Source organism: Mesorhizobium sp. M1403, assembly GCF_040317695.1.
Lineage (GTDB): Bacteria > Pseudomonadota > Alphaproteobacteria > Rhizobiales > Rhizobiaceae > Mesorhizobium.
Genome location: NZ_JAMYKY010000005.1, coordinates 285,342 through 342,190, shown reverse-complemented (window position 1 = coordinate 342,190; position 56,849 = coordinate 285,342). Strand labels below are relative to the sequence as shown.

Below are 56,849 nucleotides of genomic sequence, written 5' to 3'. Positions count from 1 at the left end.
GGCATCATGGATGCCATCGACGCCCGCTTCACCGCGCTGGCCAAGCGGATGGAGACGCGCGTTCCAGATCCCGCCAGCGAGGCGGCGATCCGCGGCCTGGAGAGCCGGCTCGAAGACATTTCAAGCCGGCTGGATTCGTCCGCGGCACAGGTCGCCAGCATCGACCCGGCGTTGATCCGCAGCCTCGAAGCGCAGGTCGCGGGCCTGACGGCGCATCTTTCCAAGCCCGGCACGCCGCTGCCGGAATTCGACGACATCAGCCCGCGCCTCAACGAGATCGAGAAGTCGCTGGCCGGAACCCGCGATTCCATCCTCGGCGCGGCGCGCGAGGCGGCCGAGAGCGCCGTCCGCTCGCTGGCCGGATCAAGCGCCAACACGGCGGCCGTTACCGGCCTCGCCCAGGACCTGAAGACGCTCGAGGCGCTGACGCGCCGTTCGGACGAGCGCAATTCAAGGACGTTCGAGGCTATCCACGACACGCTGCTCAAGATTGTTGACAGGCTAGGTTCACTGGAGACCGGCGAACCGGCAAGCGCAGAGTTGAGCAAACGCTTCGGCCGGGCATCCAAGATCTCGGTGCAGGACGCACCGTCGATGGACATCGACCAGCCGCTGCCGTTAACGGGCAACATGGCCGATCTGGACGGTCGCACCGCGGCGCTCGTGCGCGACGAGCCAGGTCCGCGTACGCCGGCCGAGGCGGCCGCGGCAGCCGCCCTGGCGGCCCTCGGTTCAGACACGACGCATGAAAAAACCGAGCAGGGCGGCGGCAGGAAATCGATGTTAGGCGGGCTGGCGCGCGCCTTGAAGGGCAAGAAGGAGGCCGAGATGCCGCCGCTTGCCGGCTCGGCGTCGAGCGTCGAAATACCGAGCGTCGATCTCGACGAGCCGCTCGACCCCAAGGTCGCCAATCGGCCATTGGAACCCGGCTCCGGCGCCCCCGACCTCAGCGCCATCATGAAACGTGTGCGCGACGAGCGCGGGCAGCCGGCCCGCGAAGGCGGCGCCGAAGCGGCGAAATCGGACTTCATCGCGGCAGCCAGACGGGCTGCGCAAGCGGCGGCCGCCGAGGCGGACGCCCTTAAGCGCCAGTCGACGATGAAAGGCCCGGTCAAGGCGCTCAGGATAGGCGACCTGCTCAAGGCGCGGCGCAAGCCGATCCTGATGGGGGCAATTGCCATCATGCTGGCGCTTGCCGGCCTGCAACTGGGCAACGCCTTCTTCTCCGATCCGGTCGAAGTCGCCAACAATGACGCGGCGCCGGCTGTGGCCGCACAGCCGGTGGAGACTGCATTGGCCAGCGTTGCCAGCGAACCGAAGGCGGACGCGCAGACGGCAGCGCAGGATAGCGCGCCGTCCTCCATCGTCAGGCAGGCAGAGCCGTCCGCAGCGACGACCAAGGACGACACGGCGGCGCAAACCGGCCCCGCCACACCGGCAACCGAGGCATCGACAGCCCCCGCGGCAGCCCCTGACATGGCGGCGCCAGACGCCACGGCCGCAGTGCCCGCACCGGCAGCGGCGACGGCCAGCGACGCCGAGCCAATGGCTGCCGCGCCTGCTACCACCACAGCTGCGACGCAGGACACGACGGGCACGGTGCCGCCGGCAGATGCTGCCGCGGCAAGCGTTGCCAAGATCGAGGTTCCGGCCGGTGTCGGTCCGGCCGCCCTGCGCGATGCAGCGGCCGGCGGCGACGCCAAGGCACTGTTCGAGATCGGCTCGCGCTACGCCGAGTCGCGCGGCGTCAAGGAAGACATGGCAGCGGCGGCCAAATGGTACGAGAAAGCTGCCGATCTCGGTTTCGCACCGGCAGAATACCGCATCGGCAATTTCTACGAGAAGGGCATCGGCGTCGCACGCGACATCAAAAAAGCGAAGACCTGGTACCAGCTTGCCGCAGAGCAGGGCAACGCCAGCGCCATGCACAATCTGGCCGTGCTGTTTGCGATGGCGGCGGATGGCGTGACCGACAATGAATCGGCAGCGCGCTGGTTCCAGGCGGCGGCGGACCTCGGCGTCAAGGACAGCCAGTTCAATCTCGGCATCCTTGCGGCGAAGGGCGTCGGCATGAAGCAGAACCTCGAGGAGAGCTACAAATGGTTCGCGCTCGTCGCCAAGACCGGCGACAAGGATGCGGCGGCCAAGCGCGACGAGATCGCCAAAGCCCTGAGACCCGAGCAGCTGGAGCGTACGCGTGCCGCGGCCGAGCTGTGGAAGGCCAAGCCGCTCGATCCAGCCGCCAATTCGGCCGACATTCCTGAATCGTGGCAGGACGGCACACCGCAGACGACGGCCGGCATCGACATGAAGAAAGCGGTCCAGAACATCCAGCGCATCCTCAACAAGAACGGCTACGAGGCCGGCAATCCCGACGGCATGATGGGCCGGAAAACCAAGAACGCGATCATGGCCTTCCAGACCGACAACGACATGAAGGCAACCGGCGCGATCGACGAAAAGCTGGTCAAGGCGTTGCTCGCGCGCAAATAACGGCGGATGCGTCGTTTCCGCGACGCCCTTGCCACAGATTTGCCTGTTAACTGATTGAGTTGTTTTTTGTTTCGGCGGTGCGACGAAGTTTGACTTCACCGCCCGGCCGGCGCAAGAACGAGATAGCCTTCTGACGCAAAATGCCCGCAACGGTTGCATTCGCCAGGAGGCAAACTGATCGAGACTGACGGGTGGGCATCTATCTCCCGATCGCGGAAATTTCCGTTAACGTCTTCGTGCTGCTGGCCATGGGCGCAGCGGTGGGTTTCCTGTCGGGCATGTTCGGCGTGGGCGGCGGCTTTCTCATCACGCCGCTGCTGATCTTCTACAACATACCGCCCGCGATTGCGGTCGCCACCGGCGCCAACCAGGTCATCGCTTCCTCCTTCTCCGGCGCCCTGTCGCACATGAAGCGCGGCACGCTCGACTTCAAGCTCGGCGGCGTGCTTTTGGCCGGCGGCATCGTCGGCTCGACCGGCGGCATCTATGTCTTTGCGTTCCTGCGCCGACTCGGCCAGCTCGATCTGTTCATCTCGCTGCTCTACGTCGTGCTGCTCGGCACTGTCGGCGGGCTGATGCTGGTCGAGAGTATCAATGCGCTGCGCGTCACCCGCAGCGGCGCCGCACCGGTGTTGAAGAAATCCGGCCAGCACAACTGGATCCACCGCCTGCCGCTGAAGATGCGGTTCAGGGCCTCGAAGCTCTTCGTCAGCGTCATTCCGGTGCTTGGGCTGGGCGCGGCGATTGGCTTCCTATCGTCGATCATGGGCGTCGGCGGCGGCTTCATCATGGTGCCGGCCCTGATCTACCTTTTGAAAGTGCCGACCAACGTCGTCATCGGCACCTCGCTGTTCCAGATCATCTTCACCTCGGCTTACACCACGCTGGTCCACGCCACCACCAACCAGACGGTCGACGTCATGCTCGCCTTCCTGTTGATGGCAGGCGGCGTCGCCGGCGCACAATATGGCGCGAAGGCCGGTCAGAGGCTGCGGGGCGAACAACTCAGGGCGCTGCTGGCGCTGCTTGTGCTGGCGGTCGCCATCCGGCTCGCCATCGATCTTTTCGTCACGCCTCCCAATCTCTATTCGCTGTCCGGCGTGGGCCTGAGCTGATGGCTGGCTTGAGGACGCTCGCGGCCGCCGCCTTGCTGTCGCTGCTGGCCGCGGCGTCAGCGGCGAAGGCACAGACGCCACTAACCGAAAACATCCAGATCGGCCTTTCCACCGACAATGTCTCGATTACCGCCGGCTTTTCCGGCGCCGACCTGACCATCTTCGGATCGCTGGAAAATGCCGATCCGCTTGTCGCACGGCAAGGGCGCTACGACGTGATCGTTGTGCTGGAAGGCCCGGCCCGACCGGTCGTCGTGCGCCGCAAGGACCGGGTGCTCGGCGTCTGGGTCAATCTGGAGTCGGAGACCTTCGAAAACGTACCTGTCTCCTATTCTGTGGCGACGACGCGGCCGCTGCAGGACGTCACCGATCCGAACAGCTACAAGCAGCTGTCGCTTGGCGCCTCCAACCTCTATTTGCAGCCGGCCGACGCCGAGGACAGCCCGGCGACAATCGAGGAGTTCACCGCCGCGCTGCGCGAGCGCAAGGCGGCAACAGGCCTCTACAGCGAGAATGTCGGCGGTGTGCAGTTCCTGTCGCAGAACCTGTTCCGCGCCACCGTCAGGCTCGCTCCCAACGTTCCGGTCGGCACCCACAAGGCGCGCGCCTTCCTGTTCAAGAGCGGCCTGTTCATCAAGGAAAGCTCCGCCCAGCTCGAAATCCGCAAGTCCGGTTTCGAACAGTCGATCTTCCGCGTCGCCCACGACTACTCCTTCCTCTACGGTGTCTTTGCCGTATCGCTGGCCATGCTGACAGGCTGGCTCGGAAGACTGGTCTTCAGGAAAGACTGAACTCTCGTAAAAGTGGTTTCCCTTTCCGAGGGTATGGGCTAGACCGCGATCCCCGGTCCGACCGGGCACGAGCTGCTGCTCCCCAAATCAGAATATAGGAACGCACGATGCGACCAGCATTTGCCGGTATCGACTTCGGCACTTCGAATTCCACAGTGAGCGTGGTCAGGAACGGGCAGCCGCGGCTGGTGGCCTTGGAAGACGGCCAAGTCACTCTGCCCAGTGCGGTGTTCTTCAATTTCGAGGACAACCGCACCTATTTCGGGCGACGCGCCATCGCCAACTATACGGACAGTATCGAAGGCCGCCTGATGCGCTCGCTGAAGAGCGTTCTCGGCAGCTCGCTCGCTCACGAAAAGACGCGCATCAAGGCGCGCTCGATCGGCTTCATGGAAATTGTCAGCCTATTTGTCGGCCACCTGAAAAAGAAGCTCGAAGAAAACGCCCTCGACACAGTCGAAAGCGTCGTAATCGGACGGCCGGTACAGTTCGTAGACGACGACGCCGGGGCCGACGCCGAGGCCGAGCACGAACTCGAAAATGCCGCTCGCGCTCAGGGCTTCAAGCACATCGCCTTCCAATTCGAGCCGATCGCGGCGGCACTCGACTACGAACAGAAGGTGACGCGCGAGGAACTGGCGCTGATCATCGACATGGGCGGCGGCACGTCCGATTTCTCGATCGTGCGGGTCTCGCCCGAGCGCGCCCGCTCGCTCGACCGCAAGGACGACATCCTGGCCAGCCGCGGCATCCACATCGGCGGCACCGACTTCGATCGGCTGCTGAGCATCGCCCATGTGATGCCTCAGCTCGGCTATCTGACGTCGACTAAGGATGGCAAGCGCAATCTGCCGGCGAGCTACTTCATCGACCTGGCGACATGGCAGCGCATCAACCTGGTCTATACCGCAAGGGCGATGACGCATCTTCGCCAGATCCGCTACGAGGCAGAGCGCGCAGACCTGGTCGACCGCTTCATCCACATCGTCGAGCATCGTTACGGCCACGCGCTGGCGGCGCTGGTCGAAAGGGCCAAGATCGAGCTGACGGACCGATCGTCGGCCGGTATCGAGGTCGCGCTACCGGAGGTGAGGTTCACGGCAGAGATCACGCGCGAAGGTCTCGAAGCCACTATCGCTCGGGATATTGAGCGCGTTGCAGGTACCGTCGAGCAGACCGTCCGCGACGCGCAGGTGAAGCCCTCCGACATCACGGCGGTGTTCCTGACCGGCGGATCGACCGCGATCCCGCTGGCCAGGCAGCAGATCCTGGCTCTGGTGCCGCAGGCGTCGGTTATCGAAGGCGATGTGTTCGGCTCAGTCGGGCTTGGGCTGGCGCTCGACGCACAGCGGAAGTTCGCCTGATCGGCTTAAAGCGGCGCGGCTCTCTCAGCTTTGCCGCCGAGATGCGCCTTGAGCGCCATCTGGGCCAGGCTTGGCTGCCGGTCGCGATGCGTGATCATGGCAAATTCGCGCTTCGGCAGATCGATCGGCACGGAACGCAGACTGCCTTCGGCGACCGCGCGCGCGACGACGAGTTCCGAAATGATGCTGGCGCCGGCGCCGGCCTCGACCGCCTGGCGAATAGCCTCATTGCTCGGCAATACCAGGAATATCTGTAGGTCCGCGAACGAAATCCCGTCGTGTCGGGCAAGGTCCTCCAGCGCCTCGCGCGTGCCCGACCCGCCTTCGCGAATGATCCAGCGAAGCCCGCCAAGGTCGGGATGCCCAGGCGAAACTTCCGCGATCTCAGGGTGCGAGCGCGCCACGACCAGCATCATGCGATCGATATCGACCTTGGCACGCCGCAAAATGTCGGATTCGGTGCGCCCCTCGACCAGGCCAAAATCGGCTGCGCCATCAAGTACATTGGTCTCGACCTGCCTGGTGTTGCCAATGCTCACGCTCAGCCTGACGGCAGGATAGGCTTCGTGGAAAGAAGCGAGCCGGCGCGGCAGCCAATAGCTGGCGATGGTCTGGCTGGCAGCGATCGAGAGACTGCCTGATATCGTCTGCGAGACATGCTCCAGCACGTTGTGGGCGGCCGCCGCCCGCTCGAGAACCGCCTTGGCCTCCGGCAGGAACCGGCGTCCGGTCTCGGCGAGCTCGATATTGCGGCCCACTCGGTTGAACAACTGCACGCCGTGCTGCTGTTCGAGCGAGCGGATGGCGGCGGACGCGGCCGACTGTGAAATGCCTAACAAGTCGGCCGCTTTGGTCATGTGCGCCCGTTCGGCGACGGCGACGAAGATCCGCAATTGGTCCAGAGTCATGCCAGCATTAAGAAGCAAATCCGATTGGAATTACAAGAGCAAGTTGTTAGACAGATTGATTGCTTTGTTCTAAATTTTAGCCCGAAATTGGAAAAAAGTCGCGCCAGAACAGTCGAGGGTAGAAATTGGTGAGGCTGTTCAAATCCGTGTTTACGCACTGGACCCGCAGCCTGCGGTGGCGGCTCGTCGGTGAACGCTATCGGCCGGAACAGCATTACATGCGCGGCCCAGGCCCGAAGACGAGAGCCAAGGCCCCGGAACGCAACAACATCGCCGGATCATGACCAACAAACCGCTGCGCGGCGCCAACTCAGCACCATCCCAACGGCCGCTTGCCGATACGCGCGCGCCCGCCGAAGGCGACGGCGTCGATACTTCGCCTGATGTCTCCGACAGCATCGCCAAGACCACCTGCTATATGTGCGCCTGCCGCTGCGGCATCGACGTCCACATCAAGGACGGCAAGGTCCGCTACATCAACGGCAACAAGGACCATCCGGTCAACCGTGGCGTGCTGTGCGGCAAGGGCAGCGCCGGCATCATGCAGCACTACAGCCCGGCTCGGCTGAAGAAGCCGCTGCTGCGCACCGGCCCGCGCGGCTCGGGTGAGTTCCGCGAGATCGAGTGGGAGGAAGCTTTGTCGATCGCGACGAAGCGGCTTTCGAATATCCGCCGAACCGATCCGAAGAAACTCGCCTTCTTCACCGGGCGCGACCAGTCGCAATCGCTGACCGGCTGGTGGGCGAGCCAGTTCGGCACGCCGAACTTTGCCGCCCATGGCGGCTTCTGCTCGGTCAATATGGCGGCCGGCGGCCTCTACACGATCGGGGGCTCGTTCTGGGAGTTCGGCGAGCCCGACTGGGACAACACCAAATACTTCATGCTGTTCGGGGTTGCCGAGGATCATGATTCCAATCCGATCAAGATCGGTCTCGGCAAGCTCAAGGCACGCGGCGCCAAGGTGGTCTCGATCAATCCCTGCCGCACCGGCTACAACGCGATTGCCGATGATTGGATCGGCATCCGGCCCGGCACCGACGGCCTGTTCGTGTTTGCACTCATCCACGAATTGCTGAAGGCCGGCCGTGTCGATCTCGACTACCTCTTGCGCTACACCAACGCCCATCTTTTCGTCATTCAAGAGCCTGGTGCTGCCGATGATGGGCTGTTCATGCGCGACGGCGACGGCAATCCGCTGGCTTGGGACAGGGTGGCGAAGATGCCAGTCAATGCCAGTGACGCCGGCGCGAAGCCCGCACTGACCGGCAGCTTTCTCGTCGACGGCCGCCGTTGCGTGCCGGTCTTCCAACTCGTCGCCGACCGCTATCTGGACGAGAGCTATTCACCCGAGGCGGTCACTGACCGGTGCGGCATCTCCGCCGACACCATCCGCAGGATCGCCGCCGAACTCGCTCATGTCGCCTTCGAACAGCAAATCGAATTGCCGGTGGCCTGGACGGACTGGGCTGGCCGCCGGCACGAGACCATCAAGGGCCGGCCGGTGTCGATGCATGCGATGCGCGGCATCTCGGCCCATTCGAACGGTTTTCACTCTTGCCGCGCCATCCATCTGCTTCAGGTGCTTCTCGGCACCGTGGACGTGCCGGGCGGCTTTCGCTTCAAACCGCCTTATCCGCGGTCTGCACCGCCGGGGCCGAAGCCCGCCGGCAAGAATGTGAAGCCGATGACGCCACTGGACGGCATGCCGCTCGGCTTCGTCTGCGGACCGGAGGATCTGCTGATCGACGAAGGCGGCAAACCGATCCGTATCGACAAGGCCTACTCCTGGGACGCGCCGCTGGCCGCACACGGGCTCATGCACACGGTTATCCGCAATGCATGGGCCGGCGATCCCTACACGATCGACACTCTGTTCATGTACATGTCCAACATGGCTTGGAACTCGTCGATGAACACCGTCGAGACGATGGCCATGCTGACCGATATTGATGCGTCGGGTGAGTACAGGATCCCGTTCATCATCTACTCCGACGCTTATTATTCCGAGACCGTACCTTTTGCCGATCTGGTGCTGCCGGACACGACCTATCTCGAGCGTCATGACTGTATCAGTCTGCTTGACCGGCCGATCAGCCACGCCGACGGGCCGGGCGACGCCATCCGCCATCCCGTCGTCGAGCCGGATCGCGACGTCAGGCCGTTCCAGACGGTGCTGATCGAACTCGGCGCGCGGCTCAGCCTGCCCGGCTTCGTCGACGACGATGGTTCCGCCAAATACCGCGACTATGCCGACTACATCGTCAATCACGAGCGCACGCCAGGTGTCGGTCCGCTCGCCGGCTGGCGCGGCAAGGACGGGGCTTCGGTCGGCAAGGGCGACGTCAATCCCGACCAGTTGCAGCGCTACGTCGATAATGGCGGCTTCTGGCACCAGGATTTCGCCGCCGATCAGCGCTACTACAAGATGGCCAACCGCTCGTATCTCGAATTCGCCGAGAGCATGGGCTTCATCCCGCAGGCCGAGCCGATCGTCTTCCAACTCTATTCCGAGCCGATGCAGCGCTTTCGCCTTGCGGCGCGCGGCCATGGCGGGGTGCTGCCGCCGGAGGCGGAGCGCAGCCGTATCGAGACCTATATGGATCCGCTGCCGTTCTGGTACACGCCCTTCGAAGAGGCTGCGGTCGATAGCCAAGCCTATCCGCTCCACGCGCTGACGCAGCGGCCGATGCACATGTACCATTCCTGGGGCGCGCAGAATGCGTGGCTAAGGCAGATCACCAGCCAGAACCGGCTGTTCGTGCATAATCGGACCGCCGCCGGCCTCGGGCTTGTCGATGACGACTGGGTGTGGATCGAGAGCATCAACGGCAAGGTCAAAGGACAGATCAAGCTGGTCGACGGCGTCAACGCCGATACGGTGTGGACCTGGAATGCGATCGGCAAACGGCGCGGCAGCTGGGGGCTCAAGGATGACGCGGCCGAATCCAATCGCGGCTTCCTGCTCAACCACATCATCGGCGACCAGACCTCCGCCGATACCAGCGGCAAACGCTATTCGAATTCCGATCCGGTGACCGGCCAGGCGGCGTGGTTCGACCTGCGCGTGCGCATCGTCAAATGCGCGGCCGAGGAAGCTGGCTTCACCGAGCCGCAATTCGAGCGGTTCCGGCAGCCGCCACACTTCGAGCCCTCGCCCGACAAGCTCAGTTTCGGCGCCGAATTCCGTCGGGAAAGAGAAGCTGCCAAATGACTTGCCTTCCCGCCCATACCGACAAGAAGCTCGGCCTTGTCATCGATCTCGACACCTGCGTCGGCTGCCAAGCCTGCGTTACCGCCTGCAAAGAATGGAACACCGGCGGCCATATGGCGCCGCTAACCGACATCGACCCCTATGGCGGCAATGCCGACGGCGTGTGGTTCAACCGCGTGCACAGTTATGAGCACATCACGGAGATGGGTGGGCGCACGGTCAACTTCCCGCGCTCCTGCCTGCATTGCGAGACACCGGCCTGCGTCACCGTCTGCCCGACCGGCGCCTCCTACAAACGGGCGTCGGACGGCATCGTGCTAGTCGACGAGGACAAATGCATCGGCTGCAAATTATGCAGCTGGGCCTGCCCCTACGGCGCGCGCGAATTCGACACTGATGTCGGCGTGATGAAGAAATGTACGCTGTGCGTCGACCGCATCTACAACGACAATCTGGCGGAAGAAGATCGCGTGCCGGCCTGCGTTGCCGCCTGCCCGACCAGCGCGCGGCATTTCGGCGATCTGGGCGATCCGGCATCGGCGGTGTCGCAACTGGTGGCCGAGCGCGGCGGTGTCGACCTAATGCCGGAGATGGGCTACAGGCCGACCAACAAATATCTGCCGCCACGCGCCCACACCACCCGCGCCGCATCGGTGCCGGCACAGGCGCTCCAGCCGGTGCGAGCCGAAGGCGGTTTCCTTGGCTGGGTCGACCGCATGCTTTCGAACTGACCCGCGCCTTCATGCATCCAGCCTTCTCCGTCGTCTTTTTCACCACCGCCACGGGCGCCGGTTACGGCCTGCTCGCGCTGCTTGGCGTGTTGGCCGGACAGGGCTTTATCCCGCCCGATTTCTGGCTTGGCCTCACCGGCATGGGGCTGTCGCTCGGCCTGATCTCGGCAGGCCTGCTGTCCTCGGCCGGCCATCTCGGCCGGCCCGAACGCGCCTGGCGTGCCTTCTCGCAATGGCGTAGCTCATGGCTGTCGCGCGAAGGCGTTGCCTCGGTCGCCACCTTCGTGCCGGCGGGACTGTTCGGTATTGGCTGGGTGGTCCTCGGCCGTACGAGCGGCTGGGTGGCTGTCGCCGGGCTGCTGGCTGCCATCGGCGCGGTCGCAACCGTCTGCACCACCGGCATGATCTACGCGTCGTTGAAGCCGATCGCCCAATGGCACAGCCGCTTCACCCTGCCCGGCTATCTGATCTTTTCGGCGATGACCGGCAGCGTACTGCTCATCGCCCTGCTGCAGGGATTTGCGGCAGGCTCGAATATGCTTCTGGCGGCTGCCCTGTTGCTGACCGCGCTCGGCTGGGGTTTGAAGCTGGCGACCTGGCGATACAATGATAGGCTGGAGATCCCGACCAATGCCAACACTGCAACCGGGCTTTCCGGCGGCACGGTGCGGTCGATGGAATGGCCGCATACCGAGGAAAACTATCTGCTCAAGGAAATGGGCTTTCGCATCGCACGCAAGCACAGCGCAAAGCTGCGGCTGATCACCCAGGCTCTGGCCTTTGCCTTGCCCGCTTTGCTGCTGATTGCGGCGTTTGCCTTGCCGTGGCCCTTTGCGGCGGCTTCGTCGATACTCTCCGCAATCGCCCAACTCGCCGGCATGCTGGTGGAGCGCTGGCTGTTCTTCGCCGAGGCCAAGCACACTGTTACCCTCTATTACGGACGATAGGGCAGCTCAGCCCGGCCTGAGCATCGAGTGGGAAATCGCGAAGATGCGCTCAGTGCCAAGCATATAGGCCATCAGCGTTTCGCGGCGGAACAGCCCGGCATAGGCGCGGTCAAGGAGATTGAGCGAACCGGTGTAGGCGCCGAAGGCCGGCATGATCATGCGGCCGCCATCGCCGGCAAAGCAGCGCCGCCGCACCGAACGGCCTTGCTGGACGATGCGGGCGCAAGGATGCAGATGGCCTGATATCTCGCCCTCCACCCTTACCGCCGAAGGCTCGTGCCGGAAGAGCAGAGAGCCGATGGCCAGCTCGCGCACGGTGTCGCCCGGCAGGTCGGCCGGTGCTTCCGGGTCATGATTGCCGGCGACCCAGAACCAGTCGCGCCCAACCATCAGCCCTTCCAGCCTTTCGCGAAAGCTTGCGTGCATGCGCGCGGCGCCGCCGCCATCGTGAAAACTGTCGCCCAGGCTGATGACGATCGCAGGCTGATAATCGGCAATCACCGTCTGCAGCCGGAGCAGCGTGGCGCCGGTATCGTAAGGCGGAACCAGCGTGCCGCGCCTGGCCAGTGAGGAGCCTTTTTCCAGATGCAGGTCGGATACGGCCAGAAGCCGGAATTCGGGAAAATAGAGCACGCCGCGGCGGTCGCAGATCGCGCGTTCGCCAGCGATACGGACGGCGCCCGTATCCGCCAGAGTCGCAGCCATTGCCAGCGCCACAGTCATTTCGTCCCCATGGCCTCCTCGACCAGCGTGGCTGCATCCATCAGCAGCGTCTCATCGGCCTCGCCGTGCACCGGCATCTTGCCGATCTCAAGCATGATCGGCACGGCGAGCGGCGATATCTGCTCGAGATTCTTATGCATGATTCGACCCTGGACGCGCGAGAGCATCTCGGCAAGTCTGCTGACATCCAGCAGACCGGTCGCGGCATCGGCCCGCGTCGCCTGCAAAAGGATGTGGTCGGGCTCATGGCTGCGCAGCACGTCGTAGATGAGGTCGGTCGACACGGTCACCTGGCGGCCGCTCTTCTCCTGCCCCGGGTGGCGTTTCTCGATCAATCCCGAGATCAGCGCGCAATTGCGAAAGGTGCGCTTCAGCAGCCAACTGCCGGCGAGCCAGGCTTCGAGGTCGTCGCCCAGCATGTCCTGATCGAAGAGCTGAGCCAGCGACGGTTTCTTCGCCCTGAACATGTGGCCCATATCGGCCAGCGACCATATGGCAAGCGCATAATCGGTGGCGACGAAGCCGAGCGGCCTGGCTCCCGCCCTGTCGAGGCGGCGGGTGAGCAGCATGCCTAGGGTCTGGTGCGCCAGCCTGCCCTCGAACGGATAGGCCACCAGGTAGTAGCGGTTGCCGCGCGGAAAGGTCTCGATCAGCAGATCGTCGCGTTTCGGCAGCACCGACTTGTCGGCCTGGAAACGTAGCCAGTCGGCGACCTGCTCCGGCAGCTTCTTCCAGCGCTGCGGATCGTCCAACATGGCGCGGACCTGTTCGGCGAGGTACGTCGAAAGCGGGAATTTGCCGCCGCCATAGTACGGCACCTTGGCGTCGCTGCCCGGCGCGTTCGAGACGAAGCACTCACTCTCGCGGATGCCCTCGAAGCGCAGCACCTTGCCGGCGAACATGAAGGTGTCGCCGTGCGTCAGCGTTTCGAGGAACGCCTCCTCGATCTTGCCAAGAACCCGACCGCCACGCGAAGCCGCGCCTCTGCTGCCGGCCTGGACGTAGCGCACGTTGAGCGCCGGCACTTCAATGATGGTGCCGACATTCAGCCGGTATTGCTGAGCGACGCGAGGATTGGACACCCGCCACAGCCCGTCCTTGTTGAGACGAATACGGGCGTAGCGTTCGTAGTTCTTCAGCGCATAGCCGCCGGTGGCGACGAAATCGATGACGCGATCGAATGTCGGCCGGTCGAGATCGGCATAGGGTGCTGCCGTTCGCACTTCCTCGAACAGCGCATCGGCCTGGAACGGCGCACCGCAGGCGCAGCCCAGCACGTGCTGCGCCAGCACGTCGAGCCCGCCATTGACCAGCGGCGGCGTATCCTGGGCGCCCAGATAATTGGCGTCGAGCGCCGCCCTGCATTCCAGCACCTCGAAGCGATTGGCCGGGATCAGGATCGCCTTCGACGGCTCGTCCATACGGTGGTTGGCCCGACCGATGCGCTGTGCCAGCCGGCTGGCACCTTTCGGCGCGCCGACATGGACGACCAGGTCGACGTCGCCCCAGTCGATGCCGAGGTCGAGCGTCGAGGTGGCGACGATGGCACGCAAGGCGTTCTCGCCCATCGCTTTCTCGACGCGCCGGCGCTGGGCGACGTCGAGCGAGCCATGGTGTAGCGCGATCGGCAAGGTGTCCTCGTTGACCCGCCACAACTCCTGGAACAGCAGCTCCGCCTGGCTGCGCGTGTTGACGAACAGCAGGGTTGTCTTGTGGCGCTTGATCTCGTTGTAGATCTCCGGCGTTGCGTAGCGGGCCGAATGTCCCGCCCACGGCACGCGCTCCTCCGAATCGAGAATGGAGATCTCGGGCTTGGCGCCGCCAATGACGACGATCAGTTCGGCCATCGGCCCCGGTGGATTCTGGCTGACCAGCCAGCGCCGCAATTCGTCGGGCTCGGCGACCGTCGCCGACAGGCCGATCATCTGCAGGGCGGGCACAAACGAGCGCAGCCGGGCCAGGCCAAGCGACAGGAGGTGCCCACGCTTCGAGGTCACCAGCGAATGCAGTTCGTCGAGTACGACATAGCGCAGGTCCTCGAAGAAGCGCCTGGCGTCGGGCGCGGCAATCAGCAGCGCCAATTGCTCGGGCGTGGTCAGCAGAATGTCGGGCGGCGCCAGCTTCTGCCGCTGGCGCTTGTGTGCGGGCGTATCGCCGGTGCGCGTCTCGACAGTAACCGGCAGCCCGATCTCTTCGACGGGTTTGCCGAGATTGCGCTCGATGTCGACGGCCAGCGCCTTCAACGGCGAGATGTACAGCGTGTGGATGCCGCGATGCGCCTGCCCTGGCCTTCTTCTTGGCCGGCCGGCCAGTTCGGTCAGCGATGGCAAGAACCCGGCCAGCGTCTTGCCGGCGCCGGTCGGGGCGATCAGCAATACCGACTGCCCGCCCTGAGCCTTGGCCAGCAATTCGATCTGATGGGCGCGCGGCGACCAGCCTTTTTCCGCAAACCATTTGACGAATGGCTCGGGCAGGACGACGGCGGCTTTCTGTTCGGCAAGGCGCGGCTGCTCTGTCACGCGTCAGAGGTAGCGCGGCGGCGCGCGATCGCCAAGCAGAATCAGAACAAAAGGTGATCGATTCGCGTTACGGCCGGCGAAACCCCGTCGGACCGCCATAGAGATAGCCGATACGGGCGATCGCTTCGCTCAGTCCTTCACGCGATACCAGCATGGTGTGGCCATTGGCGTGGATCATCGTCTCGGCGTCGGTCATGATAGCGACGTGGCCTTTCCAGAACACCAGGTCGCCGCGCTGAAGCCCGGAAAAGTCCGCCCCCGGAACGAGCGGCTCGCCGATGGTTGCCGCCTGCATGTCGGAATCGCGCAGCATCTGCCTGCCGGCCATGCGCATCGCCAATTGCACGAGACCGGAACAGTCGATGCCGAAGCCCGAGGCGCCGCCCCACAAATAAGGCGTGCCGAGAAAGCTCTCGGCAACAGCAACGTAGTCGGCGGCCGCCTCGGCGACAGGCCTGAGATGACCCGAGATGACCGCTTGACCGGACGGCAACAGCGCATAATGCGTGCCGCGTGTTTCGGCTGAGCCCGTCACCGTCACCAATGATCCCATCGACAATTGCCCGCTCACCGGAAAGCGCAAGTCGGGTCCTGGATAGAGAAAGGTGCGCGGCACCGAAACGATATGGGTCGGCGCATGGTCCCGAGCGCCCAACGCCGTGTCGGCGACATAGCCGACATAGCCGTCGCATTCGCCCTGGATCCAGGCCCAGCCTTCTGCGTCCTCGAAGACGAGAATGTCATCGCCGAACAGAAGCTGTGTGTTGACACCGGCATTCGGCCGTGGCGCCTTGCGGATGTCGGCCACGGAAGCGGTGATGCGAGCCGGCCGGCCGGCGACGAACCGGTCGGCGGCGACCTCGCCTCTCAGCCTGGCATCGGCGAGATCGGAGCGGAAGGCATGGAGGCGGGCATCCCTGGCGGTCAAATCGGCAACTCGTTCAAATGGACAATTTGGTCAAATCGGCAGCTCTTGGGCTCTGGCAATGATAACATCGCCGAAGCGTTCGACAAAGAGCGCACCTTCGACTGTGCGCCTGACCAGCACGTTGCGCTTGTCGAGCTCGTCGCGGTGGCGCGACACCAACTTCAGCGCCCCCATCGTGTCGAGCGCACGGGTGATCACCGGCTTGGTGACATTGAGGCGGGCAGCCAGACCGCGCACCGTGTGCGGCGGCGGATCGAGATAGATGGTGAACAGGATCGCCGTCTGGCGCATGGTGAGATCGGGTGCGTCGTCGCGCACCTGCGACAGCACCACCTGCTGCCACAGTCGCAAGGCCTGACTTGGACGCATGATAATCGACATCCGTCCAGCATGACGGAAAATTGTTTCGGTTCCGTTTCAGTCAACACCTTCGTCGGCTATGCCGAGACATCATCCGCCGAAGCGGTTCGAAATGACACGCTCCAGCGCCCGGATGCCTTGCGCCTCGCCGCCGGCAAGGCCGTGCGGGCGGTCCGACGGGTTCCAGGCGAAGATGTCGAAATGCGCCCAGCTGGCGGTCTTTTGGACGAAGCGCTTCAGGAATAGCGCCGCGGTGATCGAGCCGGCGAGACCATCCGACGTGACGTTGTTGATATCGGCAATTTTCGACGCCAGCTTGGCGTCATAGGGCTTCCACAACGGCATGCGCCATAGCGGATCCTCGACCGCAACGGAGGCGTCCGCCAGCTCGGATGCAAGCGCCTCGTCACCGGTGTAGAAGGGCGGCAGGTCGGGGCCGAGCGCAACACGGGCAGCGCCTGTCAGTGTTGCCATATCGACCAGCATCTGCGGCTCCTCGTCGTCGGCCAAGGCTAAGGCGTCGGCGAGGACCAGCCGCCCTTCAGCGTCGGTGTTGCCGATTTCGACGGTGATGCCTTTGCGGCTCACCAGCACATCGCCTGGACGGAAGGCGTTGCCGGCTATCGAATTCTCGACAGCGGGGATGAGCACGCGCAGCCGGACCTTCAGCCCGGCGGCCATGATCATGGAAGCGAGGCCCAGCACGTTGGCAGCGCCGCCCATGTCCTTCTTCATCAAAAGCATGCCCGAGGACGGCTTGATGTCGAGGCCGCCTGTGTCGAAGCAGACGCCCTTGCCGACCAGCGTTATCTTGGGGGCATTCTTCGGCCCCCAAATCATGTCGATCAGGCGCGGCGCGTCGGCCGAAGCGCGACCGACGGCATGAATCATCGGAAAGTTGGCGGCGAGAAGATCGTCGCCCTTGGTCACCGATATTTCAGCCTTGTGCGTCGCGGCCAAGGTCCGGGCGGCATTCTCCAGCTGGCCGGGACCCATATCGCTGGTCGGCGTGTTGACCAGGTCGCGTGCCAGGAAAACGCCATCGGCGATGCGTCTGACGCGAGCAGCGTCGGCGCCGGACGGCAGCGCGAAGCGAAGCGTCCTGCCAGGCTTCTTGCCATAGCGGGTGAAAACATAGCCGCCGAGCGCCAGCGCGAGTGCCGTAAGCTCCGGCTTGGCCGGTGCGGACGCAAGACGCCAGTCGCCTTCGGGCAAGGCTCTCGCCAGTGCCCCGACGGCCATTGCGCCCTCGGCGTCGCCGGTGCCGAACAGGGCTCCGGCAATCGCACCGTTATCGCCAGGCACAACCAGCGTCCTGCCGGCCTCGCCGGAAAAGCCGTTGGCCTTGGCCCAGGCGACCGAGGATGGCGCAAGGCCCGCCGCCGCCTGTGCATCCTTCGCCACCAGATGGACCGGCAGCGCATTGTTCAATTTTTTCTCGACGAGTTCGATAGGCATTCCCTGGTCTCCGGCTTCTGAGTCGGCGTTTCTTAACTCTCCGTTAGGGTTAACAGAATATTTCTGCGGGAGGGAAGATGACCACGCAAATGGTCACGCGCATGAACGGAGCCCTGGTGCCGATGCCGACCGACCGCAGGATGAACGCCAGCGCAAACAGGCTGATCACCACGGCGTTGATGATGGTGCTTGCCGCAAGCGTCGCTGGCTGCGGAACCAGCAAATTGACGACTGGCTCGATTTCTCGCCCAAGCGGCAAGCCGCTGGAAACAATGTCGGCGGGCGAACTGCACAACGCCACGATGGCGCTCGGGCAATCCTACTCGAAAAGCCCCAACGACAAGCGGATCGCGACAAACTATGCCGCGGCGTTGCAGATGGACGGTGACGCCGACCAGTCGCTTGCGGTGATGCGCAAGCTGGCGATTGCCTTGCCGAAGGACCGCGACGTGCTCGCCGCCTATGGCAAGGCGCTTGCCGCCAACGGACAGTTCGAGCCGGCTCTCGATGCCGTGCGCCGCGCCCAGACGCCCGAATATCCTGACTGGAAACTTGTATCGGCGGAAGCTGCCATTCTCGACCAGCTCGGCCAAAAGGACGAGGCGCGTCAAGACTATCGCAAAGCGCTGGACCTCAAGCCGAACGAACCGTCGATCCTTTCCAATCTCGGCATGTCGTATGTGCTGGAAGGCGATTTGCGCACGGCCGAAACCTATATGCGCTCGGCCGCCCAGCAGCCGAATGCCGACAGTCGCGTCCGCCAGAACCTGGCGCTGGTCGTCGGTCTGCAAGGACGTTTCGACGAGGCCGAGAAGATCGCCTCACAAGAGCTGTCGCCGGAACAGGCGCAGGCCAACGTCGCTTACCTTCGCCAGATGCTGGCGCAGCAGAATGCCTGGAGCCAGCTCAAGGAGCAGGACAAGGCAAAGCCTGCCACCAACTGACCGCTTCGAGCGCCGAACCGGCGCGAGAATTCCGCAACACGTCAAACGCAAGGAGCCGCGCGACACCCGCAGCGCGGCTTTGAATCGTAGCAGCGTTTGTGGCGACGCCGCTTGGGCTACTGGCTGCTCGATTTCGGCTGGTCGCCAAAGATGCCGCGCTGACTCACCTGGATGCCGGCGGGACCCAGAATGATGGCGAACAGCACCGGCAGGAAGAACAGGATCATCGGCACGGTAAGCTTCGGCGGCAGCGCGGCCGCCTTCTTCTCGGCGGCATTCATGCGCATGTCGCGGCTCTCAGCGGCAAGCACGCGCAGCGCATGCGCCACGGGCGTACCGTAGCGCTCGGCCTGAACCAACGCCTGGGACACCGACCTGACGGATTCGAGGCCAGTGCGGCTTGCAAGGTTCTCGTACGCCTGCTTGCGCTCCTGCAGATAGGAAAGTTCGGCATTGGTCAGGATGAATTCTTCCGCCAATGCCACCGATTGCGCGCCGATCTCATCGGCGACCTTGCGAAGCGCTGCTTCCACCGACATGCCGGACTCGACGCATATCAGCAACAGGTCGAGCGCGTCCGGCCACGCCATCTGAATCGACTGCTTGCGCTTGGTCGCACGGTTGTTGACGTAGAGCACCGGCGCGTAGAACCCCGCATAGGCGACCACGATGCAGACGAACAGCTTCACGAAAAGCGGCTGCTCGGGCAGTCCTCCAAGCACGAACAGATATATGGCCGCCAATGCAAAGCCGATGAAGGGCAGGACGAGGCGGAAAAAAAGGAAGCGCGTCAGCGGATTTTGGCCGCGAAAACCCGCCACTTTCAATTTCTGCAAGGTACCTTCGTCCGCCAGCGCACGCCTGAGATCCAGGCGATCGACAATATTGCGCATGCCGACCGACTGCTCTTCGCGCAGGCCCTTGCGGCGGCGGTCGGCTTCGACTGCCAGCCGCGCGCGCTGTTTGGCGCGCAGCTCATCGCGCTCCAGCGCCACGGATTTCATGCGCGCCTTGAGCTGGTTCCCGCCAAAGGCGGGCAGCAGCGTGAAGACCGTCGCAAACACCGCGATGCCGACCAGCAGTGCGATCAGCAGGGACGGGTCGGTGAGAGTTCTGATGACGTGATCGGTCATACGCGCGAATCCTAGACTTCGAAGTTCATCATCTTGCGCATTACCAGGATACCCATCGACATCCAGACGCCGGAACAACCGAGGATCAGATGGCCGGTGCTGGTGGTAAAGAGGGGCATGATGTAGTTCGGGCTCGTCAGATAGACGAGAAAGGCAACGACGAAAGGCAGCGCGCCGATGATCACGGCGGATGCCTTGGCTTCCATAGACAACGCCTGGACCTTGGCCTTCATTTTCTTGCGGTCGCGAAGCACGCGCGAAAGATTGCCCAGCGCTTCGGAAAGATTGCCGCCGGCCTGAGACTGGATCTGGATGACGATGCCGAAGAAGCTCGCCTCGGTGCACGGCATCGTTTCGGGCATGCGCATGGCCGCGTCGGGGATCGACAAACCCATTTGCTGCGAATCGACGATGCGGCGGAACTCGGTCTTGACCGGCTCGGGGGATTCATTGGCGATCAGGCGCACGGCGTCGTTCAGCGGCAGGCCGGATTTTACTGCACGCACGATGATGTCGAGCGCGTTCGGAAATTCGTTGAGAAACGCCTTGACGCGGCGTGCGCGGCGAAACGAGACGAACCAGCGCGGCAGACCCAAGACACCGACCAGCAGCGCAGCCGGCAAGACCAGCAGCGGTGCGCCGATGAAATAGACCAAAGCCGTCAAGACGACGCCGCAGACCGCCGAATAGACATAGAAGCGCTCAATCGAGACCTTCATGCCGGCCTGGCGGATTTGGATCTTCAGCGGTGGTTTCTTGACCAGGCTCTGGTTGGACTTTTGCTTTTGGTCGAGATCCTTCAGCGAATCCTGGACGGATTTGCGACGCTTGGCCGCTTCCGCCACGCGATCGCGCGAAGCCTTGACGACGGAACGATCCGTCTCGGCGGTCTTGATCGATTCAAGCCGCTTGCCAACCTGCTTCTCGGTGCTGATCCGATTGAACAGGAAAGCATAGGCCACTGCGCCGGCGCTGAAGCCGGCGAGCACGACGAATGCCAATACGGTGCTGTCAATCCCGAACATCGACCCTGGCCCCCACGCTTCCAGACGGATCAGTCAGCGCGTTTCTCCATCGCCTCGAGTGCAACGGCTAGGCGCTGCTCCTCGCCATAGTAGCGGGCGCGCTCCCAGAAATGCGGACGGCCGATGCCGGTCGACACGTGCTCGCCCAGCAACCTGCCGTTCGCATCCTCGCCCTTGATGTTATAGAGAACGATGTCCTGGGTGATGATGACGTCGCCTTCCATGCCGATCACCTCGGTGATGTGGGTGATGCGCCGCGATCCGTCGCGCAGGCGTGCAGCCTGTATGATTACGTCGACGGAGCCGACGACAATTTCGCGTACGGTTTTTTGCGGCAGCGTGTAGCCGCCCATGGCGATCATTGACTCTATACGGTTGAGGCATTCGCGCGGGCTATTCGAGTGGATCGTTCCCATCGAGCCGTCATGGCCGGTGTTCATCGCCTGCAATAGGTCGAACACTTCGGGTCCACGCACCTCGCCGACGATGATGCGCTCGGGCCGCATGCGCAGACAGTTCTTGACCAGGTCGCGCATGGTCACTTCGCCCTCACCTTCAAGGTTGGGCGGACGTGTTTCGAGACGCACCACATGTGGCTGCTGCAATTGCAGCTCAGCCGAGTCCTCGCACGTAATGACGCGTTCCTCGCGGTCGATATAGTTGGTCAGGCAATTGAGCAGCGTCGTCTTGCCGGAGCCGGTACCGCCCGAAATGACAATGTTGCAACGGACGCGGCCGATGATCTTGAGAATCTCGGCGCCTTGCGGCGAAATCGACCCGAACTTGACCAGCTGGTCGAGCGTCAGCTTGTCCTTCTTGAACTTGCGGATGGTAAGGGCGGTGCCGTCGATGGCCAGGGGCGGTGCGATGACGTTGACACGGGAGCCATCAGGAAGACGCGCATCGCAGATTGGGCTTGATTCATCGACGCGGCGGCCAACCTGGCTGACGATACGCTGGCAGATGTTGAGGAGCTGCTGGTTGTCGCGGAAACGGATGCCAGTCTGCTCGACCTTGCCGTTGACCTCGATGTAGACGTTCTTGGAGCCGTTGACCATGATGTCGGCAATATCGTCGCGGGCAAGCAGTGGCTCCAGCGGCCCGTAGCCCAAGACGTCGTTGCAGATATCCTCGAGAAGCTCTTCCTGCTCGGCGATGGACATCGCGAAGTTCTTGATCGCGATGATGTCGTTGACGATGTCGCGGATTTCCTCGCGCGCGCTTTCGGGATCGAGCTTGGCGAGCTGCGACAGATCGATCGTGTCGATGAGTGCGGAGAAGACCTGGCTTTTGGTGTCGTAATAGCTCTCGCTGCGCTCACGCTGAATCCTTTTCGGCTCCGGCGCCAATGGCGGCGGCTCGACCGCACGGCGAACCGCCGGCCCTGCAGGCGCGCCGGATGGCGGCAGCGCCCCGGGCCTGGCAGCTACCGCCGCTTCCACAGGGTTCGCGGCCGCCGGCGCGGCAGGTGCGGGTGCTGGCTGACGGAATTCCGGGATGGTCCGGTTGCCGTCGTCGCTGCCTCTTTTACCAAACATGATTGCTTACCAATTCCACCGCTGCGGCATCACTTCTTGTTGCGCGAAAGCTTGCCGAGCAGGTTGCCGAGGCCAGCCTTTTTCTTCACCTTGATTTCGCTGCGCCCCGTCAGCACATGGGCAATCTCGTTGATCGTGGCGACGACGGGGCTCTTGGCATCCATCTCACCGAGCATACGTCCGTTGTTGGCGGCATTTCCGAACAAAAGCGGCTCGAACGGGATGACCGACATCGGCGAAAGGCCGAGCGATTCGGAGAAATCGGACGGCGTAATCTCGGGACGTTTCGGCACACCGGCCTGGTTGATCACAAGCTTTGGCGCAGGATCGTTTGGACGAAGCCGCTTCAGCATGTCGACCAGGTTCTTTGTGTTTCGCAGATTGGCCAGTTCGGGCGTCGCCGTGATGACGATCTCGTCGGCCTTGACCAGCGTGTTCTTGGTCCAGCCGGCCCAGACGTGGGGAACATCGAGCACGAGGAGCGGCGCGCTACGCTGGGCTATGTCGATAAGCTGGGTGAAGGCGTCGGGCTCGAAATCGTAGACCCGCTCCAGGGTCGAAGGTGCCGCAAGCAGCGACAGGTGCTCGGCGCATTGGGCGAGCAGCCGGTCGAGATAGACCTCGTCGACGCGTTCCGGCGAGAAGACCGCCTCGGCAATGCCCTGCGCCGGGTCCTGGTCGAAATTGATGTTGGCCGTTCCGAAGGCGAGGTCGAGATCGGCGACAACCACTTCGGACTTGAAAAGGGACGACATGGCCCAAGCCACATTATGGGCTATTGTCGAGGAGCCGACGCCGCCCTTGGCGCCGATGAAGGCAATCGAGCGGCCGATCGGCTCAGCTTCCGGATCAACGAAGATCGAGGACACCACGCTGACGATGTCGGCCATCGATACCGGGGCGATGACATATTCGGAAATGCCCGATCGGATGAGTTCGCGATACAGGCCGACATCGTTGTAATGGCCGACAACCACCACCTTGGAGGTCGGATCGCAGTGCTCGGAGAGCTGGGCGAGTTGTTCCAGCAACAGCTTCGGCTCGCTGCGCGATTCAAGCAGGATCAGGTTCGGTGTCGGCGCAGACTGGTAGAATTCGATAGCGGTGGGGATGCCCCCCATATGCACCTTCAGATGGGCCTTGGCCATACGGCGATCCTCGCCAGCGCGCTCGACCGGATTGGCTACGCCTTCGGTCTCGCAGAACGCCTGGATCGAAATGCGCGGGATCGGCCGCAACGCCTGCATCGCGGCAATATCCTGCTCCGAGGTTTCGCCGCCTGCTACCTCTGTGTCATAGGCAAGATTGCTCATTGTCATCTCTTTCAGTGACTTGCGCGGCTTAGGTCTGTTGAGCCTCAACACTCGTTAATATTCGACTTCCGAATTGCCGAGGAGTTCGTCCGAAATTCCTCTGTCGCGATAGACGTCGATCACCGCGCTCCGATTTGCCGCGTCGATGGGAGTCTGTTTGCGCGGCCCGATCAGATCGGCCGGATTGGCCATCTGGGCGGCAAGGTTGTTTTGGTACGAACAGCCGAAATCGGCATAATGCTTGTTTTCCGAAGTCTCCAGAAGGTCTTCCGGCCAGCGCCCGCATTTGTCCGTCTGAGCCTTCACCGAGACGTAGGCGACACGGACCGGGGCGGACGCTTCGGCCGAAACGGATTGATAGGACCGCACGGCGATCCGCTTCCGGCTGATGCCGCTGGCTATGGCAAGCCTGGCGAAATCGCGACCGGCCGCGGCCGCTGCGATTTCGTTAGCCGAGCCGCTCGGGACCTCAATCGTCAGCACCGGAGCCGCGCTCCTGTCGTATCCGTCCAGAAAGCCCAGGAGCGTGTCGCGCTGGAATCTGGTCATGCCACGGTCGCCGGCGCCGACCGGAAGGTCGATCTTCTGGATCTTCTCGGCGATGACGATCGGATGGGTGGTGCGATAGTCGTCCGGTATGGCACCGACCGTGACGCTGTCGCGATTGGCGCAGCCGGCCAGTGATGCCGCCATCACGACCGCCATGATGGGAACGGCAGGCCGCCAGATTCGCAAATGGACCGACCGCATCGCGGTGATCGCCTTTGTCTTCGATGCTGACTGAGACATGTCCGCTTCCCCGCTTACTTGTAGATGAAGCCGACAACGCCGTGATAACGGCCGTTGGGCTTGTCGGTCTGCATGGTGCCGTAGACGCGGTTGACGCGTCCAAGGAACATGGCGGCCCCGTCGCTGGCGGCGTTGAAATTGTCGTCAGGCTTGGCAAGGTCGTTGCGCGCCACCGGCTTCACCAGATAGGGCGTGATGATGATGACGAGCTCGGTCTCGTTGCGAACGAAATCCCTGCTGCGGAAGAGCGCGCCGAGCACTGGAATCTTTGTCAGGCCAGGCAAGCCGTTGACGGCTTGCCTGACATCGTCGCGGACGAGCCCGGCAATCATCATCGAGCCGCCCGAAGGCAGTTCCACCGTCGTGTCGGCCAAGCGTTTGCGAAGCGACAGGGCGTTCATGCCAAGGCTTTTTACGCCTTCGGAATAAGATACTGACCCTTCCGTTGTCGGCTCGGAGACCGACGTCCTGACTTTCAGGCTGATGCGGCCGGGAGACAGCACCACCGGCTGAAATTCCAGGCCAATACCATATTCGATCTTCTCGACTGAATAGGTTTTCAGACCTGTCTGGTTATCGTTGGAGACGGCTTCGGAAACGCCGGTCACCATGTTATATTCACCTCCGACCTTGAAGGTCGCCTTCTCGCCGGATACGGCCGTCAATGTTGGCTCGGCGAGAGTCTTCATGACGCCGGACTGTTCCATGGCGTTGATATAGGCCTGCAGCGTCGAGCTGCTGATAGAGAGGCCCGAGTTCGACAGCGACTTGCCTAAACCGGTGAAATTGTCGCTTAACGCGCTCCAGCTGATGCCGTTGCTGCTGCCGCTGCCGATCATGTTGACGCCGAGCTGCTTCATCACCGAGCGGCTGACTTCGGCAACCGTCACCTTGAGCGTCACCTGGTCGTCGCCGATAATCTGCAGCAGGTTGACGATCTTGCTGACCCGGCGCTCGGTGTCCGGATTGTTGATGTCGACGCCGGCATCGGCGGAGCCGCCGGCAGCGGTCTGCGAATATTGACCCGTGGTCGCTTCGCCGCCTGAGACGAAGATCTCCGCCAGGTCTTGCGCACGCTTGGCGTCCAGCGGAGTGTCAACGGTTCCGGTCAGAACGACATTGTCGTTCAGCAGTTCGACCTTGATCTCCGATGACGGGATGAAGCGCTTGATATAGTCCTCAAGCCCGGCAACATCGCGTTCGACCGCCAGATCAAGGCTGACGATCTGTTCGCCATTCGGGCCAAAGACGAAGATGTTGGTCTCGCCGACCGCCTTTCCGAATAGATAGATGCGCCTGGCGGTGCGGGTCACCGCATCGGCTACCGCGGGGTTGGCAACGAGAATATCGTAGGCATCGCTCGGCAGGTCGATGACCACCGATTTGTTGAGCCCGAGCTTCACTCGCTGGGTGGCCGTCGAGGCTGTGACCCTGGCATTGTTCGCCGCATGGGCATCGAGAGTGCCATACGCATTCGTTCCAAGGAGAAACAGGCCGATCGCCGCAGCCAAGGTGACCGGCAGTTTGGTTTTTAGCTTCATTTCCTCGCCCCCACTTCGGAAACTTCGCCCGACTTGATCAACCGCACCGTTCCGCGCCGACCATTGCCGGAAACCAGGTAGTCGGCCTCCCCCACATTCTTGTCCTGGCTGTCCTTGATTGAGCGCAGTGCCAATGTCAGGCGATCCGCCATCTGCTGAGCGACGGTGATGATCTCGGACTGCTGCGGCGTCAGTTCCAGGGTGGCGGTCTGGCCGACCCTGGTCTTCTTGCCTTCCTCATCCTCCTGAATGGTCTGGTCGATCGCCAGGACGCGAATGTTCTTGAGGATAGTCTCGGTCGTAAAGCCCGGACTACCGCCATTGGCGGTATCGGCTCTGCGGGTCATGATGACGTCGACGAAATCGTTGGGAAGAATAAAGCCACCGGCCGAAGTGTCGGCCGAGATGCTTGTTGCGACAGCCCGCATGCCGGAGGGCAGGATCGACGACATGAAGCTTTGCCCCTCACCGATCAATTTCGAGCGCCGCAACGGCTCACCGGCATACAGCGCCACGCGCGCGACGCCGCCCTTAAGCTTATCCAGCGCTTCAGGCTCGGCGGCGCGGGTGATGAAATTTGCGTTGATGCCGGCGGACGGCCATGACTCCCAGGAAATGTTGTTCTCTAGCGGACTGCCCATCGGAACATCGCCGGAAAGGACAAGCACGTCCTGCAGCGCGATCGCCGGCGCTTGGGGGCCGGAATCGACAACCGGAGGCGGCGGAGGCGCGACCATGTTCTTCGCGACATAGCCTGCACCTCCGGCCGCGGCTATCGCCACGCCTAGAATAATCAATCGGGATGCTGGCATCTGTCCGAACCTCGCCCTTGGCAAACCACCTGGCCAAGCCGGACTTTGCAGCGGCAATCGTCAAAACAAGGTTAATGTTATACTTACGATCGTGATTAATTTAACGTTTACATAAATTAGAGCGACCAAGCGCGGCCCGAAGGAAAGACGTCGCCAACTCGCCAGGCCCGGCGCAAACGGAGTAACGCAAATCAGCCCGCCAGCCTGGCGAGAGCCCAGGCCATCAATGGCGAGTCCGGATAGGTAAGCAGACCGCCAATGCCAAGCGCAATGCCGTACGGAACACCGGTCGCGTCATCGGCGAAATGGCGCAGGAACGGATTGTGGCTTGTGACGGCGGCAAGCAGCGATTTTCGATAGGCGAGAATGGCAAGCGTCAGCAAGCCGCCTATGAATGTCGAGGCGACGAGATATTCGATGAGATGGACATTCAGTCCCATCCACATGGCAGTGGCGGCCAGAAGCTTCGCGTCGCCGCCGCCCATGCCGCCAAGCGCGAACAGGCCGAACGTCACCGCGAGAACCAGGCCGGCGGCGGCGAAATGCCAGCCATAGGTGGCCCAATCCATGCCGGTCAAAGGCGCTACCAAGGCGAAGACAACCACAAGCAGCACAGGCACGCGATTGGCGATCGTCATCGACAGCATGTCGGAGATCGCGGCAAAAAGCATGCAGAACGGAAAGACGACGAAGATCACGGCTTCAAGCATGGACGCGCGCCTGTGGTCAAATTGTACCTGGCCTAACCTAGGCACATTCTATTAACGATTGATGAGACTTCAAAGTGTTTTGTTACTATAATGCAACAAGGGCCGCAACGGAGCGGCCCCTGTTCTTGAAAAGTGACTGGCCGCGTAGCTTAATTGACGCCGTTGACCTTGCTGGCGATCTTGTCGAACTTGGCGTTCAGCGCGTTGCCGAGCGAGCCGGCGCCAACCATGATGGCGAGCGCGATGAGGGCGGCGATCAGACCGTATTCGATAGCGGTCGCGCCGGATTCGTCCTTCACAAAACGTGCGATGAGGTTAGACATTCGAGCTCCTACTCCAATTGTTACAGCACTTCCGTCAACTTCTCTTGATGGCTGATCGGATGCTGCGAATGTAAGCGGAAGCTGTTTCGATCGGCTTAATAAACAGGCTTACCGATTCCTTTCCCGCTTCGATGACATTGCGTAGTTAACCCAGGACTAAAATACCGGCCACTGGGTCCACAGGCTAACAAAGGGCGCAAAAGGCGCAATTCGGCAAAGAGGTTTGAGCCGTGCCTGCTAGCCCAATGCCGGTTCCGGCTTAATCCTGAACTCCAGCCGCTTAACGGTTGGTTCACCAATCTCGTTCATGTTCTGTTGAACAGTTTGTTGCCGGGGAGCGCCTCAATGGCCGGGCCGAGATCGTCATTTCCAATTGCCGTGGTTCTTGCCGCAGCGGCTTTCGCCGTTCCAGCCAAGGCAGGCGCCGGCATCGAGGTCACGATGAACCAGGCAAAGATCGTCAAATTGTCGCGCGCCGCCGATACGATTGTCGTCGGCAATCCGGCGATCGCTGACGCCTCCGTGCAGGACGCATCGACGATCGTACTGACCGGCAAGGGATTTGGCGTCACCAATCTTGTCGTCCTCGATCAGGAGGGCAACCCGATCGTCGATGAGCAAATAACGGTCGTGCGCCAGGCAGCGTCGTCGGTGCGCATCTATCGGCGTGCCGAAGTACAGACCATGTCCTGCGCGCCATATTGCGAAAGCTCGTACAAGAGCGATGCCGAGAAGGCCTCTGAGGCCGAGATGAGCGCCGGGCATTAGCTAGCCGACTTCTCCACCCTTTGCGGGAACGCTTCGGTTATTGCCTGGTTAAGGCCTTTCCGCCGAATTTAACGGTCATTCCAACCGGACTTCAATCGGTTCCGACTAATGGTGGGATCCGATGCAGAACTGGAATCGGCGGGTAGAGGACATGAGCAAGGCAGGACGAGCAGGTTTTCCCGGAAGGTTTTTGGGCGACCGACGCGGAAGCACGGCGATCGAATTCGCCATGCTTGCAATTCCATTCGCGCTTCTTGTCTTCGCCATCCTGGAGAGCTGTATTTCATTTGCCGCACAAGAGGTGATGGCAAACGCCACAGACGACATCGCGCGCCAACTGCGTACCGGCCAATTAAGACCGGCCGATGTGTCCGGGACCAAGCTGCGGGATATGATCTGCACCAAGTTGGAGATCATGGTCGCCAAGACCTGTCCCGGATTGCTGGTGGATTTGCGCGAATATCCGACCTTCGCCGATGCGGCGCTGGCCGGTTTCAAGATCCAGGATGGCGACGTCGTGTTGACCAAGGGCACGAGCACACAGACCTTCACCGTCGCACCAGGCCTGGCAGAGTCGAGAAACATGCTGCGGGTTTTTTACAAATGGCCGGTGATGACCGACTTCATGGCCAAGTCGATGGCCAATCTGAAGGACGGCAAAACGCTGCATTTCGCTTCGATCACTTGGCAGAACGAGCCGTTCGACAACTGAACCACCTAGTCGCTTGAAAAGGGCAAAGCCATGATTCGTGCGGGGGCACAGCTGGGCATCGCAGAGATTTGTACAAGAGCAGTCCGGCTTTGCTCGGATCGCCGCGGTATTGCGGCTGTCGAGTTTGCCCTCATCGTGCCTGTCCTGTTGATCATGTACTTTATGACCATGGAAGCCTCGCAAGCCATCGAGACCAGCAAGAAGGTCAGCCGCATCGGCAGCATGGTAGCGGACCTTGTCACGCAGCAGCAGACCATCAAGGCGGCCGATCTCGATGCCATCATCGCGATCGGCAGTTCCACGCTTCAGCCCTATAATCGTTCGAAACCGAAGATCATCATTACGGCGATACAGGTCACGGACGAGACGACGCCGAAAGTCTTGGTCGTGTGGTCGCGCAAAGTAGTCGATGGTGTCTCTAGCGTCGACGCCATCAAGGATTCCGCCACAACGGTCCCGAGCGCGCTCAAGATCAAAGGCACTTTCCTCATTCGGGTCGAAAGCGATCTCGCCTACAAGCCAATCATCACCTGGTCGGCGGATGGCCAAAGCCGGTTCGGGTTGAGCTCGGCCTTCAATTCGATATCGATGGCGGAAACTTATTATCTACGGCCGCGAAGGAGCCCGACCATTCCGTGCAGCGATTGCTGACGCCTGAAGCCCGCTAACCGGGCTGTAGCTATTGCTTGCGACCGCGGGCCGAGACCAGGTGCACGATGGCCGCAGCCAGCACATAATCCCTCGGACCGGCAACGGCGAACCCGCCGGAGTGTCTCGGCTCCAGAAGATCGTAAATGTCCGGCGCGGCTGATCTGAGATTGGTGAGAAAGACGGTGAGCCGGCGCTTGGCTTCGGGGTCCAGATCGCTGCGGACGGCGTGCGGACCATACCTCAGCAGGCCTGAGGTCCATACGACCTGAAGCGACGATTTCGAGAGCCCTGCGGCCTCGAGCCTCGCCACCGTGCCGCCAGGAGGATTTGGCCGTCCCTCTGCCACAGCCGGGATCCAGCCGAATATGGCATCGGCCTCGCCCTCGACCAGCATTGCTTCAGTTGCGGCAGCCGAATTGGCGTGGGTCAAAAACGGCGCATCTTCCGCCACGTTGACCCCGTCTGCAGCCAGCCCGGCAAGCGGCAACAAAGCACCACCGACGCTGTCGAAAGGCGCCATGACGACCCGATGGACTGCCATGGCCATCAGATCGGGAACCCTCCCGTCGCGCGTCAGCAGTACGGAGCGGATGCCGATGGCACCGCCGGAATCGAGCGGCGCCGCGAGAGGTTCGACACATCCGCACCGTTCGGAGGCGGCGGCGTAGGCGGTTGCCGAATAGATTGCATATTCGATCCGCGCATTGGCCTGCGCCTCGATCAACGACGTATAGTCGCGGGCAACGACAAACTCCACCTTCATGCCGAGCGCTTTGGTACAGGCGTCGGTCAGCAGCGCCAGACCTGGAACGGTGTTGCCGGCGCCAGGCTCGGCGACGATACCGATACGGAACGTTCCGATATCATCGCGCCAATCGGCACGCGCCAGGTTCGCGCAAGATGCATCCAGCAGCAAGGCCAGTACGGCAGCGAATGCTTTCAGGGCAGGCCTCATGCGAGCTCCATGCCGCGCATTTCGATCGGCAGATCGACCATGCCGCGATTCGTTTCTCCCGGACCAGCACGCCAAGCCGTGCCGTTCGGGTTTCCGAATTGCCAACGGCAGCGCGGAACCCTATGTCTGAGTCAACACCCAGGCAATGATGAACCTTTGATGGCACGCGCCTCCCTTTTTGTCCTTGACTCCTTCGGCATCGGCGGCGCGGCCGATGCCGAACGCTATGGCGACACTGGCTCCAACACGTTCGCACACATCGCGCAGGCCTGCGCGGAAGGCCGCGCCGATCGCGAAGACCTGCGTGGCGGACCGCTTCTTGTACCAAACATGCTATCGCTCGGCCTCGGCCATGCCGCGGCAACGGCGACGGGTTTCAGGTTCGAGAATGGCGGCAGCGTCGAGTTTGCCGCCGCCTTTCACGGCGCGGCACAGGAGGTTTCGAGCGGCAAGGACACGCCATCGGGCCATTGGGAAATAGCCGGCCTGCCGGTCCGTTTCGACTGGGGTTACTTCCCCGACACGATTCCCGCCTTTCCAGCCGAGTTGACCGAAGCAATGGTGCGTGAAGGGAAGGTGCCCGGCATTCTCGGCAATTGTCATGCCCCCGGCACCGAGATCATCGAACGGTTCGGCGAAGACCATATCCGCACCGGCAAGCCGATTTGCTACACCTCGGTCGACTCCGTCCTGCAGATCGCCGCGCATGAGGTTCATTTCGGCCTGGAACGGCTTTACGACTTCTGCAAGATAGTGCGCGGGCTGGTCGATCCGCTGAATATCGGGCGCGTCATCGCACGACCGTTTATCGGTGAAACCGCCGCCACGTTCGCGCGAACGCATAATCGTCGCGACTATGCCGTACCGCCGCCGGAACCGACGCTGCTCGACCGGCTGACGGCGCGCGGCAGCCGGGTTATCGCAATCGGCAAGATCGGCGACATCTTCGCCCATCGGGGGATCTCGGAAGTCCGCAAGGCTGCCGGCAACATGGCGATGTTCGACAAAGCGCTTGGCGCCATGGAAGATGCCCGCGACGGCGACTTCGTCTTCGCGAACTTTGTCGACTTTGATACCGAGTTCGGACATCGGCGCGACGTCGCGGGGTATGCCGCCGCACTCGAAGCTTTCGACCGGCGCCTGCCGGAGGCATTCGCGCGGCTGAGGCCAGGCGATCTGCTCATTTTGACCGCCGATCACGGCAACGATCCGACGTGGCGCGGCACCGACCACACACGCGAGCGTATTCCGGTTATCGGCACACGGCCGGGTTTCAAAGGCGCGGACATTGGACTGAGGACGACATTTGCCGACATCGGCGAAACCGTGGCCGAACATCTCGGGCTGGCGCCCGGCCCATACGGCACCTCCTTCCATGCCACGATAAGCGGCCATGCCTGAGCTGCCGGAGGTCGAGACAGTCAGGCGCGGTCTGCAGCCGGTCCTTGAAGGTGCCCGCATCGTCGGTGTCGAGGCACGCCGGCCCGATTTGCGGTTTCCATTCCCCGAGAGATTTTCGGAGCGGCTGACCGGCAAGACGATTGCAGCGCTCGGCCGCCGCGCCAAATATCTGACGATGCACCTGGACAATGGCCCGGTGCTGATCTGCCATCTCGGCATGTCGGGTTCGTTTCGCGTCGAAACGGCCGACGAGAGTGCAACACCCGGCGCGTTCCACTATGAACGTTCGAAAAACACCGCTCACGATCACGTCGTCTTCGACATCACATCACCTGCCGGCGTCCGCTCTCGCGTGATCTTCAACGACCCGCGCCGCTTCGGGTTCATGCTGTTTTCGGAAGACGAGCCAGACATGCATCCGATGCTGGCGGGATTAGGTGTCGAGCCTACAGGCAATGCACTGGACGGCGCTCTGCTCGCTTCGCTGCTGAAAGGTCGCAAGTCACCGCTGAAGGCGGCACTTCTCGACCAACGGCTGATCGCCGGGCTAGGCAATATCTACGTCTCGGAAGCGCTTTGGCGGGCCGGCCTGTCACCGCTGCGCAAAGCGGGCACGCTCGCGAGAGCCGGCAAGAAAGCCAGAGAACAGAGCGAACGCCTGGCCGAAGCAATCCGCTCGGTCGTCGCCGACGCGATCGCCGCCGGCGGCTCGTCGTTGCGCGATTATATGCAGACCGATGGATCGCTGGGCTACTTCCAGCATTCCTTCGCGGTTTATGATCGCGAGGGCGAGGCCTGCTCCAAGCCTGGTTGTGGCGGGCACATCGAGCGTATCGTGCAAAGCGGTCGCTCAACCTTCCACTGCCGGACCTGTCAGGCTTGAAACACAAGCGAGGAGGAGCAAGCATGGGCTATGAAACCATCATCGTCGAGACCCGCGGCAAGGTCGGGCTGATTACGCTGAACCGGCCGCAAGCGCTCAATGCGCTGAATTCACAAGTGCTGGCGGAACTGGTTGCGTCGGTGAACAGCATGGGCGCAAATGCCGACATCGGCGCTATGGTCATCACTGGTTCGGAAAAGGCTTTCGCCGCAGGTGCCGATATCAAGGAAATGCAGTCGATCTCCTATGTGGATGCCTATCTGCAGGATTTCTTCGTCGGCTGGGAAGAATTTACGCGGGCACGAAAGCCGATCATCGCGGCGGTGGCGGGCTACGCTCTGGGCGGCGGCTGCGAACTGGCGATGATGTGCGATTTCATCATCGCCGCCGATACCGCCAAGTTTGGCCAACCCGAGATCACGCTGGGTGTCATGCCCGGCATGGGCGGATCGCAGCGCCTGACCCGCTTCGTCGGCAAGTCGAAGGCGATGGATATGTGCCTGACGGGGCGAATGATGGACGCAGCCGAGGCCGAGCGTTCCGGCCTGGTCTCGCGCGTCGTGCCAGCCGGCGAGTTGATCGAGGAAGCGCTTAAGGCAGCGGCCAAGATCGCCGGTTTTTCCTTGCCATCGGTGATGATGGCGAAGGAGGCCGTCAACCGCGCCTATGAGACGACGCTCACCGAGGGCCTGCGGTTCGAGCGCCGGCTGTTTCATTCGCTGTTTGCGCTGGACGACCAGAAGGAAGGCATGGCGGCCTTCACCGGCAAGCGGAAGCCGAATTTCACGAACCGATGAGATGACGAAGGCACCGGCCAAAAAGAAAGCGCCGCAGCGTTGACGCGCCGGAAAAGCTGAACTATAAGCCGCACCAACCGAGGCGGCCCTGTGGCTGCCCGTTTGTTTTTTGCGCCCCGCGGTATCCCGCAAGCGCCCACCAGATCAGAAGAGAGGCACCATGGCCAATACCTCCTCGGCCAAAAAGGCAACGCGCAAGATCGCCCGTCGCGCAGCGATCAACAAGAACCGTCGCTCCCGCGTCCGGACCTACATCCGCCAGGTCGAAGAGGCGCTCGCGGCTGGCGACAAGGCGGCCGCACAGGCTGCCTTCAAGGTGGCCGAGCCGGAATTGATGCGGGCCGCGACCAAGGGCGTGGTGCACAAGAACACTGCATCGCGCAAGGTGTCGCGGCTGGCCCAACGGGTCAAGGTGCTGTCGGCCTAATATACCTTTTCCTGAACTGCGCTTCTTCAAACCCGGCCGATCGCGCCGGGTTTTTTCGTTTGCCGGCAAGTACTTAAAAGAAAGCCCGCAAAACGGCGCTCCGCGTGCATTTCAAAGTTCGAAATGCTTTGCCGGCATATACATGCCCGCTGATATTCGCAGCCTTCGAACCCGCCAATGCGAAAATTTCCGAGCGTCACAGATTACCGTTTCTTTTCAGCAGTTTACAGATGGTGATCCACAGCTTGTTCACATCGGCTGCGGTCGATAGGCGACAATTGGCTGTCAAGTGAATTATTTCAGAAAATTTCGCGTTGTGTGGCCTTTTTCATATTCGCCGGAAAAGGGTTTGAATCACAATGGCTTTGTCAAAATCAACTGTTGCGGCATGGCGTCCGAACCGTCCCTTGCTAGTCAGATTCCTTAAAAATCCGTTAGGGGTGGCCTTGCCCTATCCACAGCGATTTCGGTAATGTCTGTCCATCGAAGGGACGGGCCCTTGGCCCTTGACCAGCCTGAAACCGGCCAGCTCAAATTGGCAGAGTTTACAACGCGGATTCAACTCCGCGGACGGGGTTGGTTTGTCTTTTTGATACGGTAGGGGACTGGCGTAATTGTACATGGCAGGTCGACGGTGCGCCGGCGTTTTTCGCCGGACGGCATTTTATTGCCCTGACATGACCAAGGCGGATCGGCACTTCGGCGCCGGACCGATAACGAGGCGATTCATCAGCCGGCGGTGGCGATGGTGTCGCAGCGAAGACACGGTCGCCGGAAACATGGATGCAGGAGGCGCATCCCCGGCGGAAAACAGGTACAAGAGACAAGGAACTCGATCATGCAGAGCGGCGGCATCGAAAGGGAGCTTACGGGCGACCTCCCATTTCCTGGAACGTTAATCGGAAGGAACGACATGGCGGCTTCCAATGAAGCTGAACAGAAGTTCGATCGGGTCAAGGCCCAGCTGAAGGCGCGTCTGGGAACCGAGGTCTATTCGAGCTGGTTCGGGCGCATGAAGGTCGCTGAATCCTCCAAGGGCATTGTCCGCATCTCGGTGCCAACCGCATTCCTGCGTTCATGGATCAACGGCCACTATCTCGATCTCATCGCCGAGTTGTGGAAGCACGAGGATCCGGAGATCCTCAAGATCGAGATCGTCGTTCGCACCGCCACACGCCAGGGCCGCAACAGCGTCGAGCCGGAAGTGGCCCCGGCACGCAAGATGACCAGGCAGACGCAAACCGCTCTCTCTGCGGGCACGGCGAGCCCCAGCAGGGTCGAGCGGGTCCCGGCACCCCGCCCAGGAATGCCGGCAGAGACAGAGTTCCGGCACAATGTGCTCGGTTCGCCGCTCGATCCACGCTACACTTTCACCTCCTTCATCGAGGGACCATCGAACCGAGTGGCTTTTGCCGCTGCCAAGGCGGTCGCGGAATCACAGTCGAGCGCGGTGCGCTTCAATCCGCTCTTTCTTCACGCGACGGTTGGGCTGGGCAAGACGCATCTGTTGCAGGCGATCGCCGCAGAATCGCTGAAGCAGAACCCGAAATCGCGGGTCGTCTATCTGACGGCTGAATATTTCATGTGGCGGTTCGCCACCGCGATTCGCGACAACAACGCACTGACGCTGAAAGAACAGCTTCGCGACATCGACCTTCTCATCATCGACGACATGCAGTTCCTGCAGGGCAAGTCGATCCAGCATGAATTCTGCCATTTGATCAACATGCTGCTCGACAGCGCCAAGCAAGTGGTGGTCGCTGCCGACCGGCCGCCGTCGGAATTGGAGTCGCTGGAGCCGCGCGTCCGCTCGCGCCTCAACGGCGGCGTCGCGCTGGAAATGTCGGCCCCGGATTTCGCCATGCGCATCGGTATGCTCAAGCTCAGGCTTGCCACCGCCAAGCTCGACGATGTGTCGCTCGATATTTCCGAAGAGATCCTCAATCACGTTGCCCGCACGGTGACCGGCAGCGGGCGCGAGCTCGAAGGTGCCTTCAACCAGCTTTTGTTTCGCCAATCCTTCGAACCGCAGATCACCATCGACCGCATCGACGAGATCCTTGGCCACATCTATCGTTCCGGCGAGCCGAAGCGGGTGCGTATCGAGGACATTCAGCGCATCGTCGCACGCCATTACAACGTGTCGAAGACTGAACTTCTGTCCAACCGGCGCACACGCACCATCGTCAAGCCACGGCAGGTCGCCATGTACCTGTCGAAGGTGATGACGCCGCGCTCGCTGCCGGAGATCGGGCGGCGTTTCGGCGGCCGTGACCATACGACGGTGCTGCATGCCGTGCGCAAGATCGAGGATCTTTCAGGCGTCGACAACACACTGGCGCAGGAACTCGAATTGCTGAGAAGGCTGATCAACGACCAGGCCTGACGGCGCGAAAAACGCCGACTCGCGGACTTCGGCCTTTTTATCCCCAGAAAGCCCGTGCAGCCGGCCCGAACCGGTGGCGCGGGCTTGCGTTTGCCGGGTTTTTCCTGTCAGTTTACGCAGATTCTGAGCCTGTTCAGACCTTTCGCGGGGCGCCGCTTGCCGGAGACCCGTTCATTCATTCAAGCGAGCCTGTTTCGTCATGCGTGTTATCCTGGAACGGTCAAATCTCCTGAAGTCGCTCAACCATGTTCACCGCGTGGTCGAGCGGCGCAACACCATTCCGATCCTGTCGAACGTGCTGCTCAGCGCCGAGGGGGCCAGCCTTGAAATGAAGGCGACCGACCTCGACCTGGAGGTGACCGAAGCAACGCCGGCAAAGGTCGAGCGTGGCGGGGCGACGACGGTTCCGGCGCATCTGCTCTACGACATCGTGCGCAAGCTTGCCGACGGCGCGGAGGTGGCGCTGAAGACCGACGAAGACGGCAACGCCATGACGGTGACGTCGGGGCGCTCGAGCTTCCGCCTGCAGTGCCTGCCGCAGTCCGACTTTCCCGAGCTTTCAGCCGGGTCGTTCTCGCATATTTTCCGGCTCGATTCCCTCGGGCTAAAGGGCCTCATCGAGAAGACCCAGTTCGCCATCTCGACCGAGGAGACGCGCTATTATCTGAACGGCATCTATCTGCACACGCACGAGGCTGGCGGCAAGCTGAAGCTGCGCTCGGTCGCGACCGACGGCCATCGGCTGGCGCGCGCCGAGATCGACGCACCAGCGGGCTCCGAGGGCATGCCTGGCGTCATCATCCCGCGAAAGACGGTCAGCGAGTTGCAGAAGCTGGTCGACGACCCCGACATTGCGGTGACCACCGAGCTGTCGGACACCAAGATCCGTTTCACCATCGGCAGCGTCATCTTGACCTCCAAGCTGATCGACGGCACTTTCCCGGACTACCAGCGCGTCATTCCGACCGGCAACGACAAGAAGCTGATCATCGATCGTCAGAGTTTCGCCGCTGCCGTCGATCGCGTTTCGACCATTTCGTCCGAACGCGGCCGGGCTGTAAAGCTTTCGATCGCCGAAGGCCAGGTCACGCTTGCAGTCAACAATCCGGATTCAGGCAGCGCCACCGAAGAACTGGCAGCCGACTATTCGTCCGATCCGATCGAAATCGGCTTCAACGCCAAATACCTGCTCGACGTTGCCGCGCAACTGACCGGCACGGAGGCGAAGTTCATGCTGGCGGATGCCGGATCCCCGACACTGATCCACGACATGGCCGACGAGACCGCGCTCTACGTGTTGATGCCGATGCGGGTGTAGGGCCCGAACGAGGCCATCTGCTGTCGTGACCAGATTTGCAAACCCACGGCAGACTTACATAAGTAAGCTTACACTTACGAATTTCCGCAATTATGCGGCGTTGGCAATCGACCTTGATCCCGGCGCTGTGGTTTTCTCCGGCGACAATGGCGCCGGCAAGACCAATCTGCTTGAAGCGATCTCGCTGCTCACGCCAGGCCGCGGCCTGCGCCGCGCACCCTATGCCGAGGTGGCGCGCGAAGGCGGCGACGGTGGCTTTGCGCTGCATGCCCGGCTTGACGGGCCGGACGGCCAGGTCGAGATCGGTACCGGGATTGCAGGCAGCGACAGCGAAGGCGGCAGGCGGGTGCGGATCAACGGCGCGGCGGCGCGCTCAGCCGAAGACATGCTGGAATGGCTGCGCGTGGTCTGGCTGACACCGGCCATGGACGGCCTGTTCCCCGGGCCAGCCGCCGACCGTCGGCGCTTCCTCGACCGACTGGTGCTGGCGATCGACCCCGGCCACGGCCAGCGCGCGCTTGACTACGAAAAGGCAATGCGCGGCCGCAACAGGCTGCTCGCCGACGGTTCGCGCGACGGTGCCTGGTTCGATGCCATCGAGATGCAAATGGCGGAGACCGGCGTGGCAATTGCCGCGGCGCGTGCCGAACTGGTGCGCCTGCTCGCCGCCATGATCGACCGTCTGCCCGGCGACGGACCGTTTCCGCAAGCCGACATCGGCATCTCGGGGGAACTGGAAGGCGAAGTCGGCATTTCGCCGGCCGTCGACGTCGAGGAACGGTTCCGTCGTGCGCTTGCCCAAGGGCGCGACCGTGACCGCACCGCCGGACGCACGCTCGACGGCCCGCACCGTTCCGATCTCGTGGTGCGCCACCGGCCCAAGGCAATGCCGGCCGAACTCTGCTCGACCGGCGAGCAGAAGGCGCTGCTGGTCGGCATTGTCTTGTCGCATGCACGGCTAACCGGCGAGATGTCGGGCATGACGCCGATCCTGCTGCTCGACGAGATCGCCGCCCACCTCGACGGCGGCCGGCGCGCGGCCTTGTTCTCGATCCTGGAGGAACTGAACTGCCAGGCTTTCATGACCGGGACCGATGCCGCGTTGTTTGACAGCCTCAAGGGACGCGCGCAGTTCCTGACCGTCGATCACGGCAAGGTCAGGCCGACCATCTGAACTTCGTCCATGACGCATTTCTGAGCCGCATGCATTGACGCCTGACAAGTTTTTTCCTCCGTTATATGGTCCGGCGATGATCACAGCCGCCCTCACCGACGAAGAGCTCGAACGCTACGCCCGCCACATCGTGCTGCCCGAAATCGGCGGCGCCGGCCAGCAGCGGCTAAAGCGGGCGCGGGTGCTGGTCATCGGCGCCGGCGGGTTGGGAGCGCCGGTGCTCGAATATCTCGCCGCCGCAGGGATTGGCACACTCGGTATCGTCGACGACGACATCGTTTCGCTTTCCAACCTGCAACGACAAGTGATCCACGCCACGGGCGATGTCGGCATGGCGAAAACCGACAGCGCCAAGGCGGCGATCATCCGCATCAATCCAAACGTCGTCGTGGAAGAGCACAATTTCAGGCTGACCGCGGACAACGCCCCTGCCCTCATCGCCGATTATGACATCGTCGTTGACGGCTCCGACAATTTCGAGACGCGCTACGCCGTGGCCGACGCCTGCGCCGCCGAAAGCCGGCCGCTCGTCCATGCCGCCGTTGGCCGCTTCGACGGCTCGGTGACGGTGCTGAAGCCGTTCGAAACCGGTCCGGACGGCACGTTGAACCCAAGCTACCGCGATCTTTTTCCCGAAGCGCCGCCGCCGGGGCTGGTGCCGTCCTGCGCGGTGGCCGGCATTGTCGGTGCGCTGACGGGGGTCATCGGCACGCTGCAAGCCATGGAAGCGATCAAGCTGATCACCGGGATTGGCGAGCCGCTGGTCGGGCGACTGCTGCTCTACGATGCACTGGCGGCACGCTTCGACACGATCCGCTACAAGCGGACTCACCGGTGAGCCTGCCTGCCGACGTTTCCATTGTGCAGCTTGCGGCCGATTTCGACCGTTGGGACGAGGTCTTGGCACTGGTCATGCGCGCCTTCGCCTTCATGGAAGGCGTTATTGATCCGCCGTCCTCGGCGCATCGGCTCACTGTCGAAAATCTTAGGGCTAGAGCGCTGGAGGAGACTGGATTCCTGGCGCTGAAGGAAAACGAGATCGTCGGTTGCGTCTTCGTCGTGAAGCGCGCAGACGACCTCTATATTGGAAAGCTCGCGGTTGTGCCGACTCTTCAGGGCCAAGGCATCGGAAAGCGGCTGATGCAGGCTGTCGAAGATCTTGCCCGTAGCCACAACCGGGCCGCCATCGAGCTCCAGACCCGGGTCGAACTGACCGGAAACCACACTGCCTTCGCCCGACTCGGCTTTCGCGAAACCGAACGGACAGCGCACAAGGGCTACGACCGGCCGACCTCAATCACCATGCGCAAGGTGCTTTCGTAAGCCAACACTATCCAAAGACGAACGAGTGGCTGCCGCGGCAAGGCCATGCCGGCATGATGGCAGGTCACGCCCGCAGCGGCAGCACGCGGTCGGGCGGACGATGGCCATCGAAGAAGGCGCGGATGTTGATGATCACCTTCTCACCCATATCGATGCGGCCTTCGAGCGTCGCCGAGCCCATATGCGGCAACAGCACGACCTTGCCTTTGTGGGCGAGCTTCAGAAGCTTGCTGTTCAGCGCCGGCTCGTGCTCGTAGACGTCGAGGCCGGCGCCGGCGATCTTGCCGTCATGGATGAGCTTGACCAGCGATTCCTCATCGATGATATCGCCGCGCGCGGTGTTGACTATGTAAGCGGACGGTTGCAGAAGCGCCAGCCGCCGCGCCGAAAGCAGGTGGAAGGTTGCCGGTGTCGATGGGCAATTGACCGAGATAATGTCCATACGGGCAAGCATCTGGTCGAGGCTTTCCCAATATGTGGCTTCCAACTCGTCCTCGATTGCCGGCAGCACGCGGTGGCGGTTGTGGTAGTGGATCGAGAGGCCAAAGGCCTTGGCGCGCCTGGCGACGGCGGTGCCGATGCGACCCATGCCGACAATGCCGAGCCGTTTGCCCCAGATGCGACGGCCGAGCATCCAGGTCGGCGACCAGCCCGCCCATTTCTTGTCCCCGGTCAGCACGTTGGCGCCTTCGGCCAGCCGTCGCGGCACGGCCAGCATCAGCGCCATGGTCATGTCGGCCGTATCTTCGGTCAGCACGTTCGGCGTGTTGGTGACGGTGATGCCTTTCTTGGCCGCTGCCGCAACGTCGATCTTGTCGACGCCATTGCCGAAATTGGCGATCAGCTTGAGGTTGTCGCCGGCTTGGGCAATCAGCGCCGCGTCGATATTATCGGTCACGGTCGGCACCAGCACGTCAGCCTCCTTGACCGCCGCCACCAGTTCCGGCTGCGTCATCGGCCTGTCCTCGACATTCAACCGGGCGTCGAACAACTCGCGCATGCGGGTCTCGACCGGGTCGGGCAACTTGCGCGTGATGACGACGAGGGGCTTCTTTTTGCCTGCCATTGTTTCCTCGAACCCGATCTCGTTGAGACCTCTTTAACCAAGAACGGCGAAACTGAGAGCCGATCGCGGTACCGGTCATCCATGTAACAAGTGGTTCCGCCGAAGACAAAGAAAAAGGGGCGCGAAGGCCGATGGGCCGGCGCCGAAAGGAACGAAAGTGTCTGGTTTCGCGTCGCTCCGCCTGACCCTCAGTGCAGCATTCCTCGGCGCTCTCATCCATAGCCCACTGGTGATGGCGCAAAGTGCCGCGGCCCCCGCCCAGAGCGTCACGCTCGGACCAAGCGGCTTGCCGCTGCCGCGCTTCGTCAGCCTGAAATCCGGCCGCGTCAACTCGCGCGTCGGGCCGGGCGTCAACTATTCCGTCGATTGGATGTACATGAAACCAGGCCTGCCGATGGAGATCATCCAGGAGTTCGATACATGGCGCCGCGTGCGCGATGCCGACGGCTCGGAAGGCTGGATCAATCAGTCGCTGCTTTCGGGCCGCCGCACGGCGATCGTCGCCCCCTGGCAGCGCGGCAAGGACGCCCGCATCAACCTCCTCGACGACCCGGCAAAAGATGCAAGCGTCATCGCGATCCTCGAACCGGGGGTGATGGGCACGATCAAGTCCTGCGATGGCCAATGGTGCGAAATGACCTTCGACGGCCATACCGGCTGGCTCGCCCAGTCGCTCGTCTGGGGCGCCTATCCCGGCGAAAAGGTCAAGAACTGACGCTTCCGAACCGGAGGTCAGGCCAGCGCTGCAAGCACCGGATCCGGCATTTTGTTTCGCTGTTCTTCAATTCGGGGATGATCTAGCCGCCGATGCGGCCGAGATGGGTATCCTGGAAACTGCTCGACAGCTTCAAGCCATAGCCCAGGGCGCGGTCGATGGCGATGTGGGCGATCCAGATCAGCGCAACGGATGTCGCCAATGCATTGTCAAAGACGCTGCCGAAAAGCGCCAGCAGAACGGGCAAGACCAGTATGTGCAAGGTGTTGTAGGCGACGGCCCCGACGCGCGGCCCGGCCATGTAACCCAGGATCGACAGGTCGGGCGCCAGAACGAGCACTGCAAATAGCCACCAGGAAGCACCGGCCATTGCATAGAAGACAAGAGCCGCCACCGCGACGGCGACCCATTCGAGCCGGAGCGTCAAATCCAGGAAATTCATAAGGCGCCCGGTCAGTCGCAGCGTTTCGGACGCAGTCTCACCACGATATCGACATTGGCGATCTCCATGCCTTCCGGCGGTTCCGGCAGGTTGGAAACCGTCACCGGGCCGCTGTCGATATCGAAGATCCTGTTTTCGCCCTCGATATAGAAATGATGGTGATCGGAGGTGTTGGTGTCGAAATAGGTCTTCGATCCCTCGACGGCAAGGATGCGCAAAAGGCCAGCCTGGGTGAACTGGTGCAGAGCATTGTAGACGGTGGCCAGAGACACCGGCACGCCGGCGGCAAGCGCTTCCTCGTGCAGTTCCTCGGCCGAAAGGTGGCGGTCGCCCTTGGCGAAAAGCAGATCGGCCAGCGCGATACGCTGGCGTGTCGGCCTCAGACCGGCTTCGCGAACCCGCTTGTCCACAGCGACATTATCCTTCCGGCAACCCAGATCCATCTATCCGTCGCGCCCACAGTTCCGTCTCAGACACGTCCAAAATGGCAGAAATAGAGCATCTGCCGAAATTGGACGTGTCCTGACATATATTCTGTCGGCCGAATGCGATCAATAGCGCGCATTGACCCGGGCAGACGGGCAGGTTAAGCGCAAACGCCGGTTTCCGGCCTGAAACAGATTGTGTTAGGAAACCACCAGCATGGGCGCCTATCGCCCGGGACGATCACGGGGACGAGATTGATGGCGGGTTCGAAATCCAGCTACGGTTACGAGGAATTGCTTGCCTGCGCCCGCGGCGAGCTGTTCGGACCGGGAAATGCGCAACTGCCCTATCCGCCGATGCTGATGTTCGACCGCATCACCGAGATCAGCGAAACCGGCGGTGCGTTCGACAAGGGTTTCATCCGCGCAGAATTCGATATCAAGCCGGATTTGTGGTTTTTCGCCTGCCATTTCATCGGCAATCCGATCATGCCGGGATGCCTGGGCCTGGACGCCATGTGGCAGTTGACGGGTTTCTACCTTGGATGGCTCGGCGAACCAGGCAAGGGAATGGCGCTGTCGACAGGTGAGGTGAGATTCAAAGGCATGGTCACGCCTTCGGTCAAGAAGGTGGAGTATGGCGTCGACTTCAAGCGAGTGATGCGCGGTCGGCTTGTGCTTGGCATCGCCGATGGCTGGCTGAAGGCAGATGGCGAGCCCATATATGCGGCAACGGATCTGAAGGTCGGTCTGTCCAAGCAATCGGCCGCCGGCTGAGCGAAGACCAACAGTGCCACGTCTTGGACATCTAAAGGACGCTGTAGCACTTTAATTTGCGCATGGTTCCGTTCCGGAAACTTAATCAGGTTTCGGAGGTCCGTGCTGGAAGGAGTTGCGAATGAGACGGGTCGTAGTCACAGGTCTCGGCATCGTGTCGTCGATCGGCAACAATGCCAACGAGGTGCAGGCCTCCTTGCATGATGCCAGGTCCGGCATCAGCTTTTCCGACTCTTTCGCCGAGCATGGCTTCCGTTGCCGGGTGTGGGGAGCGCCGACGCTGGATCCGTCGGGAATGATCGACCGTCGCGCCATGCGCTTCCTGTCGCAAGGTGCTGCTTGGAACCATGTCGCGATGGACCAGGCGATCGCAGACGCCGGCCTCGACGAGACCGACATCACCAACGAGCGCACCGGCATCGTAATGGGCTCCGGCGGACCGTCGACCCGTGCAATCGTCGAAGCGGCCGAGACGACGATCAAAAACGGCAGCCCCAAGCGGATCGGCCCGTTCGCGGTGCCAAAAGCGATGTCGTCGACCGCTTCAGCGACGCTTGCCACTTGGTTCAAGATCCACGGCGTCAACTATTCGATCTCATCGGCCTGCTCGACGTCAGCGCATTGCATCGGCAATGGCTACGAGCTGATCCAGTGGGGGAAGCAGGACATCGTCTTCGCCGGCGGTCATGAGGATCTCGACTGGACGATGTCGGATCTGTTCGATGCCATGGGCGCCATGTCGTCCAAGTTCAACGACAGGGCATCAGTCGCCTCGCGCGCCTACGACGTCGATCGCGACGGTTTCGTCATTGCCGGCGGCGCCGGCGTGCTGATTCTTGAAGAGCTCGAACATGCCAAGGCACGCGGCGCCAAGATCTATGCCGAGATCGTCGGCTATGGCGCCACCTCCGACGGCTACGACATGGTGGCGCCGTCGGGCGAAGGCGCGGCTCGCTGCATGAAGCAGGCGCTCGCAACGGTGTCCTCGCCGGTCGACTATATCAATACGCACGGCACTTCGACGCCGGTCGGCGACTCCAAGGAAATGGGCGCCATCCGCGAGGTGTTCGGCGAGAAGATGCCTTTCATCACGTCGACCAAATCGCTGACCGGTCATTCGCTGGGTGCGGCCGGCGTGCAGGAATCGATCTACTCGATCCTGATGATGCAAGGCGGCTTTATCGGCGAGAGCGCCCACATTGAAAACCTCGATCCGGAATTCGAAGGCATGCCGATCGTGCGCAAGCGCATCGACGAAGCCAGGATCGACACCGTTTTGTCCAATTCGTTCGGTTTCGGTGGCACCAACGCTACGCTGATTTTCCAGCGCTATTCCGCATAAGGATTTGCCGACCATGGACGGATTGATGAAGGGCAAGCGCGGGCTTGTCATGGGCGTCGCCAACGATCATTCGATCGCCTGGGGCATCGCCCGCAAACTGTCCGAACATGGCGCGGATCTCGCCTTCACCTATCAGGGTGAGGCCTTCGGGCGCCGCGTCAAGCCGCTCGCCGAGAAACTGGGCGCATCGCTGGTGGTGCCTTGCGACGTCGAGGACAGCGCATCGGTCGCCGCGACTTTCGAGACTTTGGGCAAGGCGTGGGGCGGGCTGGATTTCGTCGTCCATGCCATCGGCTTTTCCGACAAGAACGAGCTGAAAGGCCTCTACGCCGACACCAGCCGCGACAACTTCATCCGCACCATGGTGATCTCCTGCTACTCCTTCACCGAGGTCGCCCGTCACGCCGCCACGTTGATGAAGGATAGCGGTTCGATGATCACGCTGACCTATGCCGGTTCGGTCCGCGTCATGCCGAACTACAACGTCATGGGCGTCGCCAAGGCCGGGCTGGAGGCCAGCGTCCGCTATCTAGCCAACGACTACGGCCCGCGCGGCATCAGGGTGAACGGCATATCGGCTGGACCGGTGCGGACGCTTGCCGGCGCCGGGATTTCCGACGCACGCCACATGTTCTCCTACCAGCAGCGCAACTCGCCGCTACGCCGCACGGTGACAATCGACGAAGTCGGCGGCTCAGCGCTCTATCTGCTGTCCGATCTGTCCTCCGGCGTCACCGGCGAAATCCACTATGTCGATTCCGGCTATCACATCGTGTCCATGCCGACGCTTGACGAGTTGAAGCAGACCGACGGCGGGCGGGAATAGCGCGAGCGACGTGTCGCCGGCTTGCCCCGCAGCGTTTCAGCGTCGCGCCGAGAAGACCTTGAACATGCCGTCGCGGGCGAGCTCCGCATGGCTGGAGAAGGCGGCCGCCAGCACCGGTTCGTAGGGAAGCTGACGGTTCGCCACCATGAACAGCCGGCCGCCCGGCTTCAGCGCCTTGCCTGCCGCGCGGATCATGCCGGCACCGATTTCGGGCTCAGTCGCCCGGCTGCGGTGAAAGGGCGGGTTCATGGCGATCACATCGTAGCGGTGCTCGACCGGCTCGCTCAAAAGATCTATCCAGAAGAAACGTGGCTCCAGGCCTGTGTTGCCGACATTGACCTTCGCCGCCTCCAGCGCCTCGAAATCCGCTTCGTAAAGGTCAAGCGCCGATATGCCGGGTGAGCGGGCGGCGACTTCGGCGGCGACATAGCCCCAACCGGCACAGAAATCCGCAACGCTGCCACGCAGATCGTTGGGCAGATTTTCGACCAGCAGCTTCGATCCGGCATCGATCTTGTCGAACGAAAACATGCCTGGGGCCGTGCGGAAGCGGTCCTCGACCACCAAGTCCGGATTGGCGGCGCGAAGCGTTGCCGCGGCAACGGTATCGGCCGGCCGGCGAAACCAGAAGGCAATGCCGTGATGCTTCGGCAGGTGGCCTTCGGGCGGCACAAGGGCGCCGACATGCTTGCGCAGGCTGGCGATACCATCGTCCTTACCGCCGGCGACGACGATCAACCCGCCTGATGCCACGTGCTCGATCGCTTCTGCGACGCGCAACTCGTTTTGTCCGCGATGGCGGCCAGCGAGCACTAGCGCCGCGTCGAAAGCCTTGCCTTCCACTTGCGGCGTGACGGTGAAGCCGGACGCCTGCAAGGCGCGAAAATGCGGCCTGAAGCCTTGGACGAGATGAAGCTTGGCATCGAAGCCTTCGAGCAAGCGAAAGCCGGGCTCGGCACCGAGAAAAAGAATACGTTCATCCTTTCGCGGCAGGGAAACGGTCCCGGCCTCGAAAGGATGGAAAAGCGTCTTCAGCGGCTCGGCGGACATTCACCACTCTTGAACTGCAAGGCTGTTGTTGAAATGCAAACGGGCGCGACCTTCCGGCGCGCCCGCTTCGATTGCTTTATGCGTTCGACGGAACGCAACCCCGCTTAGGCGGCGTTTTCTTCGCCTTCGCTCTTCTTATCGCGGGCGATTTCCTTGCCGGTGGCCTGGTCGACGACCTTCATCGACAGGCGGACCTTGCCGCGCTCGTCGAAGCCCATCAGCTTGACCCAGACCTTGTCGCCTTCCTTGACCACATCGGAGGTCTTGGCGACGCGATCATTGGCGAGCTGCGAGATGTGGACGAGGCCGTCACGCGGACCGAAGAAGTTGACGAAAGCGCCGAAGTCGGCGGTCTTGACGACCGTGCCTTCGTAGATTTCACCGACTTCCGGCTCGGCGACGATGGTGTGGATCCACTTCTTCGCCGCCTCGATTTCCTTGGCGTTGGCCGAAGCGATCTTGACCGTGCCGTCATCCTCGATGTTGATCTTGGCGCCGGTCTTTTCGACGATCTCGCGGATGACCTTGCCGCCCGAGCCGATCACGTCGCGGATCTTGTCGGTCGGGATGTGCATGACCTCGATGCGCGGCGCGAACTCGCCGAGCTCGGCACGCGCGCCGGACAGCGCATGGGCCATTTCGCCGAGAATGTGCTGACGGCCATCCTTGGCCTGGTCGAGGGCGATCTTCATGATCTCCTCGGTGATGCCCTCGATCTTGATGTCCATCTGCAGCGAGGTGATGCCGTAGGCGGTGCCGGCAACCTTGAAATCCATGTCGCCGAGGTGGTCCTCGTCGCCGAGGATATCGGAGAGCACGGCGAAGCGCTCGCCTTCCTTGATCAGGCCCATCGCAATGCCGGCGACCGGCTTGGCCAGCGGCACACCGGCATCCATCAGCGCCAGCGAGGTGCCGCAGACGGTAGCCATCGAGGACGAGCCGTTGGACTCGGTGATCTCCGAAACGACGCGCAACGTATAGGGGAACTGATCGGCGGTCGGCAGCATCGGCCGGATGGCGCGCCAGGCGAGCTTGCCGTGGCCGATTTCGCGGCGGCCGGGCGAACCCATACGGCCCGTTTCACCGACCGAATAGGGAGGGAAATTGTAGTGCAGGAGGAACTTCTCCTTGTACATGCCGGTCAGCGAATCGACATACTGCTCGTCCTCGCCGGTGCCGAGCGTGGCGACGACCAGCGCCTGGGTCTCGCCGCGAGTGAACAGCGCCGAGCCGTGTGTGCGCGGCAGGACGCCGACTTCCGAGACGATCTTGCGGACCGTCTTCAGGTCGCGGCCGTCGATGCGCGAGCCGGTGTCGAGGATGTTCCAGCGCACGACCTTGGCCTGGAGTTCCTTGAACACGGTGCCGATCTGTTCGGACGTGTATTTGGCCTCTTCGCCTTCTGCCGGCGCAAACGCGGCCTTGACCTTCGCCTTGACGGCGTCGACGGCGGCATAGCGCTTCTGCTTGTCGGTGATCTTGTAGGCATCGCGAAGCTCGCCTTCGACGATCTTGAGCATCTCGGCTTCAAGCGCGGAATAGTCCGGCGCGGTGAAATCGCGCGGGTCCTTGGCGGCGACTTCGGCCAGCTTGATGATCGCGTCGATCACCGGCTGGAAGCCCCTGTGGCCGAACATGACGGCGCCGAGCATCAGATCCTCGCCGAGTTCCTTGGCTTCGGACTCGACCATCAGCACGGCGTCGGCGGTGCCGGCGACGACCAGGTCGAGCTTCGATTCCTGCATCTCGTCGACATGCGGGTTGAGCACGTATTCGCCGTTAATGTAGCCAACGCGGGCGCCACCAACCGGGCCCATGAACGGCACGCCGGACAAGGTCAGTGCGGCGGAGGTGGCGACGATCGACAGGATGTCCGGATCATTTTCGAGATCGTGCTGGACGACGGTGACAACGATCTGGGTGTCGTTCTTGTAGCCTTCGGCGAAGAGCGGGCGGATCGGGCGGTCAATCAGGCGGGAAACCAGCGTTTCCTTCTCGCTCGGACGGCCTTCACGCTTGAAATAGCCACCCGGGATCTTGCCGGCGGCGTAAGTCTTTTCCTGGTAGTTGACCGTCAGGGGAAAGAAATCGAGGCCGGGCTTCGGCTCTTTCATCGAGACGACGGTGGCGAGAACCTTGGTTTCGCCATAGGTGGCCAGCACCGCGCCGTCAGCCTGACGTGCGATCTTGCCGGTTTCGAGAATGAGCGGACGGCCGCCCCATTCGATTTCCACTTTGTGGTAATTGAACATATCTTGTCCTTCGTATGCGGAAAGGGCCGCGCCGTTGCAGCGTGCGCGGATGCCCCTTTCCCTTGGCTTCCTTTCTCGGGCAGCCACGGGCAAGACAACGGGAAGCTCGGCTATTCGGCGCATTTGCCGCGCGAGCGTCCTGCAATCCTGCCCCATGACCGTCCATGGGCGGTTTCGAGTGGCCCTCTGCTGTTTCGAAACCGGGTTGGCCAATCGATCCGACTGGCCTTGCGCGTGAACCCGAAAACCAGGTTTTCGGAAAGTATCCTGCGCAAATCTAAAACTTCAGAGCGTCCTTTGCGCATCCAAACCGGTGCGCGGCGCTCTGCTTTCTTCATTGGAGCCTTGGATGATCCGATGCTCCAATGCGCGACCGGCGGGCTCTCGAAAGAACCCGCCGGTCAATTCGTCAACGGCGCAGACCGAGCTTCTCGATCAGCGTCTGATAGCGCGCGTCGTCCTTGCGCTTGAGATAATCAAGCAGGCTGCGGCGCTGGGAAACGAGAGCGAGCAGGCCACGGCGGGAATGGTTATCCTTCTTGTGGTCCTTGAAATGATCGGTCAGGTTCTTGATGCGCTCGGAAAGGATGGCCACCTGGACTTCCGGAGACCCGGTATCGCCCTTGGCGGTTGCGAATTCGCCCATCAATTCCTTCTTGCGTTCGGCAGTAATCGACATCGTGTTTTTCCTTGTCTGTTTGAGGAAACGGGACGCCCTCAGCCGGGATGTCGTCCAGCAGGGGCCGATGCAAGCAACGCGTCAAAGCGCGAAGCTGCGGCGCATATAGTGCAATTCCGACAAAAAGGCCAGCCCAATTCACAAGCCGGCTTTTTGCTGCATAAACGGGCACTTCCGCATGGTCAGAGCCATTTCTTCCATTTGAAGTATGCGTAGAGCCCGACCGCAACAATCGCCATGAAGACGAGCGACAGGGGATAGCCGTAATAGGCTTTCAGCTCCGGCATGTTCCAGGGCGAGGTGTCGGGGTCGAAATTCATGCCCCATACGCCGACGAGAAAGGTGAGCGGCATGAAGATCACCGAGACGATGGTCAAATAGCTGATGACGTCGTTGGTGCGCGCCTGGCTGAGCGACAGGTGCATCTCGATCAGGCCGGTCAGCATATCGCGCTGGGTTTCGACCAGTTCGATCAATCGCAGCGAATGATCCAGCGTGTCGTTCAGGAATAATTTGGTTTCGGCCTTCACATAAGAGACGTCGTTGCGGATCATGGTCGCCAGCGCGTCGCGCATCGGCCAAAGCACGCCCTTCAGCACATTGGCGTCGCGCCGCAATTCGTGAAGCTGCCGCATCTGGTGCTTGTGCGCCTGGTTCAGCATCTGGTCCTCGATGCTGTCGACCAATTCGCCGGCAGCCTCGATCGGCGGGAAATAGCTGTCGACGATGGCGTCGATCAAAGCATAGGCGAGATAGTCGGCGCCGCGCGAGCGCAAGCGGTTGGGCACCGAGCTCGCGATCCGCTTGCGCACGGGATCGAATGGGTCGCCTTCGCGCTCCTGGAAGGTGACGACGAAGTTCTTGCCGAAGAAGACGGCGATCTGTTCGTAACGATGGGCGGTGACATCGTCGATCATCCTGACGACGACAAAGGCATGGTCCTCGAAGAAATCCACCTTGGGCCGCTGACCGGTGTTGACGACATCTTCCAGCGCCAGCGGATGCAGGTTGAAGATCCCGCCGATCTCCTCGATCAGCTGGATGTTGGCGAGGCCTGTGCAGTCGAGCCAGATGATCGGCCAATTGTGGCAATGGGTGTTGACGTCGTCGATGCTGGCATTGTCGATCGTCTTGAACTTCTCAGGCGAGATCAATGTCAGCCTGAGCTCGGAGCGGCGCGCCGCCGGGTCGGCGATCAGCGTGCCCGGCGAAGCCCCGACCGGTGGCCGCCGTGTTTTGAGCGCCGCTCGCTTGTTGACCGTGTCAGCCTTTGCCATGTGCCCCCTCGAGTGCAGCGTCGAACGGCACTACAGCACAGCGCATCCTTTCGGACGACAAACGACGCCGTAGCCCTGTTGATTTAGCGCATGATCCTTTCCCAAAATAGAATCCGGTTTGGAGATCATGCGCCGGGCGACAGCTGTTACCCGACAAAGACCCGCTTTGGCTTGAACATGCCTTGCTCGATGGCGCCGATGGCGACCAGCTTGCCGCGCGCGGTGGCGCAGGCCTCCTCAGCTTCTACCGGCGCGTCACGGCCGCGAATGATGACCGGATTGCCGAGGCGGATTTTGGTTGCCGCATCGTCGCTGATCGCAACCTGCGGCAAGCATTCGAGCGCCGCGGCGGTGTCGACCAGAAGTGCATCGATGGCACCGAAGTCGATCGGCGCGTCCGCTGCTTGCGAAGCGTCCTCGCTCTGTTCGCCGAAGCGGGCGGCCTCCAGCTCGGCCAAGGTGACGAAATCTTCCTGCGTGAACGGCTCGACCTCGACCCGCCGCAGCTCGGCGATGTGACCAAAACAGCCAAGGTCGCGCCCCATGTCGCGCGCCAGCGAGCGGACATAGGTGCCCTTGCCGCATTCGACCTCGAAGATGGTGCGATCGGCCATGTGCTCGACCAGGTCGAGCCGGCCGATCTCGACCTCGCGTGCCGGAATGTCGACCGTCTCGCCGTCGCGGGCAAGGTCGTAGGCGCGCTCGCCGGCGATCTTGATCGCTGAGAATTGCGGCGGTGTCTGCATGATCACGCCGGTATATTTCGAAAGCAGCGCCAGCACTTCGGATTCCGCCGGACGGAGGTCTGAGCTTTTGGTCGCCGCGCCTTCGAGGTCGTCGGTCGAACGCTCCTCGCCCCAGGCAACGGTGAAGCGGTAGACCTTGGCGCCGTCCTGGACGTAAGGCACAGTCTTCGTCGCCTCGCCAAGCGCGATCGGCAGCATGCCCGACGCCAGCGGGTCGAGCGTGCCGGCATGGCCGGCCTTTTCCGCCTGGAACAGCCATTTGATCTTGGAGACGGCTTCGGTCGAGCCCATGCCGACCGGCTTGTCCAGTACCAGCCAGCCCGAGATCGGCCGGCCCTTCTTCTTGCCGCGGCGCGCCACTATTCGCTATCCTTCCGGTCGTCTTTGTCTTTGTCGTCGGCGCTGAGATCGCGCGCCACTTCGGGCGAGTGCAGCAATTCGTTGATCTTCTGGAAATTGTCGTAGCTGGTATCGAGCCGGAAGCGGAATTCCGGCATGTACTTCATCTGCCGAAGGGCGCCGGAGACGCGGCCGCGGACGAACTTCGCATGCTTGTTGAGCGCTTCGACCACCGCACCGGCATCCTTGGCGCCGAGCGGCGAGACGAAGGCGGTGGCGATCTTCAGATCGGGCGACATGCGCACTTCGGAGACCGAGACCACTGTGTTCTCGATCAGCGGATCGAGGATCTCGCCGCGCTGCAAGGTTTCGGATAGCGCATGGCGCACCTGCTCGCCGACGCGCAGCATGCGCTGGGATGGGCCTGACGGGGTCGAACGGGGCATTTTCCTCGGTCCTGAAATCGTGAAGCGCGGGATGGAACCGCGCCGCATGTCTCATATGGTTTGGGCGGCGGCCTTTCGACCACCGCCCGGTCTCAATAGATGCTCGAACTCAAGACGCTCGAACTCAGAGCGTCCTGGTTACCATCTCGACGCGGAAGCACTCGATGACGTCACCGACGCGCATGTCCTCGTAGTTCTGGAAGGCCATGCCGCATTCCTGACCGCCCGGAACTTCCGAAACCTCGTCCTTGAAGCGCTTCAGGGTCTTCAGCGTGCCTTCGTGGATGACGACGTTGTCGCGGATCAGGCGCACGCCCGCACCCCGCTCGACCTTGCCTTCGGTGACACGGCAGCCGGCGATCTTGCCGACCTTGGTGATGTCGAAGATCTCGAGGATCTCGGCATTGCCGATGAAGGTCTCGCGACGCTCCGGTGATAGCAGGCCGGAGAGCGCCGCCTTAACGTCATCGACGAGATTGTAGATGATCGAATAGTAGCGGATCTCGATGCCTGCCGCAGCCGCGGCCGCACGCGCCTGCACATTGGCACGAACGTTGAAGCCGATGATCGCAGCCCCCGAGGTCTCCGCCAGCGACACGTCGCTTTCGGTGATGCCGCCGGCGCCCGCATGGACGATGCGGGCGCGCACCTCGTCGGTGCCGAGATTGTCGAGCGCCGCGTTGATCGCCTCGATCGAGCCCTGCACGTCGCCCTTGATGACCAGCGGGAATTCCTTCAATCCGCTGGTCTGCAATTGCGACATCATCTGTTCAAGCGAGCCGCGCTGGCCGGCATGCCTGGCCACCGCCTTCTCGCGCGCCAGACGTTGGCGATATTCGGTGATCTCGCGGGCGCGGGCTTCGTTGTTGACAACGGCGAAGCGGTCGCCGGCCAGCGGCGTACCTTGCAGACCGAGGACTTCCACCGGCATTGCCGGCGGCGCTTCCTTGACCTGATCGCCGCGATCGTTGACCAGCGCGCGCACCCGGCCCCACTCGTTGCCGGCGACGAGAATGTCGCCCGGCATCAGCGTGCCGGTCTGCACCAGCACGGTTGCGACTGGGCCGCGGCCCTTGTCGAGCTGGGCTTCGATGACAACGCCTTCGGCGGTGCGGTCCGGATTGGCCTTCAGGTCGAGGATTTCGGCCTGCAGCAGGATCGCTTCGAGCAACTTGTCGAGATTGATGCCCTTGGTCGCCGACACCTCGACATCCAGCACCTCGCCGCCCATGGATTCGACGAACACCTCATGGCGCAGCAGTTCCGAGCGCACCTTCTGCGGGTCGGCGTCGTGCTTGTCGATCTTGTTGATCGCCACGATGATCGGAACGCCGGCCGCCTTGGCGTGGTTGATCGATTCGATCGTCTGCGGCATCACGCTGTCGTCGGCCGCCACCACCAGGATGGCGATATCGGTCGCCTGGGCACCGCGGGCACGCATCGCCGTGAAGGCGGCGTGGCCGGGCGTGTCGATGAAGGTAATCTTGTTACCGTTCTTCTCGACCTGATAGGCGCCGATATGCTGCGTAATGCCACCGGCTTCGCCGGACACCACGTTGGCATTTCGGATGGCATCGAGCAACGAGGTCTTGCCGTGATCGACATGGCCCATGATGGTTACCACCGGCGGACGCGGCTGCAGGTCCTCGGGACGATCGGCGATGTTGAACAAGCCCTCTTCGATGTCGGACTCGGCGACGCGGCGGACCGTGTGGCCAAATTCGGTCGCGACGAGTTCGGCCGTGTCGGCGTCGATGACGTCGCCAGGCTTCAGGATCTGGCCCTGCTTCATGAAGAACTTGACCACGTCGACAGCGCGCTCGGACATGCGCTGCGCCAGCTCCTGGATGGTGATGGTTTCGGGCAGGATCACTTCACGCATGACTTTCTCGCGTGGCTCATTATGCAACGCGCGCTTGAATTTCTCCTGACGGCGGCGCATCGACGACAGCGAGCGGGCGCGCGCATCCTCGTCGGAAAGCGCCGAATTCAGCGTCAGCTTGCCGCGGCGGCGGTCTTCCTCGCCCTTGGTCGGTTTGGCCGGACGCGCCACTTCGGGCGTGACCAGACGGCGCACTGGTGCGCCGGCACCGGTCCGCTTCGGCTTGACCTCTTCCTCGTCATCGACTGTCGCCAGTTCGGCGGCCAGCGGCGCACGGCGGCGTGCCTCTTCCTCGGCACGGCGGCGGGATTCAGCCTCGGCTTGCAGCCGTGCCTCTTCCTCGGCCTGACGGCGAGCCGATTCCTCGCGCTCGCGGCGGCGGCGCTCCTCGTCCTCGCTGCGGCGCTTGGCCTCCTCGATGGCGCGTTGGCGATCCTCGACGTCACGGACCTTCGAGCCCTCGAGAGCCCGGCGGCGTGCTTCCATTTCCTGGCGCGACAACTCGTTCAGCACCATGCCGCCGCGTTCGACCGGCGGCGGAGGCGGCGGCGCCTTGGGGGCTTCCTGCACGGCAGGCGCTGCCGCGACCGGCTTCGGCGTGAAGACGGACACAGGCGCTGCCGCCGGCTCCGGCTTGTCGCCGGGCAGCGAGAACTTGCGCTTCTTGGTCTCGACAACCACCGATTTGGTGCGGCCGTGCGAGAAGTTCTGGCGCACCGTGCCCTGTTCCATACCGGGGCGCTTCAGCGTCAAGGTCTTCTTCGGCGTAACACTCAGCGTCTTGTCGTCGCCCGATTTCGTATCGCTCATTCCATATCCTCTGCGGCATCATCTTCGTCAGCAACGGCCGCAAGCATTGCCAGATCGTCCGGGGAACCGCCCCGATATCGGTCGAGCGCAACCATGCGCTTCTGGACCGCCCTGCCCGCGTCTCCCGCGAGAACGGCAGCATGTATCACATTTGTACCCCCCAATGCCAAGCTCAACTCGGCCTCGGAGAAAAGTTTGTAAGCGCGGATCGCAGGCCCGCCGAGGTGGACGGTTGCCCGTCGCGCCTGGCTTATCTTGCGGACGCCATCGTCGGAAGCCTCGGTCGCGTGGAGCACGAAAAGTGCAAGTCCGCCGCGCACGGCGCTCTCGACCTTGGTCGCTCCGAGCGCTATGGCGCCCGCCTTGCGGGCCAGGCCAAGCATGCCCAGAGCGGACCTGGAAAGCAGCGCGTCGACCATGCCGCCAAGATCGGCTGGCACGGTCACCTGCGCCTTAAAAGCACGGGCAAACAGGTTTTTCGCCGCTGCCTTGTCTATATGTAGGCGGTCGGCGGTCACCCAGCAACCGCGGCCGGGCAGGTTTCTCTTGATGTCCGGAACGACGGCCGAATCCGGGCCGACGACGAAACGGATCAGCTCATCCGGTTCGGCTTGCCTGCGGGTGACGATGCAGGTGCGATCGTTCATCTCGTCCAAGGGCGGGTTCGGTGCGATGCGGTTTCACCTCACGCACCGACGGTTTCGTCAGCCGGCACGCCCTCGGCGGCAAGCTCGTCTTCGGTGATCCAGCCAGCCTTCAGGCGAGCGGCCAAGACCATTTGCTCGGCATCGGCGCGCGACACGCCGTGGTTGGCGAGCACACCCGGGAATACCTTCGTCTCGCCGTCCTTGCGTTCCTTCCAGCCGGTCAGGTCGTCGGCGGCGTAGCCGGCGAAATCCTCGATCGTCTTCACGCCGTCCTCGCCGAGCGTCACCATCATGGCGGTGGTGATGCCGGGAATCTCGCGCAGCTCGTCCTTAACGCCGAGCGCCTTGCGCTTCTCGTCATGCTCGGCTTCGATCTTCTCCAGATATTCGCGGGCGCGGGTCTGGATCTCCGAAGCCGTGTCCTCGTCGAAGCCGTCGATCGACGCGATTTCGCCGGAATCGACATACGCGACCTCCTCGACGCTGGTGAAGCCTTCGGAAGCGAGCACCTGGCCGACCATCTCGTCGACGTCGAGGGCTTCCATGAACAGCGACGACCGTTCAACGAATTCCTTCTGGCGCCGTTCGCTCTCTTCCTGCTCGGTCAGGATGTCGATATCCCAGCCGGTGAGCTGCGAGGCAAGACGGACGTTCTGG

The 56,849-nt window shown here is 62.4% G+C and carries 52 protein-coding genes (2 of these 52 cut by a window edge); 24 read left to right on the top strand and 28 right to left on the bottom strand.

Annotation, left to right across the window (positions count from 1 at the left end; genetic code table 11):
* From NKH01_RS12905 to NKH01_RS12890, 4 genes are all read left to right on the top strand, one after another.
* Nucleotides 1–2,493: the 3' portion of a peptidoglycan-binding protein gene (locus NKH01_RS12905; protein ID WP_353020374.1), read on the top strand. It extends 1,362 nt beyond the left edge of the window; 2,493 of the gene's 3,855 nt are visible here — the last part of the coding sequence; its start codon lies beyond the left edge, outside the window; the stop codon is at nt 2,491–2,493.
* A gap of 191 nt (nt 2,494–2,684) precedes the next feature.
* Nucleotides 2,685–3,608, top strand: coding sequence for a sulfite exporter TauE/SafE family protein (locus NKH01_RS12900; RefSeq protein WP_023719515.1), 924 nt, complete (start codon nt 2,685–2,687; stop codon nt 3,606–3,608).
* Nucleotides 3,608–4,399 carry a TIGR02186 family protein gene (locus NKH01_RS12895; protein WP_023719516.1) on the top strand — a complete coding sequence of 264 codons (792 nt, stop codon included), beginning with the start codon at nt 3,608–3,610 and terminating at the stop codon, nt 4,397–4,399. The genes NKH01_RS12900 and NKH01_RS12895 overlap by 1 nt, the downstream gene beginning before the upstream one ends.
* Nucleotides 4,400–4,506: 107 nt before the next feature.
* The gene (locus NKH01_RS12890) at nt 4,507–5,763 is read left to right on the top strand and encodes an Hsp70 family protein (protein ID WP_352483221.1); all 1,257 of its coding nucleotides are present in this window, start codon (nt 4,507–4,509) and stop codon (nt 5,761–5,763) included.
* A gap of 5 nt (nt 5,764–5,768) precedes the next feature.
* On the opposite strand, the gene NKH01_RS12885 is transcribed toward NKH01_RS12890, so the two are convergent.
* Complete coding sequence (locus tag NKH01_RS12885) at nt 5,769–6,671, bottom strand: LysR substrate-binding domain-containing protein (protein ID WP_353020371.1); 903 nt, start codon at nt 6,669–6,671, stop codon at nt 5,769–5,771.
* A gap of 280 nt (nt 6,672–6,951) precedes the next feature.
* Here NKH01_RS12885 and NKH01_RS12880 point away from each other — a divergent pair, with 280 nt between their 5' ends.
* The 3 genes from NKH01_RS12880 to NKH01_RS12870 are packed head-to-tail and all read left to right on the top strand — an operon-like array spanning nt 6,952 to nt 11,560.
* The gene (locus NKH01_RS12880) at nt 6,952–9,882 is read left to right on the top strand and encodes a molybdopterin oxidoreductase family protein (RefSeq protein ID WP_353020369.1); all 2,931 of its coding nucleotides are present in this window, start codon (nt 6,952–6,954) and stop codon (nt 9,880–9,882) included.
* Nucleotides 9,879–10,613, top strand: coding sequence for a 4Fe-4S dicluster domain-containing protein (locus tag NKH01_RS12875; protein WP_353005270.1), 735 nt, complete (start codon nt 9,879–9,881; stop codon nt 10,611–10,613). The genes NKH01_RS12880 and NKH01_RS12875 overlap by 4 nt, the downstream gene beginning before the upstream one ends.
* 11 nt (nt 10,614–10,624) lie before the next feature.
* Entirely contained in the window at nt 10,625–11,560 is a 936-nt protein-coding gene (locus tag NKH01_RS12870; protein WP_353020368.1) for a dimethyl sulfoxide reductase anchor subunit family protein, read from the top strand.
* Nucleotides 11,561–11,566: 6 nt separating this feature from the next.
* Here NKH01_RS12870 and pdeM read toward each other — a convergent pair whose 3' ends face one another.
* The 5 genes from pdeM to NKH01_RS12845 form a co-directional block, all read right to left on the bottom strand.
* Complete coding sequence (gene pdeM, locus NKH01_RS12865) at nt 11,567–12,265, bottom strand: ligase-associated DNA damage response endonuclease PdeM (RefSeq protein WP_502895892.1); 699 nt, start codon at nt 12,263–12,265, stop codon at nt 11,567–11,569.
* A 14-nt stretch (nt 12,266–12,279) separates the two neighbouring features.
* Nucleotides 12,280–14,802 (bottom strand): ligase-associated DNA damage response DEXH box helicase, encoded by a 2,523-nt coding sequence (locus NKH01_RS12860; protein ID WP_353020366.1) that lies wholly within the window; start codon nt 14,800–14,802, stop codon nt 12,280–12,282.
* 67 nt (nt 14,803–14,869) lie between these two features.
* Nucleotides 14,870–15,730, bottom strand: coding sequence for a C40 family peptidase (locus NKH01_RS12855; protein ID WP_353020364.1), 861 nt, complete (start codon nt 15,728–15,730; stop codon nt 14,870–14,872).
* Nucleotides 15,731–15,760: 30 nt separating this feature from the next.
* On the bottom strand, nt 15,761–16,111 hold the full coding sequence (locus NKH01_RS12850) for a MarR family winged helix-turn-helix transcriptional regulator (RefSeq protein WP_023719526.1): 351 nt from the start codon (nt 16,109–16,111) through the stop codon (nt 15,761–15,763).
* Nucleotides 16,112–16,180: 69 nt separating this feature from the next.
* Nucleotides 16,181–17,548, bottom strand: coding sequence for a leucyl aminopeptidase family protein (locus NKH01_RS12845; protein ID WP_353020362.1), 1,368 nt, complete (start codon nt 17,546–17,548; stop codon nt 16,181–16,183).
* 122 nt (nt 17,549–17,670) lie between these two features.
* On the opposite strand from NKH01_RS12845, the gene NKH01_RS12840 reads away from it, so the two are divergent.
* Complete coding sequence (locus NKH01_RS12840; protein ID WP_023719528.1) at nt 17,671–18,492, top strand: tetratricopeptide repeat protein; 822 nt, start codon at nt 17,671–17,673, stop codon at nt 18,490–18,492.
* A gap of 116 nt (nt 18,493–18,608) precedes the next feature.
* On the opposite strand, the gene NKH01_RS12835 is transcribed toward NKH01_RS12840, so the two are convergent.
* From NKH01_RS12835 to NKH01_RS12795, 9 genes are all read right to left on the bottom strand, one after another.
* Complete coding sequence (locus NKH01_RS12835; RefSeq protein WP_352483228.1) at nt 18,609–19,625, bottom strand: type II secretion system F family protein; 1,017 nt, start codon at nt 19,623–19,625, stop codon at nt 18,609–18,611.
* An 11-nt stretch (nt 19,626–19,636) separates the two neighbouring features.
* Nucleotides 19,637–20,650: a type II secretion system F family protein gene (locus NKH01_RS12830; protein WP_023719530.1), complete on the bottom strand. Its 1,014-nt coding sequence runs from the start codon at nt 20,648–20,650 to the stop codon at nt 19,637–19,639.
* A 29-nt stretch (nt 20,651–20,679) separates the two neighbouring features.
* On the bottom strand, nt 20,680–22,188 hold the full coding sequence (locus NKH01_RS12825) for a TadA family conjugal transfer-associated ATPase (protein WP_023719531.1): 1,509 nt from the start codon (nt 22,186–22,188) through the stop codon (nt 20,680–20,682).
* A gap of 29 nt (nt 22,189–22,217) precedes the next feature.
* Nucleotides 22,218–23,501: a CpaE/TadZ family protein gene (locus NKH01_RS12820; RefSeq protein WP_023719532.1), complete on the bottom strand. Its 1,284-nt coding sequence runs from the start codon at nt 23,499–23,501 to the stop codon at nt 22,218–22,220.
* Between the two features lie 54 nt (nt 23,502–23,555).
* Nucleotides 23,556–24,290 carry a CpaD family pilus assembly protein gene (locus tag NKH01_RS12815; RefSeq protein WP_023719533.1) on the bottom strand — a complete coding sequence of 245 codons (735 nt, stop codon included), beginning with the start codon at nt 24,288–24,290 and terminating at the stop codon, nt 23,556–23,558.
* Between the two features lie 14 nt (nt 24,291–24,304).
* Nucleotides 24,305–25,831 (bottom strand): type II and III secretion system protein family protein, encoded by a 1,527-nt coding sequence (locus NKH01_RS12810; RefSeq protein ID WP_023719534.1) that lies wholly within the window; start codon nt 25,829–25,831, stop codon nt 24,305–24,307.
* Nucleotides 25,828–26,643 (bottom strand): Flp pilus assembly protein CpaB, encoded by an 816-nt coding sequence (gene cpaB / locus NKH01_RS12805; RefSeq protein WP_023719535.1) that lies wholly within the window; start codon nt 26,641–26,643, stop codon nt 25,828–25,830. The genes NKH01_RS12810 and cpaB overlap by 4 nt, the downstream gene beginning before the upstream one ends.
* A gap of 191 nt (nt 26,644–26,834) precedes the next feature.
* Nucleotides 26,835–27,353, bottom strand: a complete 519-nt coding sequence (locus tag NKH01_RS12800) for an A24 family peptidase (RefSeq protein ID WP_023719536.1) — start codon at nt 27,351–27,353, stop codon at nt 26,835–26,837.
* Between the two features lie 149 nt (nt 27,354–27,502).
* On the bottom strand, nt 27,503–27,676 hold the full coding sequence (locus NKH01_RS12795; protein WP_023719537.1) for a Flp family type IVb pilin: 174 nt from the start codon (nt 27,674–27,676) through the stop codon (nt 27,503–27,505).
* A 345-nt stretch (nt 27,677–28,021) separates the two neighbouring features.
* Here NKH01_RS12795 and NKH01_RS12790 point away from each other — a divergent pair, with 345 nt between their 5' ends.
* From NKH01_RS12790 to NKH01_RS12780, 3 genes are all read left to right on the top strand, one after another.
* Entirely contained in the window at nt 28,022–28,444 is a 423-nt protein-coding gene (locus NKH01_RS12790; RefSeq protein ID WP_023719538.1) for a pilus assembly protein N-terminal domain-containing protein, read from the top strand.
* Between the two features lie 151 nt (nt 28,445–28,595).
* A complete protein-coding gene (locus NKH01_RS12785) occupies nt 28,596–29,156 on the top strand; it encodes a TadE/TadG family type IV pilus assembly protein (protein ID WP_031194173.1) in 561 nt (186 codons plus the stop codon).
* Nucleotides 29,157–29,186: 30 nt separating this feature from the next.
* Nucleotides 29,187–29,807, top strand: coding sequence for a TadE/TadG family type IV pilus assembly protein (locus NKH01_RS12780; RefSeq protein WP_023719540.1), 621 nt, complete (start codon nt 29,187–29,189; stop codon nt 29,805–29,807).
* A 28-nt stretch (nt 29,808–29,835) separates the two neighbouring features.
* On the opposite strand, the gene NKH01_RS12775 is transcribed toward NKH01_RS12780, so the two are convergent.
* Nucleotides 29,836–30,762: a phosphate/phosphite/phosphonate ABC transporter substrate-binding protein gene (locus tag NKH01_RS12775; RefSeq protein WP_353020358.1), complete on the bottom strand. Its 927-nt coding sequence runs from the start codon at nt 30,760–30,762 to the stop codon at nt 29,836–29,838.
* 159 nt (nt 30,763–30,921) lie between these two features.
* Here NKH01_RS12775 and NKH01_RS12770 point away from each other — a divergent pair, with 159 nt between their 5' ends.
* The 9 genes from NKH01_RS12770 (at nt 30,922) to NKH01_RS12730 (ending at nt 40,471) form a co-directional block, all read left to right on the top strand.
* Nucleotides 30,922–32,163, top strand: a complete 1,242-nt coding sequence (locus NKH01_RS12770) for a phosphopentomutase (protein ID WP_353020357.1) — start codon at nt 30,922–30,924, stop codon at nt 32,161–32,163.
* The gene (mutM, locus tag NKH01_RS12765) at nt 32,156–33,046 is read left to right on the top strand and encodes a bifunctional DNA-formamidopyrimidine glycosylase/DNA-(apurinic or apyrimidinic site) lyase (RefSeq protein WP_023719543.1); all 891 of its coding nucleotides are present in this window, start codon (nt 32,156–32,158) and stop codon (nt 33,044–33,046) included. Before NKH01_RS12770 ends, mutM begins: the two co-directional genes overlap by 8 nt.
* 23 nt (nt 33,047–33,069) lie before the next feature.
* Entirely contained in the window at nt 33,070–33,843 is a 774-nt protein-coding gene (locus NKH01_RS12760) for an enoyl-CoA hydratase (protein WP_023719544.1), read from the top strand.
* Nucleotides 33,844–34,003: 160 nt separating this feature from the next.
* Nucleotides 34,004–34,270, top strand: coding sequence for a 30S ribosomal protein S20 (gene rpsT, locus NKH01_RS12755; RefSeq protein ID WP_023676922.1), 267 nt, complete (start codon nt 34,004–34,006; stop codon nt 34,268–34,270).
* 838 nt (nt 34,271–35,108) lie between these two features.
* The gene (gene dnaA / locus NKH01_RS12750) at nt 35,109–36,656 is read left to right on the top strand and encodes a chromosomal replication initiator protein DnaA (protein ID WP_031194174.1); all 1,548 of its coding nucleotides are present in this window, start codon (nt 35,109–35,111) and stop codon (nt 36,654–36,656) included.
* 199 nt (nt 36,657–36,855) lie between these two features.
* Nucleotides 36,856–37,974, top strand: coding sequence for a DNA polymerase III subunit beta (gene dnaN, locus NKH01_RS12745; RefSeq protein WP_023719546.1), 1,119 nt, complete (start codon nt 36,856–36,858; stop codon nt 37,972–37,974).
* Between the two features lie 25 nt (nt 37,975–37,999).
* Nucleotides 38,000–39,148 (top strand): DNA replication/repair protein RecF, encoded by a 1,149-nt coding sequence (recF, locus tag NKH01_RS12740; protein ID WP_352493777.1) that lies wholly within the window; start codon nt 38,000–38,002, stop codon nt 39,146–39,148.
* A 76-nt stretch (nt 39,149–39,224) separates the two neighbouring features.
* A complete protein-coding gene (locus tag NKH01_RS12735; RefSeq protein ID WP_352641448.1) occupies nt 39,225–39,986 on the top strand; it encodes a molybdopterin-synthase adenylyltransferase MoeB in 762 nt (253 codons plus the stop codon).
* Nucleotides 39,983–40,471, top strand: a complete 489-nt coding sequence (locus NKH01_RS12730) for a GNAT family N-acetyltransferase (RefSeq protein WP_352641446.1) — start codon at nt 39,983–39,985, stop codon at nt 40,469–40,471. Before NKH01_RS12735 ends, NKH01_RS12730 begins: the two co-directional genes overlap by 4 nt.
* Nucleotides 40,472–40,535: 64 nt before the next feature.
* Here the strand turns inward: NKH01_RS12730 and NKH01_RS12725 are convergent, their stop codons facing one another.
* Entirely contained in the window at nt 40,536–41,537 is a 1,002-nt protein-coding gene (locus NKH01_RS12725; RefSeq protein ID WP_352470076.1) for a 2-hydroxyacid dehydrogenase, read from the bottom strand.
* Nucleotides 41,538–41,694: 157 nt separating this feature from the next.
* Here NKH01_RS12725 and NKH01_RS12720 point away from each other — a divergent pair, with 157 nt between their 5' ends.
* Entirely contained in the window at nt 41,695–42,252 is a 558-nt protein-coding gene (locus NKH01_RS12720) for an SH3 domain-containing protein (RefSeq protein WP_023719551.1), read from the top strand.
* 82 nt (nt 42,253–42,334) lie between these two features.
* On the opposite strand, the gene NKH01_RS12715 is transcribed toward NKH01_RS12720, so the two are convergent.
* On the bottom strand, nt 42,335–42,694 hold the full coding sequence (locus NKH01_RS12715) for a DUF4260 domain-containing protein (RefSeq protein WP_023719552.1): 360 nt from the start codon (nt 42,692–42,694) through the stop codon (nt 42,335–42,337).
* Between the two features lie 11 nt (nt 42,695–42,705).
* A complete protein-coding gene (gene irrA / locus NKH01_RS12710; RefSeq protein WP_023676913.1) occupies nt 42,706–43,137 on the bottom strand; it encodes an iron response transcriptional regulator IrrA in 432 nt (143 codons plus the stop codon).
* 240 nt (nt 43,138–43,377) lie between these two features.
* On the opposite strand from irrA, the gene fabA reads away from it, so the two are divergent.
* The 3 genes from fabA to fabI all read left to right on the top strand — a co-directional run bounded on the left by fabA (nt 43,378) and on the right by fabI (nt 46,064).
* Nucleotides 43,378–43,896 (top strand): 3-hydroxyacyl-[acyl-carrier-protein] dehydratase FabA, encoded by a 519-nt coding sequence (gene fabA / locus NKH01_RS12705; RefSeq protein ID WP_352483234.1) that lies wholly within the window; start codon nt 43,378–43,380, stop codon nt 43,894–43,896.
* 121 nt (nt 43,897–44,017) lie between these two features.
* The gene (gene fabB / locus NKH01_RS12700) at nt 44,018–45,238 is read left to right on the top strand and encodes a beta-ketoacyl-ACP synthase I (protein ID WP_353020356.1); all 1,221 of its coding nucleotides are present in this window, start codon (nt 44,018–44,020) and stop codon (nt 45,236–45,238) included.
* 13 nt (nt 45,239–45,251) lie between these two features.
* Complete coding sequence (gene fabI / locus NKH01_RS12695) at nt 45,252–46,064, top strand: enoyl-ACP reductase FabI (protein WP_023719555.1); 813 nt, start codon at nt 45,252–45,254, stop codon at nt 46,062–46,064.
* A 36-nt stretch (nt 46,065–46,100) separates the two neighbouring features.
* Here fabI and NKH01_RS12690 read toward each other — a convergent pair whose 3' ends face one another.
* From NKH01_RS12690 to nusA, 9 genes are all read right to left on the bottom strand, one after another.
* A complete protein-coding gene (locus NKH01_RS12690) occupies nt 46,101–47,114 on the bottom strand; it encodes a class I SAM-dependent methyltransferase (RefSeq protein ID WP_352483235.1) in 1,014 nt (337 codons plus the stop codon).
* 104 nt (nt 47,115–47,218) lie between these two features.
* The gene (gene pnp / locus NKH01_RS12685) at nt 47,219–49,366 is read right to left on the bottom strand and encodes a polyribonucleotide nucleotidyltransferase (RefSeq protein ID WP_023719557.1); all 2,148 of its coding nucleotides are present in this window, start codon (nt 49,364–49,366) and stop codon (nt 47,219–47,221) included.
* A gap of 409 nt (nt 49,367–49,775) precedes the next feature.
* Nucleotides 49,776–50,114 (bottom strand): 30S ribosomal protein S15, encoded by a 339-nt coding sequence (gene rpsO / locus NKH01_RS12680; RefSeq protein ID WP_502912619.1) that lies wholly within the window; start codon nt 50,112–50,114, stop codon nt 49,776–49,778.
* Nucleotides 50,115–50,227: 113 nt separating this feature from the next.
* Nucleotides 50,228–51,322, bottom strand: coding sequence for a magnesium/cobalt transporter CorA (corA, locus tag NKH01_RS12675; RefSeq protein ID WP_023719558.1), 1,095 nt, complete (start codon nt 51,320–51,322; stop codon nt 50,228–50,230).
* Nucleotides 51,323–51,468: 146 nt separating this feature from the next.
* Nucleotides 51,469–52,428 (bottom strand): tRNA pseudouridine(55) synthase TruB, encoded by a 960-nt coding sequence (gene truB / locus NKH01_RS12670; protein WP_352716714.1) that lies wholly within the window; start codon nt 52,426–52,428, stop codon nt 51,469–51,471.
* Complete coding sequence (gene rbfA / locus NKH01_RS12665; RefSeq protein WP_292653998.1) at nt 52,428–52,853, bottom strand: 30S ribosome-binding factor RbfA; 426 nt, start codon at nt 52,851–52,853, stop codon at nt 52,428–52,430. The genes truB and rbfA overlap by 1 nt, the downstream gene beginning before the upstream one ends.
* Nucleotides 52,854–52,977: 124 nt before the next feature.
* Nucleotides 52,978–55,545 (bottom strand): translation initiation factor IF-2, encoded by a 2,568-nt coding sequence (infB, locus tag NKH01_RS12660; protein WP_023719561.1) that lies wholly within the window; start codon nt 55,543–55,545, stop codon nt 52,978–52,980.
* Nucleotides 55,542–56,192 carry an RNA-binding protein gene (locus NKH01_RS12655; RefSeq protein ID WP_023719562.1) on the bottom strand — a complete coding sequence of 217 codons (651 nt, stop codon included), beginning with the start codon at nt 56,190–56,192 and terminating at the stop codon, nt 55,542–55,544. The genes infB and NKH01_RS12655 overlap by 4 nt, the downstream gene beginning before the upstream one ends.
* 38 nt (nt 56,193–56,230) lie before the next feature.
* Nucleotides 56,231–56,849 carry the 3' portion of a transcription termination factor NusA gene (gene nusA / locus NKH01_RS12650; protein ID WP_023719563.1) on the bottom strand. Its footprint extends 977 nt past the window's final position, so 619 of the gene's 1,596 nt are visible here — the last part of the coding sequence; its start codon lies beyond the right edge, outside the window; it ends in the stop codon at nt 56,231–56,233.

What these genes read in the sequence shown, in the direction of transcription:
- NKH01_RS12895 (WP_023719516.1), top strand. Translation starts at nt 3,608, where the DNA reads ATGGCTGGCTTGAGGACGCTCGCGGCCGCCGCCTTGCTGTCGCTGCTG.
- NKH01_RS12890 (WP_352483221.1), top strand. Translation starts at nt 4,507, where the DNA reads ATGCGACCAGCATTTGCCGGTATCGACTTCGGCACTTCGAATTCCACA.
- NKH01_RS12885 (WP_353020371.1), bottom strand. Translation starts at nt 6,671, where the DNA reads ATGACTCTGGACCAATTGCGGATCTTCGTCGCCGTCGCCGAACGGGCG.
- NKH01_RS12880 (WP_353020369.1), top strand. Translation starts at nt 6,952, where the DNA reads ATGACCAACAAACCGCTGCGCGGCGCCAACTCAGCACCATCCCAACGG.
- NKH01_RS12875 (WP_353005270.1), top strand. Translation starts at nt 9,879, where the DNA reads ATGACTTGCCTTCCCGCCCATACCGACAAGAAGCTCGGCCTTGTCATC.
- NKH01_RS12870 (WP_353020368.1), top strand. Translation starts at nt 10,625, where the DNA reads ATGCATCCAGCCTTCTCCGTCGTCTTTTTCACCACCGCCACGGGCGCC.
- pdeM (WP_502895892.1), bottom strand. Translation starts at nt 12,265, where the DNA reads ATGGCTGCGACTCTGGCGGATACGGGCGCCGTCCGTATCGCTGGCGAA.
- NKH01_RS12850 (WP_023719526.1), bottom strand. Translation starts at nt 16,111, where the DNA reads ATGTCGATTATCATGCGTCCAAGTCAGGCCTTGCGACTGTGGCAGCAG.
- NKH01_RS12845 (WP_353020362.1), bottom strand. Translation starts at nt 17,548, where the DNA reads ATGCCTATCGAACTCGTCGAGAAAAAATTGAACAATGCGCTGCCGGTC.
- NKH01_RS12840 (WP_023719528.1), top strand. Translation starts at nt 17,671, where the DNA reads ATGCCGACCGACCGCAGGATGAACGCCAGCGCAAACAGGCTGATCACC.
- NKH01_RS12835 (WP_352483228.1), bottom strand. Translation starts at nt 19,625, where the DNA reads ATGACCGATCACGTCATCAGAACTCTCACCGACCCGTCCCTGCTGATC.
- NKH01_RS12830 (WP_023719530.1), bottom strand. Translation starts at nt 20,650, where the DNA reads ATGTTCGGGATTGACAGCACCGTATTGGCATTCGTCGTGCTCGCCGGC.
- NKH01_RS12825 (WP_023719531.1), bottom strand. Translation starts at nt 22,188, where the DNA reads ATGTTTGGTAAAAGAGGCAGCGACGACGGCAACCGGACCATCCCGGAA.
- NKH01_RS12820 (WP_023719532.1), bottom strand. Translation starts at nt 23,501, where the DNA reads ATGAGCAATCTTGCCTATGACACAGAGGTAGCAGGCGGCGAAACCTCG.
- NKH01_RS12815 (WP_023719533.1), bottom strand. Translation starts at nt 24,290, where the DNA reads ATGTCTCAGTCAGCATCGAAGACAAAGGCGATCACCGCGATGCGGTCG.
- NKH01_RS12810 (WP_023719534.1), bottom strand. Translation starts at nt 25,831, where the DNA reads ATGAAGCTAAAAACCAAACTGCCGGTCACCTTGGCTGCGGCGATCGGC.
- cpaB (WP_023719535.1), bottom strand. Translation starts at nt 26,643, where the DNA reads ATGCCAGCATCCCGATTGATTATTCTAGGCGTGGCGATAGCCGCGGCC.
- NKH01_RS12800 (WP_023719536.1), bottom strand. Translation starts at nt 27,353, where the DNA reads ATGCTTGAAGCCGTGATCTTCGTCGTCTTTCCGTTCTGCATGCTTTTT.
- NKH01_RS12795 (WP_023719537.1), bottom strand. Translation starts at nt 27,676, where the DNA reads ATGTCTAACCTCATCGCACGTTTTGTGAAGGACGAATCCGGCGCGACC.
- NKH01_RS12790 (WP_023719538.1), top strand. Translation starts at nt 28,022, where the DNA reads ATGGCCGGGCCGAGATCGTCATTTCCAATTGCCGTGGTTCTTGCCGCA.
- NKH01_RS12785 (WP_031194173.1), top strand. Translation starts at nt 28,596, where the DNA reads ATGAGCAAGGCAGGACGAGCAGGTTTTCCCGGAAGGTTTTTGGGCGAC.
- NKH01_RS12780 (WP_023719540.1), top strand. Translation starts at nt 29,187, where the DNA reads ATGATTCGTGCGGGGGCACAGCTGGGCATCGCAGAGATTTGTACAAGA.
- NKH01_RS12775 (WP_353020358.1), bottom strand. Translation starts at nt 30,762, where the DNA reads ATGAGGCCTGCCCTGAAAGCATTCGCTGCCGTACTGGCCTTGCTGCTG.
- NKH01_RS12770 (WP_353020357.1), top strand. Translation starts at nt 30,922, where the DNA reads ATGGCACGCGCCTCCCTTTTTGTCCTTGACTCCTTCGGCATCGGCGGC.
- mutM (WP_023719543.1), top strand. Translation starts at nt 32,156, where the DNA reads ATGCCTGAGCTGCCGGAGGTCGAGACAGTCAGGCGCGGTCTGCAGCCG.
- NKH01_RS12760 (WP_023719544.1), top strand. Translation starts at nt 33,070, where the DNA reads ATGGGCTATGAAACCATCATCGTCGAGACCCGCGGCAAGGTCGGGCTG.
- rpsT (WP_023676922.1), top strand. Translation starts at nt 34,004, where the DNA reads ATGGCCAATACCTCCTCGGCCAAAAAGGCAACGCGCAAGATCGCCCGT.
- dnaA (WP_031194174.1), top strand. Translation starts at nt 35,109, where the DNA reads ATGCAGAGCGGCGGCATCGAAAGGGAGCTTACGGGCGACCTCCCATTT.
- dnaN (WP_023719546.1), top strand. Translation starts at nt 36,856, where the DNA reads ATGCGTGTTATCCTGGAACGGTCAAATCTCCTGAAGTCGCTCAACCAT.
- NKH01_RS12735 (WP_352641448.1), top strand. Translation starts at nt 39,225, where the DNA reads ATGATCACAGCCGCCCTCACCGACGAAGAGCTCGAACGCTACGCCCGC.
- NKH01_RS12725 (WP_352470076.1), bottom strand. Translation starts at nt 41,537, where the DNA reads ATGGCAGGCAAAAAGAAGCCCCTCGTCGTCATCACGCGCAAGTTGCCC.
- NKH01_RS12715 (WP_023719552.1), bottom strand. Translation starts at nt 42,694, where the DNA reads ATGAATTTCCTGGATTTGACGCTCCGGCTCGAATGGGTCGCCGTCGCG.
- irrA (WP_023676913.1), bottom strand. Translation starts at nt 43,137, where the DNA reads ATGGATCTGGGTTGCCGGAAGGATAATGTCGCTGTGGACAAGCGGGTT.
- fabA (WP_352483234.1), top strand. Translation starts at nt 43,378, where the DNA reads ATGGCGGGTTCGAAATCCAGCTACGGTTACGAGGAATTGCTTGCCTGC.
- fabB (WP_353020356.1), top strand. Translation starts at nt 44,018, where the DNA reads ATGAGACGGGTCGTAGTCACAGGTCTCGGCATCGTGTCGTCGATCGGC.
- fabI (WP_023719555.1), top strand. Translation starts at nt 45,252, where the DNA reads ATGGACGGATTGATGAAGGGCAAGCGCGGGCTTGTCATGGGCGTCGCC.
- NKH01_RS12690 (WP_352483235.1), bottom strand. Translation starts at nt 47,114, where the DNA reads ATGTCCGCCGAGCCGCTGAAGACGCTTTTCCATCCTTTCGAGGCCGGG.
- pnp (WP_023719557.1), bottom strand. Translation starts at nt 49,366, where the DNA reads ATGTTCAATTACCACAAAGTGGAAATCGAATGGGGCGGCCGTCCGCTC.
- corA (WP_023719558.1), bottom strand. Translation starts at nt 51,322, where the DNA reads ATGGCAAAGGCTGACACGGTCAACAAGCGAGCGGCGCTCAAAACACGG.
- rbfA (WP_292653998.1), bottom strand. Translation starts at nt 52,853, where the DNA reads ATGCCCCGTTCGACCCCGTCAGGCCCATCCCAGCGCATGCTGCGCGTC.
- infB (WP_023719561.1), bottom strand. Translation starts at nt 55,545, where the DNA reads ATGAGCGATACGAAATCGGGCGACGACAAGACGCTGAGTGTTACGCCG.
- NKH01_RS12655 (WP_023719562.1), bottom strand. Translation starts at nt 56,192, where the DNA reads ATGAACGATCGCACCTGCATCGTCACCCGCAGGCAAGCCGAACCGGAT.